Here is a 57,671-nt window from a genome sequence, read left to right as displayed (position 1 = left end):
CTACGCGTGCACGGAAGGCAAAGGCCCTTTTGCTTTTTAGCGACCTTTTTGACTCCGGGTCTTGATCCATGCGCAAGGGTGAACCCTGCTATGAAGGCTTGGCCAGCAACTTGAAACCCGGACGCTGACCCATAGTTTTATGCCGAAACAGATTCAGGAGCGTTCCATGTCTCAATTTCCAAGAACCTTTTCACATATCGGATTGTCGGTTCCAAATGTGGATGAGGCTGTAAAATTCTACTCCGAGGTCCTAGGGTTTTACGTCATCATGACGCCCACGGATGTGGTCGAGGATGACTCGGATATTGGCGTCATGTGCACGGATGTTTTTGGTCCGGATTGGAAAAAACTACGTATCGCACATCTGGCGACTGCGGATCGCATCGGGATTGAGCTTTTTGAGTTTGACGGGAATTACGCGCCCGAAAACAACATCGATTTCCGCAGAAATGGAACGTTTCACTTTTGCATTCAGGACCCTGACATCGAAGGTCTGGTCGAAAAGATTGTGCAAGCCGGTGGAAAACAGCGGATGCCGATCCGGCACTATTATCCCGGAGAAAAGCCATACCGCATGGTCTATGTTGAAGACCCATTTGGTATCGTATTCGAACTCTACAGCCACTCGTATGAGCTGACCTACTCGTCTGGTGCTTACACCTGAAGCCTGCGAGCATGCTTTGATAAGCGTTAGGGCGACAATGCAGTTGTCGCGCTGGTCCAACACGACCCGCTATATTTCCTTTCGCGCCCTGAGTGCCGCGGTGATTGTCCCGTCATCCAGATAATCCAGCTCTCCGCCAATCGGCACGCCCTGAGCCAGTGAGGTCAGGCGGACCTGCCCCTCCAACTGATCGGCGATGTAGTGGGCTGTGGTTTGGCCATCGACGGTGGCGTTGAGCGCAAGGATAACCTCTGTGATCCCTTCGGCCAGAACCCGATCCTTCAGGCGCGGGATGCGTAATTCGTCCGGGCCAACTCCGTCCAGCGCCGACAGCGTGCCGCCCAGAACGTGATAGCGGCCCTTGAACACGCCAGCGCGTTCCATCGCCCAGAGGTCGGCCACGTCTTCGACGACGCACAGCTCTCCGGTTGCGCGGTCCTCGCTGTTGCAGATGTCACAGATATCGGTGGTGCCCACATTGCCGCAATTCAGGCATTCCCGAGCGGTGATTGCGACCTGCTGCATCGCGTCTGAAAGGGGCGTCAGCAGCAGGGCGCGTTTTCGAATCAGGTGCAACACCGCGCGGCGGGCCGAGCGGGGGCCAAGGCCGGGCAGTTTGGCCATCAGGTCGATCAGATTGTCGATGTCGCTGTTCGAACTCACGGTCTGTCCTGCGTATCGCCGGAGGGAAGCTCCGGCGAATCCAATTGTGAAATGATGAAAATCAGAACGGCAGCTTGATGTCTGCGGGCAGGCCCATGCTTTCGGTCAGCTTGGCCATTTCAGCCTGAGAGCGCTCGGCAGCTTTGGTCTGCGCGTCCTTGATGGCAGCCAAAATCAGGTCTTCGACCACTTCCTTGTCGTCACCGTTGAATATCGACGGGTCGATGTCCAGACCTTTGAGCTCGCCTTTGGCGGTCGCCGTCGCCTTGACCAGACCAGCCCCGGATTCACCGACAACCATCATGTTGTTCAGCTCTTCCTGCATTTCGGTCATCTTTGTTTGCAAGTCCTGCGCGGATTTCATCATCTTGGCCATGTCGCCCAGACCGCCAAGCCCGCCGAGTCCTTTCAGCATAGGTATTCTCCTGTGTCTCTGTTTGGTCTCTAGATACGGCCCGTCGAAGCGCGGCACAAGGGTTGTCCCGCCGGTCGGAGAGGTCTTTCAAACCACGCGGACGTCGTGCAAGCCGTCTGTCTCGGTAACCGAGCAGCAGATCGATTTCAGGGTTCTTGGATGGTCGTAGTCCCAGGGACGACCGCGATGCATTGTTGCGCGCTCGTCCCAGATCAATACATCGCCGACGGACCAATGGTGCGAATAGACGTATTCGGGCTGCGTGCAAAACGCGATGGCTTCGTCCAGTAGGGACTGACTTTGTTCATGCCCCATGCCTTCGATGGCAAAGGCGTGCGAGGCGATGAACAGGGCTTCTTCTCCGGTTACCGGGTTCGGCCAAATCGCGCGCCATGGGCGATCTGGCCATCGCGTCATTTTTGGCAGCGCAGCGAGGTCGGCTGAAATTTTTGAACGGGAATGCGACAACCGGTGCCAGATGATGGCGTCCCTAAGAACGGATTTCAGACGATCTGGCATATGCGCCCAAGCGGCGCGGGTCGATGCGATCTCGGTTTCGCCGCCGGATGGCGGGACGACTTTTGCCGTCAGAATATTGATCAGCGCCGGCGTCGGCAGGAACGTGCTGTCTGTGTGCCACAACATGTTGGCCTGCAAATCCAACAGACGCAGATCGTCTTTCGCACGCAGCCCATCCTTGGTTTTGTTTGTCAGTTCGGGAAGCTGAAACTCAACATCGCGACCCGCTGCCATGGCTTCACGGTTTTCCAATGGCCCAAAAAGTTCGGCAAGGCGAATGTGGTCCGCATCAGATATCGATTGGGCCGGAAACAAAAGCACAGAGCGGGTTTCGAATGCGCGCCGGATTTCCGGAAAGTAACGCTGTTTGGTAACGTCGCGCAAATCTAGGTCGTGAACGACCAATCCGAAACGTGGGTGCAGTGGTGATGTTCGCATGAAATCCCTCCCTGGCATCATGGAAGGGTGTACCTGTTTGAAGGGTCGATCTGCTTCGTTTGCGACACGGGATCGAGCGCTTTCGGGTCAGTCTTCTTCGAACGGGTCCCACTCATCTTCAACTTCAGGAAGCGCTTCGGTCTCGACCTGGGCGGCGCGTTGTTCCGGCGTCTCGATCTTTGTGATCTTTGCCTTGGGGAATTGCGCCAGCACCGCCTGAACCAGAGGATGCTTTTCAGCTTCGGCCTTCAAGGCCAGCTCGGCCTCATCTCGCACTTCGGCAATTGTCGGCGTATCCCCGTTCGAGACGATCGAGACAGCCCACCGGTTTCCGGTCCAGCGTTGCAGGGCAGAGCCCAGCCGGGGCGCAAGGTCTGTCGGTGCATTCGTGGCTGGGGTGAACTCGATCCGACCGGGCTGATAAGACACAAGTCGCACGCCGTTTTCCACTTCAACCAGAAGCTTCACGTCGCGGTTGGCGCGGATCAGTTCGACCACGTGCTCAAAGGTCGGGTACCGGGCCAGGGCCGTCTGAGCATCCTGTGCCAATGCGGCAACCGGCGCGCCGCTTGAACCACGTGGGGCCGAGGCGTATGTGGATGCGGGGGTGGCGCTGGCCTGCGCGGGTGTTGCACCCTGCCGAGACATCAAGGTGCCGCCGCTAGGTCCACCTGCCGGAGGCGGCGGGGCGTCCTGCAGCCGTTTGACCAGTTCTTCAGGGCTGGGCAGATCAGCAACATGGGTCAGGCGGATAACGGCCATCTCAGCGGCCATCATGGCATTGGGCGCGGCCGAGACTTCTTCGAGCGCTTTCAGCAACATCTGCCACATCCGGGTCAGAACGCGCATCGGCAGGGCCTCTGCCATGTGTTGGCCACGGCTCCGTTCGTCCGGAGAAACGGTTGGGTCTTCGGCGGCGTCTGGCGTGATCTTCACGACGGACACCCAATGTGTGATCTCAGCCAGATCGCGCAAGACAGCCAATGGGTCAGCACCTTCTGCGTATTGGCCGCTGAGTTCTGTCAGTGCGCCTGCGGCGTCGCCCCGCAGGATCATGTCCATGAGGTCCAGAACGCGGCCACGGTCCGCAAGGCCCAGCATTGCGCGAACCTGTTCGGCAGTGGTTTCACCCGCCCCGTGCGATATCGCCTGGTCCAGCAGCGAGGTTGCATCCCTTGCAGACCCTTCCGCGGAGCGCGTGATCAGCGCCAGCGCATCTTCTGCGATCTCAGCGCCTTCCGCTGACGCGATCTTTTGCAGAAGGCCGATCATATCCTCGGGTTCGATCCGGCGCAGGTCAAAGCGCTGGCAGCGGGACAGAACTGTGACCGGCACCTTGCGGATTTCAGTGGTTGCAAAGATGAACTTCACATGCTCGGGCGGTTCCTCAAGCGTCTTGAGCAGCGCGTTGAAAGCGCTGGTCGAAAGCATGTGGACCTCATCGATGATGTATATCTTGTAACGCGCGCTGGCGGCGCGATAGCGGACACTGTCGATAATCTCGCGAATATCGTTCACGCCAGTTCGGCTGGCGGCGTCCATCTCCATCACATCGACGTGGCGGCCTTCCATGATCGCCACGCAGTGTTCGCATTGGCCGCAAGGTTCGGTCGTCGGGCCGCCATTACCGTCGGGCCCGATACAGTTCATACCCTTGGCGATGATCCGTGCGGTGGTGGTTTTTCCGGTGCCGCGAATGCCGGTCATGATGAAAGCCTGCGCAATCCGGTCCGCTTCGAACGCGTTTTTCAGGGTGCGCACCATGGCATCCTGACCCACCAGATCGGCAAAGGTTTCCGGGCGATATTTGCGGGCGAGAACCTGATAGGCGGGGCTGGGCGTGTCGGTCATGTTTTCTCGGTCGGATTCGGTGCTTCGGCTCAGCGTAGTGGTCGCTGCCTTCCGCGTCCACTGCGAGGCGCGATGATTTTTGATTTAGATTCTGACCGGATTCGCACTAAGCTGGTCCAACAAAATTTATGGTGCATTTTCGTTAAGAGTTCTTGGTGGAGGACACTGGTTTATGTCGCAACTGGTTATCTATGCCCTGCAAGTCGCGGGGGGTACACTTGCCCTGACATCGATGCCCGGACGGGGCGGGGATTATGAAAGGGATCTGGATACGATTGCCGCATGGAAGCCGGGGCTGGTTGTTTCAATGACAACGGACGTCGAGATGCTCCAAAACGGGGCGCAGGAATTCGGCAGCGATATCCAAAGCCGCGCCAGCCGGTGGGTGCATCTGCCGATCGAAGACTTTGGCGCCCCTACGCCTGCAGTTGAAGAGGCGTGGCCCTCGATCAGCGCGGCCGCCCGGCATGCTTTGACGGGTGGAGGGCGGGTACTGGTGCATTGTCGGGGCGGCTGCGGCAGGTCGGGAATGGTTGTTCTGCGGCTGATGGTCGAATGCGGCGAACAGCCAGACAAAGCCCTGGAGCGTTTGCGGGCGCTGCGTCCTTGTGCCGTGGAAACAGACGCCCAATTGGCCTGGGCAGCACAGAATTTTCAGGCTCAAGTCGTATAGTCTTAGGCCGAAATCTGTTCAGGCGCGTGCACGGGTTTGCGAGGCCGCAGCTTTGCAACCTCGATCATCGCGCAGGGTGGGTCTGTAATGATGCCGGATGGCAAGGCGCTGAACGTGTTTCCAAAGATCAGATCGGCGTAAGCGTTCAGGTCCTGCGGCTCTGCTTCAGGCTGTGTATCGCAAAAGATGCGAATTCTGTCTGATTGCGCTCGGAAAGTTGCGTGGCATCCTTGCGTGCAATGTGACAATTCACTGCCACCTTCAAACTCGAACCCGTCGCTTGTGGCGGCTGTGGCCTGCTTCATCGCCTCGGAAATTGAGCGTGCCAGCCGCGCCAGGGCAGGGCAGGTTTTGCCCGTCCGCTGACACACCGTTGCACTGTATTCATGCGTCTTCGTCTTCCAGATCATCCTGCGCCCTCCGCGCGTGGTGGGCAGGAGAGTTGGGTCAGGTGGGACGGCAACGTGCTGTCAGGACCTGCCCGGACACCCCGCCCGAGTTTCGGTTTCAGTTCCGATGGCAGGTCTCCTGACTTGCGGGTCATGGCTTTGCCGACCTTCCCAGCCCTAGGGGCCAGTGGTGTTTTGGCATCGCTCACCGCTTACAGTTGCGGGGGCAGTCGCGGATTTGGTTTGCGCCCGGATGACCAGACTGAACCGCACCGTGTTCCCTTTTCATCCCGACCCCTTGTGGGGGACAGGAACCATCACACAATCGCTAGCGTCTGATCCGGTTCCGAGTCAAGCTGATCTTTTACCCCGACGTGTGGTCATGCTGGATGGGGGGAACGTTCCTCTTTAGTGTTTAAAATATTGAAGCCAAGCAATTCAGTTTTTCAGTGCAGGGTCAGGGATCATGTTGGACGCAGAGCAGACGGTGTTGGCTGAAGATTTCCTTTTCCCATCCGGGTCCACGACCCTTGCAGCACGGTTGTACCGACCGCTGTCAGAGCCTGAAACCGTGGTTGTGCTGAATAGTGCAACGGGTGTGCCGCGCGACTATTATCGCCACTTCGCACAGTGGCTAGCGGCCGAGCGGGGTATGGCGTGTCTGACCTATGACTACCGGGATTTCGGGCATTCTCTGACCGGCCGTATGAAGGATGCGCGTGCAACAATGGCGGATTGGGCTTTGATCGACATGCCAGCGGCGCGGGCGGAAATGCGCAGGCGTTATCCTGATGCGCAGCAATGGACCATTGGTCATTCCGTTGGTGCGATGCTGGGGCCTGTTCAGCCCGACATCGACCAAATCGATCGGATGATTTGCGTGTGTTCGGGGCTCGTAACCCTCAGTGATCACCCATGGCCTTACCGTGGATTGGCCGGTGTTTTCTGGTATGGACACGCACCGGTACTGGTCAAAGCACTTGGCTATCTGCCGGGAAATGCGATCGGGTTTGGTGCGGACTTGCCGGGCTCGGTCTACTGGCAATGGCGCGAATGGTGCACGGCTCCTTTGAATTATGTACCTGAAATCGGACAAAACCTTCCTGAGGCGCGTTGGGACGGCTCCGGTAGACCCGTGGATTTGTTCACTTTCGAGGACGACCAGATGGTCCCGCCCGAAGCTGTCTGGCGGCTTGCCGACCTTTATGGCGCCGAGGCTAAGCGGCACCTGCTTAGGTCTGATGACTTCGGATTGTCAGAGATTGGCCATATCGGAGCTTTTGCTCGGCGTAATGCGGCAGTTTGGCCGAGCCTGATCGCGTGATCAGGCTCGACTTTTGAATTACCGAGTATTTTTCGCTTAACGCCCTTTATGCAGTTTTCGATCCTTCATGACACCCCGCACCATCTTACCGAACGCTTTGTCCCGTGCCCGGGATTGGGCGACGGTTTCCGAGTTGCGCTGATCTTCGCGCCGAAGCTTTCGCCATCGATCCAAGCGGGCAGGGTCAAGCACGCCTTGTTTGATCGCCCGCTGTACAGCACAGCCTGGTTCGGATTCGTGCTGACAATCTGAAAAACGGCAGTTCAGGCCAAGTACGGCGAGGTCCGAGAACACCTCGTCGATACCGTCCTGAGCTTCAAGCAGACGCAATGCGCGCATTCCAGGCGTATCAATCAGCCAGCCGCCGTTGCGCATCCGGTGTAACGCGCGCGCCGTGGTTGTGTGCCGACCGCGAGCGTCGTTCTCGCGAATACCTGACGTCGCCAAATCCTGATCGGTCAAGCCGTTGGACAATGTCGTCTTGCCAACGCCTGACGACCCAACCAGTGCTCCGGTCTGGCCTTTGGGGCACCAGGATAAGACCTTTTCCAATTCCGTTAGGTCTAGCGCGTTGATCGCCAGAACTGTCAGAAACGGGTCCAGAGCCTGCACCTGTTCCGAGAAACGATTGGGGTCATCCGATTGGTCAGCCTTTGTCAGGACAACAACCGGGTAACATCCTGCCTGATGTGCAAGTGCCAGATAACGCTCTAGCCGGGGCAGGTTGAAATCAGCGTTGCACGAACTGACGATGAACAGCACATCGACATTGGCAGCGATCAGTTGCGTCGCAGCGCCTGTACCGGCGGCGCGCCGGTGCAACAGGCTGCGCCGGTCGAGTAGATGTTGCACGCGATTGTCGTCGTCCGTGAGAACCCAGTCTCCGACGGCATAGCTGCCGGTCGATTGATCAAGGGTCAGCAATGGAGATTCGCCCTGCGGATTCAGCCCGATCAGGCGGTCCCTATGAACGGAAGCGATGCGAAAAGGCGTGCACGAAGGATGAGCCGCGTGTTGCGCGGCAAAGTGAGAGGACCATCCAAGGTCCGAAAGTGAAGAATTCATTGGTCTGCCTGTTGTCAGAAACAGCAATCCCAACGGATGGCGATCGCGCATCCCCGGGTCATGTGTTCAGGCAGTCAGCAAGTAGTGTGAGATCAGAACCGCGCTGCCCGAAGGGTTTTTGTTACAATCATAAAGCCCTCCTGTGGCTAAGGTTCATGAAGTGAGAGGTTGGACATCGACCCAAGCGGGGCTCGTTGTGGCTGCTTCCTTCCGGACCTGACCAGGTTGGCGAGGCGCTCGCCCGCGCCAACCTCTCGAGTCTGGATATAGGGAAGGTGTGGGCAAAAGACAACCCGTCAGAATGTCAGGCGAATACGTTCGAACCCATTGGAATCTGATTCCAGCAGTCTGGCTTTGAACGGGCGCAATTCGTTAATGTGTTTTAACGCACCCGGACCGGTTCGAAGCACGGATTGTGTACCTGTTTGGGGTGCCAGCACAAAAGGATAAGGTTGCTGCGCGATTGGATCAGGCGGAAGGCGATCGGACAGGTAATCCCGCACCAAATCCTTGATGTCCAGCGACGGCAGATTGATGCGTTGGGCCGTGGAAGCGGCGGGGAAATGCCCACCACCGCTGACGCGGTAATTGTTGCTGGCCAGCACTAATCTCTGTTCAGGAAGAACCGGCTGGCCTGCGTATTTCAGGTCGCGAATCCGTCTGTTAGCAGGATCGATCATGCGCCCCTCGGCGTTGAAGCGCGCTGGTTGCGACGGATCAATTTTATAGGTCAGGCCAAAGATGACGTCGAAATTGTACCCGGCGCGTTTGGGGTTGATCAGATCCGTTTCGACATCACAGGCAAGCTGGTTGAACATGCTTGCCGACATTTCAAGCCAGTCCAGCACATCTGCGCCGCTGATCTGGATGGCACGCAATTCGTTGGGAAACGGATACAGATCCGCAAAATGGCGCAGGCATATTTCTCCTGCCGGAACATCCGTAAAGTGCCTGGGGCCTGCGCGGCCGCCGCTTTTACCGGGAGCCACGACTGACAAAAGCGGTAATTCGCCCGGGGCGGATCCATGCAGGAAAGGACGCAGAGCTGCAGCCTGTGCCGCGGCAACCAGGGCCAGCCCGCGATCTGGTGCGCAGAAGCTGAAATAGCTGTGCATGGTGTCAGCCACGTGCGCCACAGGTTTGGCCACTGCGCGACGGGTTTGACGATGGGCATTGGCAACAAGGCGCACCAAGTCATCGTCTTCATCGACCTCAGCGCCATTTTCACAGACAGGGTGCAGTTCAACGTGGCAATCCGTAACGCTGAACCCGGCATCTGGCCGAGGTGTAACAACCAGATCGATTACGCCAAGATACGACCCCGCGGAACCGGCCATGACAACCGGTGTTTCATGTATCAACCCTTTTTCCTGATCGAGATACGAGGCGTCGCCGTGGCCGCCGCCTGGAAAGGTCAAGTGAGTGTGCCCGGCGACAATTGCGTCGATTCCATCTATAGCTGCCAGGGGGATGACGGCGTTTTCCATGCCTTCAGAAGCATCCGCCGGACCCAGGCCTGAATGGGCCAACATCACTATCAGATCACACCCTTGATTGCGCAGAAGCCCAGTCAGGTCGCGCGCGGTTGAGAAGATACCGCTGGCTGTTACCTCTCCGTTCAGGTGATGTTCTTCCCAGCGGACGGTCTGGGGGGGAAGACCAGAAATAAGGCCGATGCGAATGGGTGTCTCGGTGCCGTTCACAGATACGGTTCGGTCCAGGATTGCATGGCTATGCCAGATCTGATTGCCGCCCGAGCGAAGCAAGTTGCTGCACAAAACCGGGCATGGCGCTTGTGCGAGGATGTCGTCCAAGGTTGGCAGCCCAAAGCCAAAATCATGGTTTCCAAGGCCGATGGCGTCGTAACCAAGCGCCGCGAACGCCTGCATCATCGGATGCGGTGTGTCGTTACGAACAGCCCATTCGCCCAGAGGTGTACCCTGAATAGAATCTCCGTTGTCCACCAAAAGGACCAACGCGTCATGGGCTTGTTGACGGGCGTTTCGGATCAGGCTGGCGGTGCGCGTTAACCCAAGCGTCGGGTCCTGGGTGTCTGTGTAATAGTCAAAACCTGTCAGGTGCATATGCAGGTCAGTCGTTGCCAGAATGCGAACACGCCCGTAGTTTTTCGCGGGGCGTACCTGCTTCAATGGGTTTTGCTTCACTTCGGATAGTCTGCTTTTGAAAAGGGTTATTGATTAAATAGCACAGAGCGTAACTTAAATGATTTTTCCGAGGCCGTCATGCGGCTTTTCGACGGCGGCGATGTGTAGCGCAAAGGATTGAATTGCCATTGCAACGCAGGCTGTGACATGGCAGCCCTGTGCCCCGAACCAAAAGGAAACCCAATGAAACACGCAGAGCAGGTGACGTTTGGCGGCTCGGGCCTGGATCGGGCGGCCCATATTCGCGGGAGCGCTGAACTTCTGGAAGAAGCGACAAACAACCCGGCCACGCAATGCATGATGGTGTGGCGCGGCAAAGTTCTGGTGGAAGGTGATGGGTTGGATCAGCTTGTTTTGCTGCCGATGACGCATCCGTTGGTCAGTGACGGCCCCGAAGGCATAGTTGAGGCCCCGGTCTTTTTGGGTTTGACCGCCGAAGATGCGCCTTTGTTTGCCGTGGATATCTCTGCCTGGACGGCAGAAGGTCTGGACCTGACCGGACTAGGGGAGTTCGTAGACAAATCTGAGCAGCAGCATCCGGATTTGCCGTATGGGTGTGTGTTTGCCGAGTTGCGCCGGATCATGACGCGATTGTCGGCGCGGGATGCGGAACTGGCCGCGACGGCTAAGGCAGTGATCGGCTGGCACGAAACGCATCGGTTTTGTGCGCGTTGCGGTGCAGCCAGTGAGATGTCGCAAGGCGGTTGGCAACGCAGTTGTCCATCATGTGGCGGGCAACACTTCCCACGTACCGACCCTGTTGTGATCATGTTGATCACATATGGGGAGAATGTGCTGATGGGGCGGTCTCCGGGTTGGCCCGAGGGGATGTTTTCGTTGCTGGCCGGCTTTGTCGAGCCCGGAGAAACCTTGGAAGCTGCCGTACGCCGCGAGGTAATGGAAGAGGCGGGCGTGCCGGTCGGGGAAGTATCCTATCTGTCCAGCCAGCCCTGGCCATTCCCGGCTTCGTTGATGTTCGGCTGCGCGGGTGAGGCACTATCGTGTGACATCGCTATTGATCCCGTCGAGATCGAAGAGGCGATGTGGGTGAGCAAATCCGAGATGATGCAGGCCTTTGCCGGGGACCATCCAACTCTGTTGCCCGCTCGCAAAGGTGCAATCGCACATTTTCTTCTTGAGAACTGGCTTGCGGATACGCTGGACTGACGAAATATTGGCGCGGCCATAAACATCGAAGGGTATCATGCAGTTTTCAGCCCGTGAGGATATCGAAGCCCCAATCAACGCGGTATTCGACATGGTGTCGGATTTCGAGCGGTTCGAACGCATGGCCATGCGCCGGGGGATCGACGTAAGGCGCTCAGATGCCGAGGCGATCTTTGCTGCGGGAACTGAATGGCAGACAGAGTTCAAGCTGCGCGGCAAGTTGCGCCAGATGTCGGTGATCATGGCGGGCTACGACCGGCCTTCGCAAATGCGTTTCGAGGCCAACAGCAAGGGCATGACCGGCCTGACAAGTGTGGATTTTCTGGCCCTGTCACCGCGCAGAACGCGCCTGAGCCTCGAGATGTCACTGGTGGCCAAAACCTTGCCTGCACGCCTGTTGTTGCAATCTGTAAAGTTGGGCCAATCCCGGTTTCGCAAACAGCTGCAATCCCGGCTGAGTGAATTTGCACGCGAGTTGGAGCAGCGCCATCTGCATGGCGCATAACAAAACGCTGTTGCGCTGTTACATTGTGCGATTGAGCAAAAGAGGCAGGTTGTCGAGTTGAACGGCCACAAGCGCTAGCGTGATGATCGCTTGCAAGGAGGCTGGGCGCAGCAACCTGCGCCAATCCAAATTTGCCCAATCGAAGGAATTGTTACCTATCCGCGCGGTTGCGCGGCTGGGTAAACGCCCAGTATTTCAACGTTGGTCGTGAAATGCTCTAACTCGTCCATGGCCAGTTGCACATTCCGGTCGTCGGGATGCCCGACGATATCTGCATAGAACTGTGTCGCGGTGAAGGATCCGTCGACCATATAGCTTTCCAGCTTGGTCATGTTGATCCCGTTGGTAGCAAAGCCGCCCATCGCCTTGTAAAGCGCCGCCGGGATATTGCGGACCTGAAACACAAAGCTGGTGATCATGCCATGTTCGCCGCGACGTGTCAGATCGAACTGGCGGGACATCACAAGGAAACGGGTCGTGTTGTCGTCACTGTCCTCGATGTGGCGGGCCAGCACATTCAGGTTGTAGATCTCACCAGCCAATTCGCTGGCCAGCGCTGCAGAGTGGAGGTCGCCCACCTCAGCCACTTCGCGTGCCGCGCGGGCGTTGTCGGGGCTGACACGCCCGCGAATGTCGTGCTTTTTCAGGAACCCCGCGCATTGCGGCAGCAGCACCAGATGAGAATGTGCCTCGGTGATATCTTCCAGTTTTGCGCCGGGGACGCCCAACAAGTTGATATGTACCCGCACAAATGCCTCGCCGATGATATGCAAGCCGCTATGAGGCAACAGCCGGTGAATATCGGCGACCCGTCCGTAGGTTGTGTTTTCGACCGGAAGCATCGCCAGATCGGCCGCGCCAGAACGAACCGATTCGATCACATCTTCGAAAGTACGGCAGGGCAGGGCCTCCATATCGGGCCGCGCGTTGCGGCACGCCTCGTGACTATAGGCGCCCGGTTCACCTTGAAATGCGATGCGATTGGTCATTTGGTCGATTCCATGCAACAAGTTCGCGATTTGGTCGTTTCGTCGCGGTGTCTATACCTTGCCTCTCGTAAGGGGAAGCCTTAGACAGCAGCCCAGACAGCTGAAATGGACTCGCGATCAATGTTCGACACGATGACAGTTACCAAGGCCGCTGCAGGCCTGTTCGGCACTTTCCTGGTGCTGCTTCTGGCCAAATGGGGGGCGGATGTCCTCTATTCTTCCGGTGGCCATGGCCACGCTGAGGCCGCCTACATTATCGAAACCGAAAGCTCGGGCGAAAGCGCCGACGGTGAAGAAGTGGTCTTCGAAGACCTGCTGGCCGCCGCTGACGTTGAGAAAGGTGCCAAGGTTTTCCGCAAGTGCACCGCGTGCCACAAGCTGGAAGACGGCGCAAACGGAACGGGCCCATACCTGTACGCTGTTGTGGACCGCCCTGTTGCATCGGCCAAGGGCTTTACAGGTTACTCGGCCAGCATGCAGGCCCACGGCGGCAACTGGACGCCTGAGGCGCTGGATGCCTTCCTGGAACGCCCAAGCGCCTACATCTCGGGCACATCGATGAGCTTTGCGGGTCTGAAAAAGCCGCAGGATCGCGCAGACGTGATTGCCTATCTGCAGACAATCGGCAACTGATTGCCAGTCAGATCAAAGCTTTCCAAAGCCGCTGCCCCATGCAGCGGCTTTTTTTGTCTGAAGGAAACTTCACAAAGCGCTCACGCATTCTAAACTTGAATCTGTCAGCGTTGGCACTTTAGCTAGCGGTTACGACATTGATGATGACAATGACCCAAAGGACGAGCCACATGATATCCCTGATGCCCGCTGCACGTGATCTTAAGATACGGCCTTGGGCTGGCATATTGGGGCTGTGCACGGCTTTGGTCACTCCGCAAATCGTGCAGGCTTTGGACGATGGTGTTACCAGCAGTCATGGCTACTCATATTTTGGCAATCTGGATTATCCCGCTGATTACGCTCACCTGAACTATGTGAACCCGGATGCTCCTAAAGGTGGTGAGCTTTCTTTGGCTGCCTCGGGCACGTTCGATTCTCTCAATCCCTATTCCCGCAAGGGGCGCGCTGGCGCTTTGACGACGCTGCAATATGATCGCTTGTTTGAAAGTGCGGATGACAGTGTCGGGCAATATTACGGAGTATTGGCAGAAAGTCTGGAGTATGACGAAGGGCGGAACTACGTCATCTTTCACCTGCGGCCCGAAGCAACCTTTTGGGATGGAACGCCGGTAACGGCGGAAGATGTCGTCTATAGCCACCGCCTGTTCATCGAACAGGGTCTGCCCTCTTACGCGCAGGCCGTGGGTCGCATGGTGACGGGGGCCGAAGCGCTGGATGAACATACGGTTAAGTTCTCGTTTAACCCCGAAGTTACCCGCCGTAGCCTGATCGAAACAGTAGGCTCGACCCCCGTATTTTCAAAAGCGTGGTTCGAAGCGGATGAGTCCAGGCGCCTGGATGAGCCTCGCCTGGAAGTAGCGGTTGGATCAGGTCCGTATAAGCTTGACAGCTACGACATCAATCGTCGGATCGTTTACAAGCGCCGTGATGATTATTGGGGCAAGGATCTGCCGTTCAATGTTGGTCGGAACAATTTCGACACAATCCGCGTCGAATACTTTGCTGATCAGACCGCGGCGTTCGAAGGTTTCAAAGCCGGTGAGTACACGCTGCGTATCGAAAGCGACCCCAAGCTTTGGGCGACGGGGTATGATTTCCCGAAGCTGAGCGAAGGCGAGGTGGTTCGCGATGAGATCGTGGATGGTAGTCCGCCGACCCCATCGGGTTTTGTTTTCAATCTGGGAAAACCGCAGTTTGCTGACAAGGACGTCCGCAAAGCCCTTGCCTTAGCCTTTAACTTCGAATGGGCAAACGAGTCTTTGCTGTTCGGGCTGAATGCGCCACGCAATTCCTTCATTCAAGGCACCCCGCTTGAGGCAAAAGGTCTGCCTGAAGGTGATGAGATGGCGTTTTTGCAAGCTTTGGGTGACGTTGTGCCCGGAGACTTTCTGACAGAGCCTGCGGTCTTGGCCCACGAGTCAAATCCTGCGCGTCTGAACGATCGGAGAAATCTTCGTAAAGCAGCGAAAATACTGGACCAGGCCGGTTGGCCTGTTGGCGATGGCAATGTGCGGCGCAATGCCGAAGGACAGACATTGAAGGTGAATATCCCCTATCCTTCAAACCTGCCGACTTCAACAGCAACCATGATCGAAACCTATGTTCAGAACTTGCAGTCTATTGGTGTCGACGCTTCGGCTGAAAAGGTTGACCCGGCGCAGTACACCCTTCGCAGCCGCGAGAGGGACTACGATATGGTCTATTCCACACGTTACGGTTCATTCCTGTCCACAGGCGGCGGGTTAAGCCAGATGTATGGATCGGAAGAAGCTGCATTCAGCCTCTTTAACCCCGCCGGATTGGCTAGCCCCCTAGTTGACGCAATCATTGAAGCGTCTTTTGAAACCGACAATCAGGCAGATCAGGACACGGCACTTACTGCGCTTGATCGCGCCTTGCGTTATGAGTTCTTCGTGGTCCCTGTGGGATTCATCGCTGACTACTGGACGGCATATTACGATATGTACGAATACCCCGAAAACCTGCCGCCCTATTCGTTGGGTCATCTGGATTTGTGGTGGATCAATCCGGAAAAAGAGGCTGCGTTGAAAGCGAAAGGCGCACTGCGATAACATGGGCGCCTATATTCTAAGACGCTTGTTGCTGATCATTCCAACCCTTTTGGGCATCATGATCGTCAACTTCACGCTGGTACAATTCGTGCCGGGTGGACCGGTCGAGCAGATCATCGCGCAGATCGAAGGTCAGGGGGACGTATTTGCCGGATTTGCGGGTGGAGGCGATGCTGGCGCAGGTTCTGAACCCGCAGGTGGTGTTTTCGATGATAAATATGTCGGCGCACGCGGCCTGCCGCCCGAGTTCATTGCTGAGTTGGAAAAAGAATTCGGTTTCGACAAACCGCCTTTGGAGCGGTTCCTGATTATGATGGGCAACTATCTGACGCTGGACTTCGGCGAGAGTTATTTCCGTTCGATCAGTGTGATTGATCTGGTGCTTGAAAAGATGCCGGTTTCAATCTCATTGGGTCTGTGGTCGACCCTGATTGCTTATCTGGTTTCTATTCCGCTGGGCATCCGCAAGGCGATCAAAGATGGATCACAGTTCGATACCTGGACCAGCGGGGCGATCATTGTGGCTTATGCGATCCCGGGCTTTCTGTTTGCGATCCTCCTTCTAGTGCTGTTCGCGGGTGGGTCGTACTGGCAGATCTTCCCGCTGCGCGGATTGACCTCGGACAATTGGGAGAGCCTCAGCCTGTTCGGCAAGATTGCGGACTACTTCTGGCATATTGCGCTGCCGACCATTGCGCTCACGATCTCGGCTTTTGCGACACTGACATTGCTGACCAAGAACTCGTTTCTGGATGAAATCAAGAAACAATATGTCATGACGGCCCGCGCAAAGGGACTGAGCGAGCGAAAGGTGCTGTATGGTCATGTTTTCCGCAACGCGATGCTGATCGTGATCGCGGGCTTTCCTGCGGTGTTCATCGGCGTGTTCTTTGGTGGGTCGATCATCATCGAGACGATTTTCTCGCTGGACGGTCTGGGCCGTCTGGGATTCGAGGCAGCCGTGGCGCGCGATTACCCGGTGATTTTCGGCACCCTCTTCATCTTCGGCCTGATGGGGCTGGTCGTTGGTATCATTAGCGATCTTATGTATGTGCTGGTCGATCCGCGCATCGACTTTGAAAAGCGGGAGGGGTAAATGGCGCTCTCCCCTCTGAACCAGCGTCGCTGGAACAACTTCTGTCGCAACCGGCGCGCGTTCTGGTCGCTCATCATATTCTCGGTTCTGTTTGGCCTTTCCCTATGCGCCGAGTTTATCGCAAATGACAAACCCATCGTCGTGAAGTACCGGGGTGAGTTCTATACGCCGATCTTCAACTTCTATGCGGAAACGGAATTTGGTGGCGATTTCCAGACGGAAGCCATTTATCGCGATCCCGAAGTTCAATGCCTGATCGATAGCGGCGGACTGGAAGAGTGTTTCGACGATCCCGAAGGCATCATAGAACAAATCGACGCCGGGACTTTCCAGGCGGAAGGGTTCGAGCGTGGCTGGGCGCTTTGGCCGCTGATCCCATACTCCTTCAACACTTCGGTAGACCGACCTGGGGCTGCGCCTTTGCCGCCCAACGGTCAGAATCTGTTGGGCACGGATGACACCAAACGCGATGTGCTGGCACGCGTGATATACGGGTTCCGGTTGTCGATCCTGTTCACACTGCTTGTGACCGGTGCCGCCAGCCTGATCGGTATTTTCGCTGGTGCAATTCAAGGATTCTTCGGCGGTTGGTTGGATCTGATCTTTCAACGGATCATCGAGATCTGGTCAGCGACGCCTTCGTTATATGTGATCATCATCATGTTCGCTGTTCTGGGCCGAAGTTTCTGGCTGCTGGTAGCGTTGATGATCCTGTTCAGTTGGACCGGTTTGGTCGGCGTCGTACGCGCGGAGTTTCTACGCGCGCGGAACCTTGAATATGTGCGCGCGGCGCGGGCGCTGGGCGTCGGCAATATGACCATCATGTTCCGCCATATGCTGCCCAATGCAATGGTGGCCACCTTGACTTTCATGCCCTTCATTGTCACCGGAACCATCGGCGGTCTCGCCTCGCTGGATTATCTGGGCTTTGGCTTGCCATCTTCTGCCCCGTCTTTGGGAGAGCTGACCTTGCAGGCAAAACAAAACCTGCAAGCCCCGTGGCTGGCTTTCACAGCCTTTTTCACCTTTGCCATCATGCTGTCGCTGCTGGTCTTCATTTTCGAAGGCGTGCGGGATGCGTTTGATCCTAGAAAGACCTTCTCATGAGCTTGCTGGATGTGAACAACCTCAAGGTCTCGTTCCGGCAGGACGGTCAGGTCAGCGCTGCTGTCAAAGGCGTTTCCTTCACAGTAGATCAGGGTGAAACCGTTGCATTGGTGGGCGAATCCGGCTCAGGCAAATCCGTAACGGCTTTGTCGACAGTGTCACTGCTGGGTGACAGTGCACTGGTCGAAGGATCGGTGACCTATGATGGGCAAGAGATGATCGGTGCGTCCGAGCAGCATCTTATGGATGTACGCGGCAATGACATAAGCTTCATCTTTCAGGAGCCAATGACCTCGCTGAACCCGCTGCACACGATTCAAAAGCAAATGGCGGAATCGCTGGCGCTGCATCAGGGGGTAACCGGTGACGCGGCGCGGGGGCGGATTTTGGAGCTACTGACCAAGGTTGGTATCCGCGACCCCGAGGACAGGTTGGACAGCTACCCCCACCAGTTGTCTGGTGGACAAAGACAGCGGGTGATGATCGCAATGGCGCTGGCCAACAAGCCGGACATTTTGATTGCCGATGAACCGACAACGGCGTTGGATGTGACCATTCAGGCGCAGATACTCGAGTTGTTGGCCGAATTGCAGAAATCCGAGAATATGGGGATGCTGTTCATCACCCATGATCTGGGTATCGTACGCCGGATTGCCGACCGCGTTTGTGTGATGAAGGATGGTGAGATTGTCGAAACCGGTGTCACGCAGGACATCTTTGACAACCCACAGCATCCCTATACCCGGAAACTTTTGGCCGCGGAACCTTCGGGTCAGCCCGAACCGGTTGCCTCAGACGCGGAAGAGGTCGCGCGCACCGATCACCTGAAGGTCTGGTTCCAAATCCAGCGCGGATTTCTGAAGCGTACTGTTGGCTATGTGAAGGCGGTGAATGACGCCACGCTGAGTGTACGCGCGGGTGAGACTTTGGGAATCGTCGGCGAAAGCGGTTCGGGCAAGACTACGCTGGCGCTGGCGATCATGCGCCTCATTGCGTCCGAAGGCGGCATCACCTTCCGCGATCAGGATGTGCGAAGATGGTCTACCCGCGAATTACGCAGATTGCGCAAAGATATGCAGATCGTGTTTCAAGACCCGTTCGGCAGCCTTAGCCCACGCATGACCTGTCAGCAGATCATCGCGGAAGGTCTTGCCATTCACAACATTGACCCTCACCGCGCCCCGCGTGAGCTGGTCGCCGAGGTGATGACCGAAGTGGGGCTGGATCCTGCGGCGATGGACCGGTATCCGCACGAGTTCTCAGGCGGACAGCGCCAGCGTATCGCCATTGCGCGCGCGATGGTTTTGCGGCCCAAACTGCTGGTGTTGGACGAACCGACCAGCGCGCTGGACATGACGGTGCAGGTTCAGATCGTTGATCTGCTGCGCGATCTGCAGAAGAAATACGGGTTGGCCTATCTGTTCATCAGCCACGACCTGAAAGTCGTACGGGCGATGTCGCACAACGTGATCGTCATGCGAAATGGGGATGTGGTGGAAATGGGTGCGGCCGAGGCATTGTTCGAAAACGCCCAGACCGACTATACCCGCGAGCTGATTGCAGCGGCGGGCTGAGATCAGCCCGCCTTCCTCTGGCCATTACGCGCTTGCCTTTTCTTTGGTCGCAGCTTTCGGTACTGGCCCGCGCAGTTCTTCGTAGTGATCAAAGGTTAGCTTGACCCACCCGGTTCCGCGCGTGGCACTGGCAAGGGTGCGATGCAGTTCATCCTCGGTCACGGCGGGGATCTGGGCGTTGAAGATCTCCCATCCCGACGCGTTTGGGTTGCCTTCAAATCCCAGAACCTGCCCTTGCAGCGAACTGATCGTTGGCACGAGATCGCCCACAAAGTCCGATGGCAGGTGAATCTCGGCGTTCAGCATCGGTTGCAAAACCACTGGCTTGGCCTGAGGTAGCGCTTCACGCACCGCGTTCTTTCCTGCGGTTCGGAACGCATAATCCGAACTGTCCACGTTATGGTGTTTACCGTCGCTCAGCGTGACTTTGACGTCGACCACGGGGAAACCCTCGGGGCCTTGCTCCAGCGCGTCCTTGGCACCGTGTTCCACGGACGGGATATAGTTCCTGGGCACAGCACCGCCTTTAACCACCTCTTCGAACTGGAACCCCGACCCGCGAGGCAGGGGTGCGACCGAGATCACCACATCCGCAAACTGTCCGGCGCCGCCGGATTGTTTGCGATGACGGTGCCGATGTTCGATGGGCGCGCGGATGGTTTCGCGATAGGCGGTTTCGACCTGATCCGCTTCAATCTCGATCCCAAAATCCTCGGCCAGCTTCGCGGTCACACGGCGCATGTGTTGCGGGCCTTGCGATCCAAGGATCGAATGGCCGCTCAGTTCATCCTGTTGCAGGTGCAGACCGGGGTCGATTTCGGCCAGACGGCTTAGGGCGTTGGACAGGCGCACATCGTCCCGCTCATGCGCGGGTGAGACGATTTGACGATGCGCGACCGGGTGCGAGGCCGCCCATTCCGGCAGTTCAGTCGCAGAATTGCTGTCGTAGATATAGCCGGGGTTGAGGTGGTCGGATTTGACCGCCAGACCAATCTGCCCGGCTTCCAGCGTTGCGATTTGGGTCTTGGCATCAAGCGTTGTCAGATTGCCAACGGTCTCACCGCCCAAAGCTTCATGCGCTTTGACGCCATCCCCAAGCCCGCGCAAAACAACGATCTTTCCGATGTGCTTTTTGACATCTGCAAAACCGGCAATGGCTCGGGCACTGTCGGCGGCTTCGTCCCGCCCGGCGGCGATATCAAATTCAGGCGCTTCGTGCCGCAGCGCCTTCATCAACCGCGTTAGCCCGTTACCATGGCTCGCGGCACCTAGGCATGCTGGAATCAACTGGTGGTTTTGCAAGACTTGCGCGGCCAGGTCATAAACCTCGTCGCTGGGGGGCTGCTTGTCTTCGATCAGCTGCTCCAACAGATGGTCGTCAAAATCAGACAGAGTTTCCAGTAACTCGGTGCGCGCTTCCTGCTCTCGGTCTTCCACGGATTGAGGCAACTCGATCAGGGCCGAGGGTTGGCCCTCTTGATACTTCCAGGCCCGTTCAGAAATCAGATCAACCGCGCCGATGATCGTGTCTCCTTCGCGGATTGGCACCTGACGCAGGGCGATATGATGGGTGCAGTACGTTTGCAGTGCTGCGATGATGTCGCGGATGCGCCCATTGGGATTATCCATGCGGTTGATGAATAGAAAGCAGGGGATGCCCGCTTCTTCCACCAGTCGAAGGTAAGGGGCGCACAGAACGGCAGCATTGGGATCGGGGGGCACAACCACGACCGCCGCGTCCGAGATGGCCATTGCAGGCCCGACATAGGCCAGCGCATCGCCGCCGCCATCTACGTCGATCGAACACCAAGGCTCGTCCAGGTAAGAAAAACCGTGCAAATGCACGGTTCCGGAAACATCGAATGTTGTGGGGCGCCCGTCGAGGCGGCTGATGGCCTCGACCAGGGTAGTTTTGCCCGATTGGCTGGGCCCGAGGACGGTGAAAACGCGCATTAGTGTTGTCCCTCTTTCAGGTTGCAGAATGGCTGCACGAAAGGGGCGTCCGCCGCTTTTTCGTCGGCAAGGACCGTCTGTATTTGCCCGCCTCAGGGCGCAGAATGGATGGCCAGTCTGCCCCTTGAGTGTGGAGAAAAGCGCAGGCGCGCGTCAAGCCCCCGTTGTGCCCAGTGGCCTGCGGGCCCGGCGAGGCCCGCAGAAGAAGAGATCAGATCGCCGAGCTGTGGCCTGCCTTGCTCAGGTCATAGGCGTCAAAGCTGCGGGCGATCATCCGGGTCAGGGCGCGTGCCTCGGGCGGGATGAAAAGCCCGTCTTCGGTGATCCGCAACAGCCCGTCGAATGCGGCATTGGCGGAATGATACATGTCATTCAACGCGGCGGCCGAGATGTCGTGGTCGCGCAGGATTTCGGCACTGTTGATCTTAAAATCGCACATCAGCGCCTCGATCAGGCGCGCGCGCAAAATGTCCTGACCCTTGAACAGGTGCCCGCGGGCGGTCGAAAACTGCCCGTCGCGAACCGCTTTGGCATGGGCCGAGGTGGCCGAGGCGTTCTGCGCATAGCCTTGCGGAAAGCGCGAGATCGAACTGGCCCCGACGCCAATCAGAACATCGGCCTGATCGTCGGTATACCCTTGGAAGTTACGCTTTAGACGTCCCGCGTGCAGGGCACGGGTCAGACCGTCATCTTGTATGGCGAAATGGTCGATGCCAATTTCGGCATAGTTGTCCCACAGGAACAGACGGCGGGCGGTATCGAACAGCTCGAGCCGTTGTTCCGGCGTGGGAAGCGCGTCGGACGGGATCATCTGTTGGCGCTTCGCCATCCAAGGCACATGTGCGTAGCCATACAAAGCCACGCGATCCGGGCTGAGCGACAGCAGCTTCTGCACGCTTTCGGTCATCCGGGCCTTTGTCTGATGCGGCAGGCCAAAAAGGATATCTGCGTTCAAACTGGTAATGCCACGTTCGCGGATCATGTCGATGGCGTCGCGGGTGGTGTCGTAGCTTTGGATGCGACCGATGGTTTTCTGAATTTCGTCGTCGAAATCCTGCACCCCGATCGACGCACGGTTCATACCTGCCTCTGCCAGCGCATCCAGACGGTCTTCATCAATTTCGTTCGGATCAATCTCGACCGAAAATTCGGCATCAGGCCCCATGGGCACAATACCCAGGATATATTGCGCCAATTCGCGCATCAGCTGCGCGTTCAGCAAGGTTGGCGTACCGCCACCCCAGTGCAGGCGCGATAGCACCACGCCTTTGGGCAGGCGTGCTGCAAGCAGGTCTAACTCGGCCTTCAGAACGTCCACATAGGCGATCACAGGGTTGTCGGTTTGGGTTCCCTGTGTCCGGCAAGCACAGAACCAGCACAGTCTACGACAGAATGGAACGTGGATGTACAGGGAAATGGCACTGCCGGGTTTGATCCCCGAAATCCAGTCACCAAACAAGTCTGCTCCCACATCATTGCTAAAGTGGGGGGCGGTGGGGTAGCTTGTGTAACGCGGTACTTTCGCGTCAAAAAGTCCAAGCTTTGCCAATTGTGGTTTCACTATCATGGCGATACCCTTAGGCGACAGATGACTTGGTTACTTTGATGGAGATCAAGTGGGGACCCGCATGACAATAAAAGCACAGTTTGATCATTCCAATTGCGAAGACTGCCCGATTCGGCATCGCGCAGTTTGTGCTCGTTGCGATGCGGATGAGCTGGAAGAGCTTGAAAGTATTAAATATTACCGCAGTTTCGAGGCGGGCCAGACCATCATATGGTCGGGCGATCAGATGAATTTTGTGGGCTCGGTCGTGGCCGGGATCGCTTCGTTGACGCAGACCATGGAAGATGGTCGGACCCAGATGGTGGGTTTGCTGTTGCCAAGTGATTTTGTCGGCCGCCCCGGGCGCGAAGTTGCGCCTTACGATGTGCAGGCGACCACAGATGTCGTCATGTGCTGTTTCCGCAAGAAACCGTTCGAAGAGTTGATGGCAACTACACCACATATCGCCCATCGCCTGTTGCAGATGACGCTGGACGAACTTGATGCTGCCCGCGAATGGATGCTGGTGCTTGGGCGCAAGACCGCGCGCGAAAAAATCGCCAGCCTGTTGTCGATCATTGCGCGCCGGGATGCGTCGATTAGCCAGAAGGGTCTGGCAGGGCCGATTGTGTTTGACCTGCCTCTGACCCGAGAGGCCATGGCAGACTATCTGGGCCTGACCCTTGAAACCGTGAGTCGCCAGATTTCGGCCTTGAAAAAGGAAGGCGTGATCACACTGGAAGGCAAGCGCCATGTGACCATTCCGGATATGGGCCGTCTCATGGAAGAAGCTGGCGACGACTCGGATGGTGGCTTTTTGGTCTGATCCTTGTGCGCGATGGGATAGGATAAACGCCGTGACCTTGGATCGCGGCGTTTAACAACTCAGGAGCATCGCATGGTTTTTAGCAGCGTCTTGGCAATGATTTTTATCGGCGCAATCGCCGGATGGCTTTCGGGAAAGATCATGGAGGGCCGCGGATTCGGTTTGCTGGGGAACATCATCGTCGGAATTGTCGGCGCGTTTCTGGCAGGCATGATTTTCCCCGCGCTAGGCTTTTCTGTGGGCGGAGGGTTCTTTTCCTCGGTCTTTTTCGCGACCGTGGGGGCCGTGATCCTGTTGTTTGTGATCGGCCTTATCCGAAAGGCATGACAAAAGCCGCCGACTTGGGCGGCTTTCGAACTTTTTGGCAGAGTTCAGTGTGCCAGGAAAACGGGAACTGAAGATTGTTCCAGCATGTTGCGGGTTGCACCGCCAAGTATTGCTTCGCGGAAGCGCGAGTGACCGTAGGCACCCATTACGATCAAGTCAGATTCCGTGTCCGACGCATGACGGTTCAGAATATCTGACACGCGCGTCATGGTCTTGCTCAGCACATCGATCTCACACTTGACCCCGTGTCGGGCCAGCATCTGAGACAGCATTCCGCCCGGATCCGACCGGTCAGGGCCGTGGCGCGGAGGATCAATGACAACGATGCGGGCCAGTTCCGCCTGTTTCAGGAAGGGCAGAGCGCGCCGGACGGCGCACATCGCCTCAACGCTTTCATTCCAGGCGATCATTACATTGCGTGGCACTTTCATTGGCGGAGTGTCGTCCGGAACCACCAGAACCGGGCAATGGCCTTCAAACATTGCGGACTCGATGATGGGTTCAGCTTCGGCCCCGCGATCTTTTCCATAGGGGTGCGGTAAAACCACAAGATCCGAAAACCGGGCCCGATGCGCGACATGGCGTCCGATGTCAGCGATCTGCGCCACACCATGTTCAGCAGACCAGCGAACGCCGGATTTACCCAAATAGTCTTGGGCAAATGCCAGCACCTCCTGCGCCTCGGTGTTGGCTCGGCTGAGCGTCTCCTGAACGATCAGGGCGTTCGCTCCGGCATAGTAATAGCCGGTCTGGCTGCGATCGACACCAAGGCACAGCGCCTCGGCATGGGCATCCTGCGACTCTGCCAGCGCTATAACCTGAGCCAATGCAGGCTCAGCCGTTTGCGTTTCGGTCATGACAGTGAGAATAGATTTGTACGCCATTTCGACCTCTTAGTTCGGGCATATGGTCTCATGTGACCGGTTGGCCCCTTTCATCCTTTATGCGTGTCACAGAAAACGCGGAACTGTCTTGATACAGATCAAAGCAATAGCGGCTGTCGTGCTTCAGAACGGCAGCCAGTCAAATAGGTTTCGCGTGTCAAAAGAATCAAAACCGCGCGAAGCACGGCAAAGGGACGCAATATGTCGAATTACATCAAGCTGATCGTGCTTGGTCTGGTCGTGGTGTTTGCCGCCATCGGATCAAATTATGCACGCGATTTGGCGTATCAGGTGCATGCGATTCTGGTGATGCTTATCGCCGGTGGATTGTTCATCTGGACGCTTCGAAACACAGAAGAGCCAGATATTCTTGTCGATCGCTCGGGCGAATACATGGATGACGTGATCCGCTACGGCGTGATCGCAACGGCCTTTTGGGGTGTGGTAGGGTTCCTGGCTGGAACCTTTATTGCGTTCCAACTGGCGTTTCCGGTGCTCAACTTCGAATGGGCCCAAGGGTATCTGAACTTTGGACGTTTGCGTCCGCTGCACACCTCGGCGGTGATTTTTGCATTTGGCGGTAACGCGCTGATCGCAACGTCGTTCTACGTGGTGCAGCGCACCAGCGCCGCGCGTCTGTGGGGTGGAAACCTCGCATGGTTCGTGTTCTGGGGCTATCAACTGTTCATCGTGCTGGCCGCGACCGGTTACATTCTGGGCGGTACTCAGTCGAAAGAATATGCCGAACCTGAATGGTATGTGGACCTGTGGCTGACCGTTGTTTGGGTCGCTTACCTTGCTGTCTATCTGGGCACGATCATCAAGCGGAAAGAACCCCACATCTATGTGGCAAACTGGTTCTATCTGGCGTTCATCGTGACCGTTGCGATGCTGCACCTGGTCAACAACATGACCATTCCGGTCAGCATCTGGGGTTCGAAGTCGGTCATCGTCTGGTCGGGTGTTCAAGACGCCATGATCCAGTGGTGGTATGGCCACAACGCTGTGGGCTTCTTCCTGACCGCGGGCTTCCTGGGCATGATGTACTACTTCATTCCGAAACAGGCCGAGCGTCCGGTCTTCTCGTACAAGCTGTCGATCATCCACTTCTGGGCACTGATCTTCCTGTACATCTGGGCTGGTCCGCACCACCTGCACTATACCGCGCTGCCCGACTGGGCCTCGACGCTGGGCATGGTGTTCTCGGTGATCCTGTGGATGCCGTCCTGGGGTGGTATGATCAATGGCCTGATGACCCTGTCGGGTGCATGGGACAAGCTGCGCACCGACCCGGTGATCCGGATGATGGTGATCTCGGTCGGCTTCTACGGCATGTCCACCTTTGAAGGCCCGATGATGTCGATCCGCGCAGTAAACTCGCTGAGCCACTACACCGACTGGACCATTGGTCACGTGCACTCGGGCGCGCTGGGTTGGAACGGCATGATCACCTTTGGTGCGCTGTACTTCCTGGTACCTGTCCTGTGGAAGCGCGAGCGTCTGTACTCGCTGCAGATGGTCAGCTGGCACTTCTGGCTCGCCACCATCGGCATCGTGCTCTACGCCGCTTCGATGTGGGTCACCGGTATCATGGAAGGCCTGATGTGGCGTGAAGTGGATGCCAACGGCTTCTTGGTGAACTCGTTCGCCGACACCGTGGCCGCCAAATTTCCGATGTATGTGGTGCGTGCGCTGGGCGGTGTCCTGTTCGTCGCTGGCTCGGTCATCATGTGCTACAACCTGTGGATGACTGTACGTAAAGCGCCGGCCAAAGAGGCCAGCCTGACCGTCGCAGTCCCGGCTGAATAAGGAGGGCCGGAGCAATGGCAATTCTCGACAAACACAAGATCCTCGAGACCAACGCGACCCTCCTGCTGATCTTCAGCTTCCTGGTCGTAACCATCGGTGGCATCGTTCAGATCACCCCGCTGTTCTACCTTGAGAACACCATCGAAAAGGTGGAGGGCATGCGCCCTTACACCCCACTCGAAATGGCGGGTCGTGAGATCTATCTGCGTGAAGGCTGCTATGTCTGCCACAGCCAGATGATCCGCCCGATGCGGGATGAGGTTGAGCGCTATGGCCACTACTCGCTGGCGGCTGAGTCGATGTATGACCACCCGTTCCAGTGGGGGTCCAAGCGTACCGGACCTGATCTGGCGCGTGTTGGTGGCCGTTACTCGGACGACTGGCATGTGCGCCATCTGCGCGATGCACAATCGGTGGTGCCGGAATCGGTGATGCCCAAGTATGGCTTCCTCGAAACCCGCAAGATCGACGGCGAGTATATCGGTGACATCATGGCTGCCAACGCTTTGGTGGGAACGCCCTATACCGAAGACATGCTGGAGAACGCCGTGGCCGATTTCCGCGCGCAGGCCGATCCGGACAGCGACTATGACGGGTTGCTGGAACGCTATGGCGATAAAGTCAACGTGCGCAACTTCGACGGCCAGTCCGATCTGACCGAAGCCGACGCGCTGATCGCTTACCTGCAAATGCTGGGCACGCTGGTCGATTTCTCGACCTTCACCCCGGACGCAAGCCGCTAAGGAGGGTGTGATGGAAGAATATACACTCCTACGGCAGTTCGCGGATAGCTGGATGCTGCTTGTGTTGTTCGTCTTCTTTATCGGCATCATCATCTGGGTATTCCGCCCCGGTGCCAGCAAAGAATACAACGACACCGCCAACATCCCGTTCCGGCATCAAGACAAACCCGCCACATCCAAGGAGGCGCGGCAATGAGCAAGACACCTGAAAAACAGCCGGGTGATCCGAATACAACCGGTCATTCCTGGGATGGGATCGAGGAATTCGACAACCCGATGCCGCGCTGGTGGCTATGGACCTTCTATGCGACCATTTTCTGGGGTCTGATCTATACGATCATGTATCCGGCATGGCCGCTGGTTCAATCTGCAACAGCAGGGGTTCTGGGATGGTCCTCGCGTGAGCTGGTTCAGCAGGAGCTGGTTTCGTTCGAAGAGGCAAACGCCCCTTGGAATGCCAAGCTGGTAGAGACATCGCTCGAGGATATCTCGAAGGACCCCGAGTTGCAGCAATACGCTGTGAACTCTGGCGGGGCCGTATTCCGCACCTGGTGCGCACAGTGCCACGGTTCCGGTGCTCAAGGCGCGCCCGGCTTCCCCAACCTGTTGGACGATGCATGGCTGTGGGGCGGTTCGCTTGAAGATATCGAGTACACCGTTGCCTATGGTATCCGGAACGAAGAAAGCGACGATGCGCGCTATTCTGAAATGCCGGCCTTTGGTGAGATTCTCGAAAGCGAAGAGATCACCCAGGTTGTCCAATACGTTATGTCTCTGACCAATGCGCAGACCGACGACGCGGCGGCGCAAGCGGGCAAAGTTGTCTTCGATGACAACTGTGCTGCCTGCCACGGCGAAAACGGCCAGGGCGACGTATTCCAGGGTGCTCCGAACCTGACGGACGCAATCTGGCTTTACGGCGGCAGTGAAGAAGCTCTGACTGAAACGGTCACATACAGCCGCTTTGGCGTGATGCCCCCGTGGGAAAATCGTCTGACCGACGCGCAGATCCGCGCTGTCACGGCCTATGTCCACCAGTTGGGTGGTGGTCAGTAAGTTTAAAGGAACACTTTCGGGCGGTTCGCTGCCCGAAAGTTGTGGCACCGGCTGTTCCATCTGTTCGCGCGTTTCCTGAACAGCCGGTGCCTTATTTTCCAACAAACCACCTTACAGACCTACAGCCCGCTTTCGTGGGGCTATTGGGGGCGTTCTTACGGCCCGAGTCTCAGGCTGCGACAATTGGTCGGCCTGAAGCGCGTGGTTTATAAGCGTCGTGATCGGTATCGCGACAATAGCCGGTTTTCTGTTAGAATACGTGAATAATTGGTTAAAAAAACGTCTACTCCGACATCTCAGAGGTCGGTTCATCTTCAAAAGATGTGTGTTCGATGCGCGTTTTGACCCATGTCAAAGTTCGCTTGCCCGTGATCTGGAACAAGACGCCTTCAGAAGACCCATTAGTGGAGCCAGCCAGTGAGCGATTCCGATCCTGCCCCCAGCCTTTACGCAGCCAGAGAGCCGATCTTTCCAAGACGTGTCTCAGGGCCGTTTCGGAACCTGAAATGGATCATTCTTATAGTGACACTGGGCATCTACTACGTGACCCCGTGGATCAGGTGGGATCGCGGCCCCAGCCTGCCGGATCAGGCGGTACTGTTGGATCTGGCGAACCGACGGTTTTATTTTTTCTGGATCGAAATCTGGCCACATGAATTCTACTTTGTCGCCGGTCTGCTGATCATGGCCGGCCTTGGCCTGTTTCTGTTCACTTCGGCCCTTGGGCGCGTCTGGTGTGGCTATGCCTGCCCGCAAACAGTCTGGACCGACCTTTTCATACTGGTCGAGCGTTGGATCGAAGGGGATCGAAATGCTCGTCTGCGCCTGCACCGCCAAGAAAAGCTGGATTTCCGCAAGGCTCGCCTACGGATCACCAAATGGATCGTTTGGTTCTTGATTGGCTTGGCGACGGGCGGGGCCTGGGTATTCTATTTTGCAGACGCCCCGACGCTTTTGATGGATCTGGTCACTGGCAACGCGCATCCGGTCGCGTACACAACGATGCTGATCCTGACGGGCACTACCTTTTTCTTTGGCGGTTTCGCCCGCGAACAGATCTGCATCTACGCTTGCCCATGGCCCCGCATTCAAGCGGCAATGATGGACGAAGACACACTGGTTGTCGGTTACCGCGAATGGCGGGGCGAGCCACGCGGCAAGGGTAAACGGACTGCAGATTCCGAATTGGGGGATTGCATCGACTGTATGGCCTGCGTGAATGTCTGCCCTGTTGGGATCGACATTCGCGATGGACAGCAGCTTGAATGCATCACCTGCGCCCTGTGTATTGATGCCTGTGACGACATGATGGCCAAGATCGGTAAGCCGCGTGGGCTGATCGATTACATGGCCCTCAGCGATGAAACGAGAGAGCGGTCCGGCCAGCCGCCCAAAAGCGTGTGGAAGCATATCTTCCGGGCCCGCACGATCATGTACACGTCCCTGTGGTCGCTGGTTGGCTTTGCCCTGCTCTTTGCGCTGTTCATTCGCTCGGATATCGATTTGACTGTTGCGCCGGTCCGCAACCCGACATTTGTAACCCTGTCTGATGGAACGATCCGCAACACTTATGATGTGCGGCTACGTAACAAACATGGCGAAGATCGTCTGTTCACCCTGTCTCTGACCGGAGATCCGGCTATGCGGCTGGAAATCGAAGGCACGAACCTGCACACTGTGAATGTGCCGGCAGATACAGCACAATTGACTCGTGTATATATTATCTCGTCCCGCGACACGGGCCCAGCCGGAGCGGATTCAACGCCGGTCCGCATCTGGGTTGAAGATCTGAGCAGCGGTGAGCGGGCCTATAAGGACACCACGTTTAACGGACGGGGGAATTGATCATGGCGGAACGGAAATTCACCGGAAAACACGCTTTGGCGGTGTTTGTGGGCGCCTTTGGCGTGATCATCGCCGTGAACCTTGTTCTGGCCTACAGCGCGGTCAAAACCTTTCCGGGGCTTGAGGTCAAGAATTCATACGTGGCCAGTCAGGAGTTCAACGAACGTTTGAAACAGCAACAAGCGCTGGGGTGGACCGTACGGGCTGAAACCAAGGGCGGGTTGCTGATCCTGCACATCACCGATGAAAGTGGTGCGCCGGTTCAGGTCAGCGAGTTGCAGGCTGTTGTGGGCCGCGCGACTCATGTCCGCGAGGATTTCGTGCCGGATTTCACCTTTGACGGAACGGCCTACGCCACGCCGGCCACGTTGGGCGAGGGCAACTGGAACATTCGTCTGGTGGCGCGGGACAGTGATGGCGCGGAATTTTCGCAGCGCGTTCCGCTGTATGTGAAGGGGTAAGCGATGACGGCGCAGCTTTCTTCCGGCACCGCAGCCTGCCCGGGCTGCCTTGCAGCCCCGGCGGAACCCGCCCGGTCGATTCCGGAGGATGTGCAGATAGCCCTGTCTTTGCCGGGTATTCACTGCTCGGCCTGTATTGCGACCGTCGAAAGGGAACTGAACGCGCATCCCGGTGTTGAAAATGCACGGGTGAACCTAACCCTGAAACGCGCGATGATCAAAGCAACGCCTGAAACACGTGCTGTCGATCTGATCCCAGTGCTTGAGAAAGCCGGTTTTGAAGCGCACGAGCTTGATCCGGGCGCCTTGTCGGCCACTCAGACGGACAAGGCAGGGCGTGACTTACTGATGCGCCTGGCGGTGGCCGGGTTTGCTTCTATGAACGTCATGCTGTTGTCGGTTTCGGTCTGGTCCGGGGCCACTGACGCCACGCGGGACATGTTCCACTGGATTTCTGCCGCGATTGCTCTGCCTGCCATCGCGTTTTCAGCCCAGCCCTTCTTTGCCAATGCGTGGAGCGCCTTGCGGGTGCGCCGCCTGAACATGGATGTGCCAATTGTGTTGGCGATCTTGTTGGCGCTGGTCACATCGCTTTGGGAAACCGCGTTGAGTGGCGAACATGCCTATTTCGATGCGGCCCTGACCCTGACCTTCTTCCTGCTGGCCGGTCGTTATCTGGATTACCGCACCCGTGCCGCAGCCCGATCCGCGGCCGAAGAACTGACCGCGCTTGAGGTGCCGCGCGCGATCCGTTTGGTGGATGGCGTAGAAAATGAAATTGCAGTTGCTGATCTGAAAGTAGGCGATTTGATCCTTGTGCGCCCCGGCGGTCGGATGCCAGTGGACGGTGAGATTGTGTCGGGCCAGTCCGAACTCGACCGCTCGCTACTGACCGGAGAAACGGTGCCTGTATTTGCCGAAATCGGCCAGTTGGTCAGTGCAGGTGAGGTCAACCTGACTGGTCCTTTGACATTGCGCGCAACTGCGGTGGGCGAGGATACGTCGCTGCACCGCATGGCGGATCTGGTGGCCATCGCTGAATCCGGTCGGTCGCGTTATACTTCTTTGGCCGACAAGGCGGCCAAGCTTTATGCGCCGGGCGTTCACATCCTATCAGCGCTCAGCTTTCTGGGCTGGTACATTTATTCCGGCGATATCCGCACGGCGTTGAATATCGCGGCGGCGGTTCTGATTATCACCTGCCCATGTGCTCTGGGTCTGGCCGTTCCAGCGGTGACAACGGCGGCGTCTGGCCGGTTGTTCCGCAAAGGTATGTTGATCAAACATGCAACCGCGTTGGAGCGTTTGTCCGAGGCTGACACGGTGGTGTTCGACAAAACAGGCACTCTGACATCCGGTTCGCCGGAACTGGTCAACTTAGGGGATCATTCCCGCGCGAAGGTCGAAGTTGCCCTGGCGCTGGCCGAGGCGTCGGCACACCCATTGTCTGTGGCTTTGGCGAAAGCCGCGCGTGAGGCCGGGATCAAGCCTGCCAACGTGCGAGGCGTCGTTGAGGTTCCGGGTTACGGCACCGAAGGTGAATACCGTGGTCAACGCGTGCGTTTGGGCCGGGCCGCTTGGGTCGGCGCAGAGCAGGGCAGTGAAACCTCAGCCTGGCTGGCTATTGGCGATCATGCGCCTTTGGCCTTCCGGTTCTCGGATGCGTTGCGCCCGGGTGCGGCCGAGGCGGTCGACGCGTTGCGTGCCGCTGGCAAGCATGTGGTCCTGATGTCCGGCGACTCGCAGGGGGCCGTGCGCGCGTTGGCTGAAAAACTGGGGATCACAGATTGGATTGCCGAAGCTTTGCCGCAGGACAAGGCGCATCGCATTCAGGACCTCAGCGATAAGGGTCACCATGTCCTGATGGTGGGCGACGGTCTAAATGACACGGCGGCCTTGGCGGCGGCGCATGTTTCGATCTCACCGGCGTCAGCGTTGGATGCCGCACGGGTGGCGTCGGACATTGTGTTGTTGGGCAATGACCTTTCCCCCATCGCGGATGCTTGCGACACGGCGGTCAAAGCGACAAAACGCATTCGCGAAAACTTCCGCATCGCGACTGTCTACAACGTGATAGCCGTTCCATTGGCAGTGATTGGGCTTGCAACTCCATTGATCGCGGCGCTTGCGATGTCGACCTCGTCCATCACCGTGTCGCTCAATGCCCTGCGGTTGAGGTGAACCGGATGGAAGTTCTTGCCTACCTGATCCCGATTTCACTGTTGCTGGGCGGCGTTGGCCTGGTGGCTTTTGTCTACACTGTCCGGTCGAACCAGTATGAAGATCCTGAGGGTGACGCGCGCCGGATCCTGAGCGATGAATGGGACGATAAACCCAAACCCTGACCGCTCAGGGCAGAGTTGATCCAACTGCCCTTGAAATTGCCGCAATGCCCGGTTATGTCCGGGCCATCCGCTAGCAGAGAGAACACGCCAAATGGCCACCACCAACCCGATTCAGTTCATTCAGCAAGTCCGTGCCGAAGTGTCCAAGGTCGTCTGGCCGACCCGGCGCGAGGTGCTGTTGACCACGGTTATGGTTTTCATCATGGCGGCGCTTACGGCGGTCTTCTTTGCTTTGGTCGATCTGGGTATCCGGGGTGGCCTTCAGCTGATTCTGGGCGCGTTCAGCTAAGCGTGGAAACGCGGCTGCCCCCTTGCACAGCGGGCAATGTCAGAGTAGTTGACGCAGGACTATTCGGAATGGGCGTGTGGCGATTCGGGCTGCGCGCCGCTTTTTATTCCGGATAACGTGACAAGATTTTAATGACGGGTGTATCCGGCAAATCCGATACCCCGAAGACAGACAAGGACGACAGGTTCATGGCGAAACGGTGGTACTCGGTCAGCGTTCTTTCGAATTTCGAAAAGAAGATCGCAGAACAGATCCGCACGTCGGTGGCTGAACAGGGCCTTGAAGACGACATCGACGAAGTACTGGTGCCCACCGAAGAGGTGATCGAAGTGCGCCGCGGCAAGAAGGTCACGACCGAACGCCGCTTTATGCCCGGCTACGTTCTGGTGCATATGGAAATGTCAGATCAGGGCTATCACCTGATCAACTCGATCAACCGCGTGACCGGTTTCTTGGGCCCGCAAGGCCGCCCGATGCCGATGCGTGACGCCGAGGTGAACCAGATCCTCAACCGCGTTCAGGAAGGTGAAGAAGCGCCCAAGCTGATGATCACCTTCGAGGTCGGCGAGAAGGTCAAAGTCAACGACGGACCGTTCGAGGATTTCGACGGCATGGTCGAAGGTGTGGACGACGAAAACCAGAAACTGAAGGTCTCGGTTTCGATCTTTGGTCGCGAAACCCCGGTCGAGCTGGACTTTACGCAGGTTACGAAGCAGGGCTAATCGCTCTTCGCTTATTTTCGACGCCGCGCTGCCACGGGCAGCGCGGCGTTTTTTTTTGACGATCGTTTATCAATCAACACCAAACAGCGATCCAGCCACACGGCCAGCCGTTTTTACGGCCGGCCCGGAATAAGCTCTTGTTCTTGAAGCACTGTCAGAATGTCGAGGATTGTCGAAGGGCTGACGTCCACTGAGCCTTCAAGGAGAACGCCAAGACCACCTTCTCCGATCTCGCGCGGGCCGCCTTTGTCGTAGGTTGGGTCAAGTGACGCAAGCTCTGCCGGCAGTTCCGGGCACAGCGGAGTGTCGTTCAGTGCAAGATCCACTGCAGCCAACATCAACTCCTTCACCGAGTCTAATGTGTCGTCTTCCAGCAGTTGCTCTCGCTGTTCTTCGGGGGCCGTAAGGGTAAGATCAATAAGCTTGAAATAGGCGCAGTTGTCCCGCACTTCGACAGTTGCTTCGGTGGATAGGCTTGCCAGTATCGCTCTTTTTTCTTCACCGCGTTCAAAGTTGCGTTCACCGGTGCGGCTGCATTCAAAAATCGTGATGGTCACGTCCCCATCCAGATCTATTACTTGGTCTTCGGCCTTAAAGCTCAAATCATCAAGTCTGACTTGCAGACCACAATTGTCGACGATCGCATTGTCAGCCAACCGCTCGGGCACAACCTTTTGAACTTCGCGCAGGTCGAGAAGGGCACCGACCCCGATCCGAGTGGGCGCAGCGGCGGTGAGGTTCAGATCAAGAGTATACGGCAGTTCGGTATCGCGAACCGGTAGTGTCGCGTCGATGACAAAGTCTACCTGCTGCGCGTCAGGGGCGCGAGGGCCCAGAACTGCTGCGATAAGGGCTGGAAGAATTAACCAAAGTCTCATTCAGCAAACTCCAACACACCAAGTTCTTTCAGCCCTGCAAGGACTTTCACTATCGTCTCGGCGCTTACATCGGCCGAACCGACAACAGCAGCGCCCAATCCTCCTGGCGCGATTTCGCGCGTTCCGCCGGATTCGTAATTCGGATCAAGTACAGAGAATTCTTCAGGTAATGGCGGACAAACCGGATTGGCCGCCAAAAACTCGCCGCCCTTTTCAAGGACAGCTTCATTTATTCGGTTGGTCAGCCCAAAAAGGTCGGTAACAGCTCCGATGAACCCACGCGGTCTGAGGTCAGCGCTTTCGATACTGAACGTAAGGCATTGGCCTTTAACCTCTGCCTTGGCGACAGCAGTTGCATCAACCGTGGCCCCGAAATACCGAAAGCCGGGTTCTTCATTTCGTTTGCACCGCGTAAACTGGGCGCGGGCTGAGCCTTCTACTTTAACGGTTTCACCTATTGCAGTGACATCTCGGATCTCGAGGTAAATCTGGCGTTTACAGCTTTCTTCCAAGGGGCCAGTCAGTATCTGAGGTGCCTTTTCCTGCAATCCACGCAAATCCATGAACGCTCGCAATCGCAGGCGGGTTGGGCTGGATTCCTCTAGACCGCCGTAGACGGTGAAGGGAACGGGAATATCGCGCAAAGGAACTTCCTTGGTCAGCTTGACTTGAAAGCGACCGGCATAGGTGGCGGGGTCAATTCCTGCCGTGTTGCGTGAAGCAGTGTTTTGGGGTGCTTCGGATTGGGCAGTTGTCTCGGACACTGCACCCTGATCCTGGGCGTTGCTGCCGCATCCGGGCACAATTGCGAAAAGAACACAAATCAGTAGCCCTTTGTTTAGTCGAGATGATGCCAACTCAGACCGCCCCTTCTATATCCAACCTGCCCTAAGATAACCGTCGGGGGTTCATAAGCAACTTATGTCTTTGAGAAATCTGTTTTACTTCTTACGCGGTTGTTGGTGTTCGGGAATGGTCAGGACGCAAAACGGTTGTGTTGCGGTAATTCTGTAGTTGGTTTCCGACGTCTCGGGGCGACGCATACTGATCAGATGAGGATCAGATCAAACTGCGCATTAGTCAGATCAACAAGGTCCGCAAACATGCAAAAAACGCCGCGAAGCATCAGGCACCGCGACGTTGTTTGATGACGAATTACGTTTCATTCTTCTCGCTCTACTGCGCCTGAACCATAGCTGCGCGCAGCAGTTGTGGGCGGTCGGTCTGTGACGGTAGGAAAACAGCTTGCGATCCGGCATCCAGTGCCGAAAGGCTCGCATCGTACCACTGCATCGCCAGATCACGACGTTCTGGCACACCGAAGCCTTCGCGCAGGTGGTGGCCAATAAGCTCTCCGTAGGCGGGCTCACCCATTGCAACCAGCATCAGCGCAGACCCGACTGCGGTGTCCATATTGTCCTGACGGTAGCCGATCGCGAGGCAGACCTTGCTTGTTGCCGCAAGATCTTCGGGGCTAAGGCCGGAATCCAGCGCAAGCTTGCGCATCTGAGTTTCTGCATCAGTTTTTGAGTTTAGAGACAAGGCGACCACTTGCGGTGCCAACATATCGCCATACGAGTCGCACTGGGCCGTTACCTGATCCGGCGTCAGCCCTTGGATGTCCTGCATAAGCTCCTCGCCGCGGGCCATGGCATAGCTTCGGGCGAGGCAGAACTGCTCGCTGAGTGCAAAATCAGGATCAGACATGTTCGACAAAGTTGTATAACCGCCATTGGTCGATGTTTGAAGCATCACCCCGCTACAGCGATTGGCTAGCGATGGACCTCCGGTTCCTCCGGAAAACAGGCTTGGCAGGCTGGCAGATTTTGTCTCCGCGGTCTCGGTCTCCTGAGGGGTCGCGACTGGCGTGGTCGGTGCCGGTGCCTGAGGGGCTGCAGCCACGGCTGATCCGCTATGGAGTTTTTGGCGATAAGCCATAAGCAGCGGTTGGCCCGAAAGTTGCATAGTGGCTTGTCCGCCGCTTGTCGCCCAGTAATAGGCTTGCATCAGGAAATCATATTGATAGGGCTGGAAGTCATGGCCATTTACAGGATAGCCCATTGAAGCCTGGTAGCGTTCGATCGCCGATCGGGTGCCACGGCCGACCTGACCATCGACACGCCCGGCATTGTAGCCAAAATAGTTGAGCGCTGTTTGGGTTTGCGCACCTTGCGTGGTCGACGGAATGCCCGGTCGGTATGTCCGGGTGGATGACCGCGCTTTCTTTTTCTGCTGGTCCTTGCCTATCGCATATCCCACGACCCCGCCGACAACGGCTCCGCCGAGGAAATCGCCAGCGTCTGCTTGTGCTGTCTGAGGCGCGGTCGCAGCGAAAGAGACCGCGATGACAAGTGTTGCTGCTAATCGGAAAATCATAATTAACCTCCACCAAAAATAACTATTTTCACTAAGTATAACACAGCTGGGATCCGCACGGGTGTCCAAGCCCACGACCGTCTGAAGCTTGGGTAGTTTGCCCGCTGGTTTGCAGGTTGTGCGGCAGTGCTTTTTTCACTGCAGTTAAAGGCATTAACACTTTATTGCATTGTTGGGTGCTTAACGCCTGGCATCTCATTGAGGCGATCGGAGCGGACTTGTATCGGACGCTCGGCAAAGCCCAAGCCTTGCTTTGGACGCGAGGGTATTGATTCTATGATTTCCAATTGGAATCCAGACCACTTGCCAAGCTTCACATTCCCCTGTACACGCCGCCTCTATCGTCTTCGGGCGAGATTCTCTCGTGGGAGGTTTCTGGGATCGCGATCCCCGACCGGACCACGCAACATAATCTGGGTGGGACGCGTCCTGCCTAAGTTGAAAGGAAAACCAAATGGCCAAGAAGCTTGCTGGTACAATGAAGCTGCAGGTTCCTGCAGGTCAGGCGAACCCGTCGCCGCCAGTTGGTCCGGCGCTGGGTCAGCGCGGCATCAACATCATGGAATTCTGCAAGGCGTTCAACGCCAAGACAGCAGACATGGAGCCCGGCGCTCCTTGCCCGACCGTGATCACCTACTATCAGGACAAGTCCTTCACCATGGACATCAAGACGCCGCCCGCGTCTTACTACCTGAAAAAAGCAGCTGGTCTGAAGCCGGTCGGCAAGCGTAACCGCCCCCGTGGCGCGGAAAACCCAGGTCGTGAGACCGTGGCTACCGTGACCAGCAAGCAGGTTCGCGAAATCGCCGAAGCCAAAATGAAAGATCTGAACGCCAACGACGTCGAAGGCGCAATGCAGATCATCCTGGGCTCGGCCCGCTCTATGGGCATCGAGGTGAAGTAAGATGGCAAAACTCGGTAAACGTACCCGCGCTGCGCGCGAAGCTGTCGCCGGCAAGGAAAACCTGTCGGTTGAAGAAGCTGTTGCTCTGGTCAAGGGCAACGCAACCTCGAAATTCGACGAGACCATCGAAATCGCGATGAACCTGGGCGTTGACACCCGTCACGCAGACCAGATGGTTCGCGGCGTTGTTGGCCTGCCGAACGGCACTGGTAAAGCGATGCGCGTTGCTGTTTTTGCTCGCGGCCCGAAGGCTGACGAAGCGAAAGAAGCTGGCGCAGATATCGTTGGCGCAGAGGACCTGATGGAAACCATTCAGGGCGGCACCATCGAATTTGATCGCTGCATTGCCACCCCGGACATGATGCCGATCGTTGGTCGTCTGGGTAAGGTTCTGGGGCCCCGTAACCTGATGCCGAACCCCAAAGTTGGCACCGTGACCATGGATGTGAAAGCAGCCGTGGAAGCAGCCAAGGGCGGTGAAGTTCAGTTCAAGGCGGAAAAAGGCGGTGTTGTGCACGCTGGCGTTGGCAAAGCGTCGTTTGACGAAGCCAAGCTGGTCGAAAACGTTCGCGCCTTTGTCTCGGCTGTTGCCAAGGCCAAGCCGTCGGGCGCCAAAGGCACCTACATGAAGAAAATCGCGCTGAGTTCGACCATGGGCCCAGGCGTGACGCTGGATGTTGCGGAAGCTTCGGGCGAATAAGCGCTTGGAAACGTAAGAATTGTGGACCCCGGTGGATTATTCCGCCGGGGTTTCTTTGTTTTGCAGGTCGTGCTTTCAAATTTGTGAAGAACAGTCTCTTTCAAATCGGTTCAATGATTTGATAGCGTCCCGCAGGTAAGCTTGCCGTGACAGTCTTGAGGCAGGGTCAATTGGCGCGCGTCAAACACTTGGTTGGAAGTTAATATGGTCGAACGAGTATTCTTTGCGCAGGACAACGAAAGTCTGGTCGTAACCTCAAGCAGTAACGGGTCGATTGTCGGAGACGGCATCATAAACAACTCTGACACACCGAATGGCACGGTTTTTGTGTACTCGTCGGGTATGGGCGCAACCATCACCCTGGATGACACGCTTGACGTTGATGTCTTCAACGATGATGACACGGCAAACCACACGATCATTGATGGCGGCGGCATTGTTGCAAACGGGCAGGGCGTTGAATCTGAATCCGTGATTACAGTGCGGGCTCTGGATGCAGGGGGAAGCCCAACCGGACCTGAGATCGACATATACGTATTCTCTCAAGGTGGCGTGACGCAGGATGTATGGGGATATGCATCTTCAGCCCCGTTGCAGGATGGTGTCTCTTACGTAAAGGTCGGCGGGTCCAACTTAGGGGCATCAGATTACGCCGATTATATCACCTGCTTTGGAGAAGGCACTTTGATCCGAACGGAGGCTGGCGATTTGCCAGTCGAAGATCTGCGGGTCGGCACTAAGGTCTGGACCCGCGATGCCGGGTTCCAAGAGGTTCTTTGGGTTGGCCATACCGAGGTGGCCGCCAAAGGTGCGTGTGCCCCGGTTGTGATCCAGGCTGGTGCGATTGGAAACTCCGGCACGTTGGTTGTGTCACAGCAACACCGGGTTTTGATTGATGTGCCCGCGGCGGAAATGCTGTTTGGTCAGGCCGAGGTTTTGGTCGCGGCCAAGCACCTGTGCGGCATGCCCGGTGTATCGATCCGCGAATCCGGGACAGTGAGATACACGCATTTCATGTTTGATCGTCATCACATCATGCAATCGAACGGCGCTCTGACCGAGAGCTTTTTCCTGACCAAAAATTCGGTCAGCACGCTGTCATCCTCGCAACGCAGTGAAATCCTGTCTCTGTTCCCGGCGCTGCAGAACGCGGATGCAGGGTTTGATCGCACTGCGGCCATGACCATCGGGTCAGGCGCGGCGTCAGTGTTGCGTGCTTACATATAATCCCTGCATCGGTTGGGTCAGATGCGAGGGCGCTTGAAATCGGGGCGAACCCTCAATTTACCCCTTGGAAACCCCGCCCTTCTGCCCTAAGTAGACCTGCGGAATAAAGCGTGCGATTCGTCGTGCGCTTTCTTTCGTTTCGTCCAAGACGGTGGGTGGGTCCATTTGGTCCCTTAATTCCCTGCCTGAGACGGGTAAGACCAAAGAATTCTGAGGGTCCCACCCTCGGGCGCATTTTGGCCAATCCCGTAACAACGGACCTGAACGCCGGAGCGAAGGCTGCGGCAAATATGAGCCGGGGTGAGGTATCGCCCCTAACTTGGAGAGAACTGTGGATAGAGCCCAGAAAGAGAAAGTGGTCGAGGAACTCGGCCAAATCTTCGAAAGCTCTGGCGTCGTAGTGGTTGCTCACTACGCCGGTCTGACAGTTGCCGAGATGCAGGACCTTCGCGCACGTGCTCGTGACGCGGGTGGCTCTGTGCGTGTTGCCAAGAACAGGCTCGCCAAAATCGCCCTTGAGGGTAAGCCGTGTGAAAGCATGGCCGACCTGCTGACAGGGATGACCGTTCTGACCTATTCCGAGGACCCCGTGGCAGCAGCCAAGGTGGCCGAGGACTTCGCCAAGGATAACAAGAATTTTGAGATCCTCGGCGGTGCAATGGGTGAGAACGCTCTGGACCGCAAAGGCGTCGAAACAGTTTCGAAAATGCCGTCTCGCGAGGAGCTTATTGCTTCGATCGTGGGCTGCATTGGCGCACCTGCTTCGAACATCGCCGGCGCGATTGGCGCACCTGCAAGCAACATCGCAAGCATCCTTTCCACCATCGAAGAGAAGGCGGAAGCTGCGTAAGCGGTTGGCACTGAATGATCTGCGTAGGGTGAATACCCTGACGTTGGAACACACACTGTAAACGGAAAGAGCTGATAAAATGGCTGATCTGAAAGCACTCGCAGAAAGCATCGTGGGTCTGACCCTGCTGGAAGCACAAGAACTGAAAACCATCCTCAAAGACGAATATGGCATCGAGCCCGCAGCAGGCGGCGCAGTTGTCATGGCAGCAGGCGGCGACGCCGGCGGCGCAGCTGAGGAAGAAAAAACCGAATTCGACGTCGTTCTGAAGAACGCCGGCGCATCGAAAATCAACGTCATCAAAGAAGTTCGCGGCATCACCGGCCTGGGCCTGAAAGAAGCCAAGGAACTGGTCGAAGCCGGCGGCAAGATCAAAGAAGGCGTGGACAAAGCAGAAGCAGAAGACGTCAAAGCCAAGCTGGAAGCAGCTGGCGCCGAAGTCGAGCTGGCCTAAGCTTAGTCTCAGGTGCGTCGCTGATGCGCCGAAAAATTTGGCTGGGTCCGGAGAAATCCGGGTCCAGCCGAACCTGTCTTAGAAAGGGCCTCAACGCATGGGGTGTTTTCTAAGACACGGTTTTCGGATCGGGAGGCCGCCTTCGGGACGGTGGCCATGAATTGATCCGGACGTGTTGTCTCGATTGTGCAAGATGCCGGGGCCCGACGGTGTCTTTGCCCGCTGAGAACATCGAAAGGTGACATCTGACATGGCTCAAACGTTCCTTGGCCAGAAACGTCTTCGTAAATACTACGGCAAAATCCGCGAAGTGCTGGAGATGCCGAACCTTATTGAGGTACAGAAATCTTCTTATGATCTTTTCCTACGCTCCGGCGATGCAGAGCAGCCAACAGACGGCGAAGGCATCAAAGGTGTGTTCCAGTCGGTTTTCCCGATCAAGGATTTCAACGAAACCTCCGTTCTGGAGTTCGTGAAATACGATCTGGAAAAACCCAAATACGACGTCGAAGAATGTATGCAGCGTGACATGACTTACAGCGCGCCGCTGAAGGTCACTCTGCGTCTGATCGTGTTTGATGTCGACGAAGACACCGGCGCGAAGTCGGTAAAAGACATCAAGGAACAGGATGTCTTCATGGGCGACATGCCTTTGATGACGCCGAACGGCACCTTTGTCGTGAACGGGACCGAGCGTGTGATCGTATCCCAGATGCACCGCTCGCCCGGTGTGTTCTTTGACCACGACAAGGGCAAGACCCATTCCTCGGGCAAGTTGCTGTTTGCCTGCCGCATCATCCCGTATCGCGGCAGCTGGCTGGACTTTGAATTCGACGCCAAGGACATCGTGTTCGCCCGTATCGACCGCCGCCGCAAACTGCCTGTGACAACCCTGCTTTATGCACTGGGTTTGGATCAGGAAGCGATCATGGACGCGTATTACAACACCGTGTCCTACAAGCTGGACAAGAAGAAAGGGTGGATCACGCCGTTCTTCCCCGAGCGTGTGCGTGGGACCCGTCCGACCTATGATCTGGTTGACGCCAAATCCGGTGAAGTGATTGCCGAAGCAGGTAAGAAAGTCACTCCGCGCGCGGTCAAAAAACTGATCGACGAAGGCACCGTAACCGACCTTCTGGTTCCGTTCGATCACATCGTTGGCAAATTTGTCGCGAAGGACATCATCAACGAAGAAAACGGCGCGATCTATGTCGAAGCCGGTGATGAACTGACCCTGGAATACGACAAAGACGGTGACCTGATTGGCGGTACTGCCAAAGAACTGATCGATGCGGGCATCACCGACATCCCGGTTCTGGATATCGACAACGTCAATGTTGGTCCGTACATGCGCAATACCATGGCTCAGGACAAGAACATGAGCCGCGAAACCGCGCTGATGGATATCTACCGCGTCATGCGTCCGGGCGAACCGCCCACCGTTGAAGCTGCGTCGGCCCTGTTCGACACCCTGTTCTTCGACAGCGAGCGTTATGACCTGTCCGCCGTTGGCCGCGTGAAGATGAACATGCGTTTGGCACTGGATGCGCCGGACACCCTGCGCACCCTACGCCGTGAAGATATCGTGGCCTGCATCAAGGCGCTGGTTGAACTGCGTGACGGCAAAGGCGACGTGGACGATATTGACCACCTCGGCAACCGTCGTGTGCGTTCGGTTGGCGAACTGATGGAAAACCAGTACCGCGTTGGCCTGCTGCGTATGGAGCGCGCGATCAAAGAGCGTATGTCGTCGGTTGAAATCGACACTGTCATGCCTCAGGACCTGATCAACGCGAAACCTGCTGCGGCTGCTGTCCGCGAATTCTTCGGCTCGTCGCAGCTGTCGCAGTTCATGGACCAGACCAACCCGCTGTCGGAAGTTACGCACAAACGCCGTCTCTCGGCGCTTGGGCCCGGTGGTCTGACGCGTGAGCGTGCGGGCTTTGAGGTGCGCGACGTGCACCCGACCCACTATGGCCGGATGTGCCCGATTGAAACGCCGGAAGGTCCGAACATCGGTCTGATCAACTCGCTGGCCACCTTTGCTCGCGTGAACAAATATGGCTTCATCGAAACACCGTATCGCGTTGTCAAAGACGCCGAGGTGACCGATGAGGTTCACTACATGTCCGCGACCGAGGAGATGCGTCACACCGTGGCGCAGGCGAACGCGACGCTGGATGCCGATGGCAAGTTCATCAACGATCTGGTGTCGACCCGCCAGGCCGGTGACTACACCCTTGCCCCGCGCGAGAATGTAGACCTGATCGACGTGTCGCCGAAACAGCTGGTCTCGGTCGCTGCATCGCTGATCCCGTTCCTTGAAAATGACGACGCCAACCGCGCTCTGATGGGCTCGAACATGCAACGTCAGGCGGTTCCGCTGCTGCGGGCCGAAGCACCGCTGGTCGGTACCGGTATCGAGGAAAAGGTTGCGATCGACTCGGGTGCTGCGATTCAGGCGAAACGCGCCGGTATCATCGACCAGGTCGATGCCCAGCGTATCGTTATCCGCGCCACCGAAGATCTGGAACTGGGTGACGCTGGCGTTGACATTTACCGTCTGCGCAAGTTCCAGCGTTCGAACCAGAACACCTGCATCAACCAGCGTCCGCTGATCAAGGTGGGTGACACCGTCCAGAAGGGCGAGGTCATTGCCGACGGTCCGTCGACCGACATGGGTGAACTGGCGCTTGGTAAGAACGTGGTCGTCGCGTTCATGCCTTGGAACGGTTACAACTACGAAGACTCGATCCTGATCAGCGAACGTATCGCGCGTGATGACGTCTTTACCTCGGTCCATATCGAGGAATTCGAAGTCGCCGCCCGTGACACTAAGCTGGGTCCGGAAGAGATCACCCGCGACATCCCGAACGTCGGTGAAGAAGCGCTGCGCAACCTCGACGAGGCGGGCATCGTTTACATCGGCGCGGATGTTGAGCCGGGCGATATTCTGGTCGGCAAGATCACTCCGAAGGGCGAAAGCCCGATGACCCCGGAAGAAAAGCTGCTGCGCGCCATCTTCGGTGAAAAAGCATCTGACGTGCGCGACACCTCGCTGCGCGTGAAGCCGGGCGATTACGGTACAGTCGTCGAAGTCCGTGTCTTCAACCGTCACGGCGTCGAAAAAGACGAGCGTGCGCTGCAGATCGAGCGTGAGGAAGTCGAACGTCTGGCCCGTGACCGGGACGACGAGTTGGCGATCCTGGACCGCAACATCTATGCGCGTCTGCAGGGCTTGATCCTAGGTAAAACCGCTGTCAAAGGGCCGAAAGGCGTCAAGGCAGGGTCGGTGATCACCGAGGAGCTGCTGGAAACTCTGACTCGTGGTCAGTGGTGGCAGCTGGCGCTGGAAGGCGAGCAGGACGCGCAGATCGTCGAAGCTCTGAACGAGCAGTACGAAGTGCAAAAGCGTGCTTTGGACGCCCGTTTCGAAGACAAGGTCGAAAAAGTCCGTCGTGGCGACGACCTGCCGCCGGGTGTGATGAAGATGGTCAAAGTCTTCATCGCCGTGAAGCGTAAGCTGCAGCCAGGCGACAAGATGGCCGGTCGTCACGGGAACAAAGGTGTGATCTCCAAGGTTGTTCCGATGGAAGACATGCCGTTCCTGGCCGATGGTACCCCGGTTGACTTCTGTCTTAACCCACTTGGCGTACCTTCGCGTATGAACGTTGGTCAGATCCTTGAAACCCACATGGGTTGGGCTGCACGCGGCCTGGGTCTGAACATTGATGAGGCTCTGGGTGAATATCGCCGCTCCGGCGATCTGACCCCGGTGCGCGAAGCGATGAAGCTGGCCTATGGCGAAGATGTCTACGAAGAAGGCATCACCGGTCTGGACGAGGATGGCCTGATCGAGGCAGCGGGCAACGTGACCCGCGGTGTTCCGATCGCAACCCCGGTCTTCGACGGCGCCAAAGAGGCTGACGTCAACGATGCGCTGGTGCGTGCGGGCTTCTCGGAAAGCGGTCAGTCGGTTCTGTTCGACGGTCGTACCGGTGAGCAATTCGCGCGTCCGGTCACCGTGGGCATCAAGTACCTGCTGAAACTGCACCACCTTGTGGACGACAAAATCCACGCGCGTTCGACCGGGCCGTACAGCCTGGTGACCCAGCAGCCGCTGGGTGGTAAGGCGCAGTTCGGTGGTCAGCGCTTTGGTGAGATGGAAGTCTGGGCTCTGGAAGCTTACGGCGCCGCCTACACCCTGCAGGAGATGCTCACCGTGAAATCGGATGACGTCGCCGGCCGGACCAAGGTCTATGAGTCGATCGTCAAGGGCGAGGATAACTTTGAAGCGGGCGTACCGGAATCGTTCAACGTTCTGGTGAAAGAAGTCCGTGGCCTCGGCCTGAATATGGAACTCCTGGATGCGGAGGTTGAGGAGTAAGGGCGCTGCCCTTTCTCCCGTCCCCCCTTCCGCAAGATTTGAGGTAACAAATGAACCAGGAAATCACCAACAACCCGTTCAACCCGCTGACGCCCCCGAAGGTCTTTGACGAGATCAAGGTCTCGCTGGCGTCGCCCGAGCGGATCCTGTCTTGGTCCTATGGCGAGATCAAGAAACCCGAAACCATCAACTACCGGACGTTCAAGCCTGAACGTGACGGCCTGTTCTGCGCGCGTATCTTTGGCCCGATCAAAGACTACGAATGTCTGTGCGGCAAATATAAGCGGATGAAGTATCGCGGCGTTGTCTGCGAAAAATGCGGTGTGGAAGTCACCCTGCAGAAAGTCCGCCGCGAGCGTATGGGCCACATCGAACTGGCCGCGCCCGTCGCACATATCTGGTTCCTGAAATCGCTGCCGTCCCGCATCGGTCTGATGCTGGACATGACGCTGCGCGATCTGGAACGCGTTCTGTACTTTGAGAACTATGTCGTCATCGAGCCTGGTCTGACTGACCTGACCTACGGCCAGATGCTGACCGAAGAAGAGTACATGGATGCGCAGGATGCCTATGGCATGGACGCGTTCACCGCGAATATCGGTGCCGAAGCCATCCGCGAGATGCTGGCCCAGATCGATCTGGAAGCCGAAGCCGAGCAGCTACGCGCCGATCTGGCCGAAGCCACCGGCGAGCTGAAGCCCAAGAAGATCATCAAGCGTCTGAAGGTTGTTGAATCCTTCCTCGAGTCGGGCAACCGGCCCGAATGGATGGTTATGACTGTGATCCCGGTCATTCCGCCGGAATTGCGTCCGCTGGTTCCGCTGGATGGTGGCCGTTTCGCGACTTCGGACCTGAACGATCTGTATCGCCGCGTCATCAACCGGAACAACCGTCTGAAGCGTCTGATCGAACTGCGCGCGCCTGACATCATCGTCCGCAACGAAAAGCGGATGCTGCAGGAATCCGTGGATGCTCTGTTCGACAACGGCCGTCGTGGCCGCGTGATCACTGGCGCCAACAAGCGCCCGCTGAAATCGCTGTCGGACATGCTGAAAGGCAAGCAGGGCCGCTTCCGTCAGAACCTTCTGGGTAAGCGCGTCGACTTCTCGGGCCGTTCGGTCATTGTGACCGGTCCGGAGCTTAAGCTGCACCAGTGTGGTCTGCCCAAGAAGATGGCGCTGGAACTGTTCAAGCCGTTCATCTACTCGCGCCTTGAAGCCAAGGGTCTGTCTTCGACCGTGAAACAGGCGAAGAAACTGGTCGAGAAAGAGCGTCCCGAAGTGTGGGATATTCTCGACGAGGTGATCCGCGAACACCCTGTCATGCTGAACCGTGCGCCGACGCTGCACCGTCTTGGCATTCAGGCGTTCGAGCCGGTCCTGATCGAAGGTAAAGCGATCCAGCTGCACCCGCTGGTCTGTTCGGCCTTTAACGCCGACTTCGACGGTGACCAGATGGCCGTTCACGTGCCGCTGAGCCTTGAGGCGCAGCTGGAAGCCCGTGTTCTGATGATGTCGACGAACAACGTTCTGTCGCCTGCAAACGGCGCACCGATCATCGTTCCATCGCAGGATATGATCCTGGGTCTCTACTATGTGACCCTGGAGCGCGAAGGCATGCCGGGCGAAGGCAAGGTCTTTGGTTCGATCGAAGAAGTTCAGCATGCGCTGGACGCGGGTGAGGTGCATCTGCACTCAAAAATCACCGCGCGGATCACGCAGATCGACGACGAAGGCAACGAAGTTCAAAAGCGCTATGAAACCACTCCGGGCCGTCTGCGTCTGGGTGCTCTGCTGCCGATGAACAACAAAGCGCCGTTCGAACTGGTCAACCGCCTGCTGCGGAAGAAAGAAGTGCAGCAGGTGATCGACACCGTCTACCGTTACTGCGGTCAGAAAGAGTCGGTTATCTTCTGTGACCAGATCATGTCGATGGGCTTCAAAGAAGCGTTCAAGGCGGGCATCTCGTTCGGTAAGGACGACATGGTCATCCCAGGCGACAAGTGGGGCATCGTTGATGACACCCGCGGTCAGGTGAAGGATTTCGAACAGCAGTACATGGATGGCCTGATCACTCAGGGCGAAAAGTACAACAAGGTTGTCGATGCCTGGTCGAAGTGTAACGATCGCGTCACCGACGCGATGATGAGCACGATCTCGTCATCGGATCGGGCAGAGGACGGGTCCGAGCAGGAACCGAACTCGGTCTACATGATGGCCCACTCGGGTGCGCGTGGCTCGGTCACTCAGATGAAACAGCTGGGCGGTATGCGCGGCCTGATGGCCAAGCCGAACGGTGACATCATCGAGACGCCGATCATCTCGAACTTTAAAGAAGGCCTGACCGTTCTCGAGTACTTCAACTCGACCCACGGTGCCCGTAAGGGTCTGTCGGATACCGCTCTGAAGACAGCGAACTCGGGTTACCTGACCCGTCGTCTGGTGGACGTGGCGCAAGACTGTATCGTTCGTGAGATCGATTGTGGCACCGAGCGTGCGATCACAGCCGAAGCCGCTGTGAACGACGGTGAGGTTGTCGCCTCGCTGGCCGAACGTGTGCTGGGCCGTGTCGCTGCTGACGATGTTCTGCGTCCGGGCACCGATGAGGTGATCGTGGCTGCAGGTCAGCTGATCGACGAACGTATGGCCGACACCATCGACGAAGCCGGTGTTGCCTCAATGCGCATCCGCTCACCTCTGACTTGTGAGTCCGAGGAAGGCGTCTGTGCAACCTGCTACGGTCGTGACTTGGCCCGCGGTACCATGGTGAACACAGGTGAAGCTGTCGGCATCATCGCCGCTCAGTCGATCGGTGAACCCGGTACGCAGCTGACCATGCGGACTTTCCACATCGGTGGTGTTGCGCAAGGTGGTCAGCAGTCGTTCCAGGAAGCCAACCAAGAAGGTGTTGTCGCGTTCGAGAACCCGCAGATCCTGGTCAATGCCGCAGGCGAAAGCCTGGTCATGGGCCGGAACATGAAGCTGGTGATCAACGACGAGCATGGCGAAGAGCGTGCCAGCTTCAAGTTGGGCTACGGCTCCAAGCTGTTCGTCAAAGACGGCACCAAAGTGGCCCGTGGCGACAAGCTGTTCGAATGGGATCCCTACACCCTGCCGATCATCGCCGAGAAAGCCGGTACCGCGAAATACGTTGACCTTGTTTCGGGCCTTGCTGTCCGCGACGAGACTGACGAAGCAACCGGCATGACCCAGAAGATCGTGATCGACTGGCGGGCGGCCCCCAAAGGCAGCGACCTCAAGCCCGAGATCATTCTGGTCGGTGAAGATGGCGAGCCGGTCCGCAACGACGCGGGCAACCCGGTTCACTATCCGATGTCGGTGGATGCGATCCTGTCGGTCGAAGATGGCCAGCAAATCGAAGCCGGTGACGTTGTCGCGCGTATCCCGCGTGAAGGTGCCAAGACCAAGGACATCACCGGTGGTTTGCCGCGTGTGGCCGAACTGTTCGAAGCCCGTCGTCCGAAAGATCACGCGATCATCGCAGAAGCCGATGGTTACGTGCGCTTTGGCCGCGACTACAAGAACAAGCGCCGTATCAGCATCGAACCGGCGGACGAGTCCATGGAGACCATCGAGTACATGGTACCCAAGGGCAAGCACATCCCGGTCGCCGAAGGGGACTTCATCCAGAAGGGTGAATACCTGATGGACGGTAACCCGGCTCCGCATGACATCCTGTCCATCATGGGTGTCGAAGCGCTGGCGGATTACATGATCGACGAGGTGCAGGACGTGTATCGTCTGCAGGGCGTGAAGATCAACGACAAGCACATCGAGGTCATCGTGCGCCAGATGCTGCAGAAGTGGGAGATCCTGGATTCAGGCGACACCACCCTGCTAAAAGGCGAGCATGTCGACAAGCAGGAGTTCGACGCGGCCAACGAGAAGACCCTCTCGCGCGGTGGTCGTCCGGCACAGGGCGAACCGATCCTGTTGGGGATCACCAAAGCCTCGCTGCAGACGCGTTCGTTCATCTCGGCGGCGTCGTTCCAGGAAACCACCCGTGTGCTGACCGAAGCTTCGGTTCAGGGCAAGAAGGACAAGCTGGTTGGCCTGAAAGAGAACGTCATCGTTGGTCGTCTGATCCCCGCCGGTACCGGTGGGGCCACTCAGGCCGTCCGCCACATCGCGCAGTCGCGTGACAACGTGGTCATCGAAGCCCGCCGGGAAGAGGCCGAAGCCGCCGCTGCTCTGGCCGCGCCGACTTTCGACGACGACATGGTTGGTGATGAGCTGGACGTTCTGGTGGAAACCCCGGAAAGCCGCGAGTAAGCTCACAGTATAAATTTGAAAAAGGCCCTGCAAAACGCGGGGCCTTTTTTCTTGGATAAGTGTCAACGTTGGCCCACGGCAATTGAAAGCAATTGCTAAGGCATTAGCGGTATATCTGTAGGCTCTGGCGCGGCCCCTGCGGCGGTGAGCATGGCATGTATTTGCCCCCGGTGATGGGCTTGGTGATTAAAGAACTGAACAACACAGACGGCCTTAGGCATTTAGATTTTGGATAAGCTGCCAGGTGGGTACCACCTGACAAAACCATTGAGATATTCACAGGTTGTGCCAGAAGCCCATCCTTGGATTTCCGTATCGCGCTGCGTGCGTAAGTCTTTGAATTCAGACCAATCTGAAGGGCTGGTCAGTGAATGGGTGATTGTTTCCTGTGGGCGTTCGTTTCCTTTGATGCGCTCAAGCATAAGGGCATCGGCCCAATAGAGGTGGTTCATAGTTGCAGCGATGGATTTGAAGAACGCGCCTCGATCCTTCCAGCGCTGAGCTTCGGTCAAGCCGTCCGATGCAGTGATGAGCGAGATATTTTGCCATCTATTGTAGCGCGCCATAAGTCGGCAATAAGCGGCTGAAATCATCTTTCATGGCCTCAGAGTTATTGTGGAAGTATTGGGAAAATTGAGCGCTTTACATTGGAACAAGGCAAATTGCGCTGGGGCCCGCACACGCTATCACGTCGTTGGGTGACTATGAAATTACAGATGTCACCGGCTTTGCGTGAGCTTTTTCTCAATCAAGCCTGTCAATGCGCTGCATAACCAAGTCCTGTTTTCGGTTCGCGCTTGTTAACACGAAAGCAGATTGCGTTGTGGCAAGACAGCACGACAATTTGATCCAACACTGCCTTCAAGCACGGTGCTTCGTTCTTGCGGACCCACAATCTCTAGCTTAGCTCCGACCAGAGATATTATTTTGATTTTGAATTGGCTCATGGGCACAGAACACAACTCTTTCGAAGATCGCGTTGCGCGGATCAGGCAGCGCTCAGACGAGAATGCAAGAAACGCACCCCGGCCCAGAGCCGAGAGCTTCTGGCGACGCCTGGCCTATCCAGGTGCATTTGTCGGGGCGTTTTTGCTGGGGATCTTTGCCGTTTTTCTGACCCGCTACATTCAGTATCAATCCGTCGGCATACCAGTTCAACGACAGGTTGATACGCAGGATTTCGTCAGCCTCGGTCTTGCGGGTGGGGCCTGCATCATGGTGACGCTTTTTCTGAAAGGTAAGCTTCGAGAATTTGCAGGTGCGCTAACGGTTGGCGCGTTGCTGACGACATTCACCTTTCACAACCTGGTTTGGAACTACCCGGTATTTTTTGAGCAAACCTACGGAAAAGACTGGGTGGATTTTGTCAAAGACACGACGGAACCTTCGAGCTTGAACGTCTTCGGAATTATTTTGCCTTTAGGCTGACATCTGGATGGTGGCGGCAAGCGATATTGACATCCAAGGTTATACCCTGGCCAATACAGGCGTTTGCCAGCCCGGAGCCCAATCCTTATGACCCCGAACACCAAAGGTGCCTTGCTAATGATGGGCAGCATGGCGGCATTTACCCTGAACGATACGCTGGTGAAGGTCGCGTTACAGGAATTGCCGCTTTTCCAGTTGGTTGCACTAAGGGGTGCTTTGGCCGTTATGCTGGTTTATCTGCTGGCGCGGTCTCTGGGGGCGCTGCACCTGAATTTTTCGCGGCACGACAAGTGGCTGGTCGCCCTGCGTAGCTTGACCGAACTGGCTGCCACTTTCTTTTTTTTGACAGCGTTGAAGAATATGCCGCTTGCCAACGTGACGGCCATTTTGCAGGCGCTGCCACTGACTGTCACGCTGGGCGCGGCGTTGGTTTTCTCAGAGCAGGTCGGCTGGCGGCGTACCTTGGCGATTGTTGTGGGGTTCATTGGTATGGTGTTGATCGTACGGCCGGGCCCGGACGGGTTCAGCGTGTATTCTGTCTATGCCCTGATCGCAGTGGCGTTGATTACGGTTCGGGATCTTGTTACCCGACGCATGTCCGCCGATGTGCCGTCGATGGTTGTGACCCTGGCAACCTCGGGCTCAATCGCAGTTGTCGCGGCGATTGCTTCGGTTTTTGAAGGATGGGCGCCGGTCTCGGCTGCAGCAGGGTCTCTGGTCGCCGTCGCTGCCGTCTTTGTGCTGATGGGATATCTTTTAAGCGTCATGGTCATGCGTCAGGGGGATGTTGGATTTGTTGCCCCGTTTCGGTATTCCAGCCTGCTCTGGGCGTTGGGGCTGGGGTGGGTCGTTTTTGATGAATGGCCAGATGCGGTGACGATGCTAGGTGCAGCGCTGATCGTAGGCGCAGGGTTGTTCACACTCTTCCGCGAGCGGGTTCGTCAAGGTGCAGCGTGAACCTGCCTGACATAGGTCTGGTCAATGGCAAAGCGGGATAGGAATTCGGCTTTTTGTGGTGGTGAAAGCGGACTTAGGTCGGCATTCGTGCTTCTTGTGCGGGGAGAGTCATTGAATCGGTTCAAGCCACGCACCCACATCGGGCCATCGGGGCGGGTGACCACAGGCATAGCCCGGTTCATCCTGTTGTGGGCAAAATTCATGATTGATTTCCGGTTGCCGCCCTGCACAAACATGCCAAGCCCGGCTGTCATCAGCGGGCGATGCACGCGAATGGCCTGAATCCCTTGGGCATTTGCGCGGGCCAGATACCCGAAGTTGAAATCAATCGCCACCATAGTGCGGCTCTGCAAGAGCGCTGCGCAATCAACTGCCGTTCCCCGCAGTCTTTCGACAAAGTCCACGGCCACTGCATCATCATCGTCGTGACGAAACTGCAGGCAAGGCGCGTCGAGATTTTGACGTGCCGCATTCAGAACCTCTTGCATGACCTTCCTGTGCCGGCCCGGAGGTCTGGCGACAATTTCTACCTGTTTCAGGTCAGCGGTCAGGTCGTTCAGGCGATCGAAGGCGGGTTTGGGCAGGCATTCACCAATGACGATCCGCAGATGAAAGTCTTGGTCGGTTTGCTGTCGCAGACCGGGCAGGGCGATGGTTTCAAACAAACGGAACCGCTCTTCCAACCGATCGTGGTGATACAGGAACTGCCGCCGTTCTTCGACAGAGGCATGCATGGTCTGAAACCCACCAATGGCGGGATAGGAAAAGCGGCAAAGACCGAGGACCTGCATCTGCTCAAGTCCCGACAGGGGTAGTTTCGACCTCTTCAGGGTCGATAGAGAAACGTGTACGCAAATCCATTGCCTGTTCCCCAGTGACGGGCAACAAATCACGCGTATCCTTCCGGGCGTGGTCCGAGTCGTTGAACCCGTGCAGCATCCGCACCCACATTGGTGCGTCCGGGTAGCTGACGACTGGCATGAACCGCGCCAGTCTGTTGTGCAGTCGGTCAAAGATTGTCCGTTTACTTCCGCCCCGAACATACATACCCAAGCCGACCCCCAGCAGTGATCGATAGACCTGCGCGACGTGCAACTCATTTTTGTCACGCCGGGCGACGTAACCGAGGTTGTAGTCTATCGCGACCGACTCGCTCTGCTGTACCAGTCCTGCATTTTCGCGAATTGCAGAGCGTAGCTTTTCTATGAAATCGACCGAGACCGCGTCATCGTCGTCATGCCGAAACTGAAGGCAGGGTTTATGCGGGTCTGTTCGGGCGGTGTTCAGAACCTCCCGCATCACTCGCTTATGATCTGCGGCTTCCTTTTCGATGATGCGGATCTGTTTGATCCCAGCGGTCAGATCTCGTAGCCGTTGCGCATAGGGTGGCGGCAGGCATGTTCCCGTAAGCACCAGCAGCTCAAACGCCTCATCGGTTTGGGAGCGAAAGCCGGGCAGAGTGATGGTTTCAAATAGGCGAAAGCGTTCCTCCATCCTGTCGGTGTCATACAGAAACCGTCTTTGATCTTCGATTGAGTCTTGGCTGAGCCGAAAGCCGCCAATCGAAGGATAGGAAAAGCGGCACAGGCCAATCACTTGCATCTGTTGTCCATCACCTGGTATTCCGCACGACTATGCCCCCGCCGTGAAACGGCTGCAACGGGGTGGTAGCGTCTTATGTTGAAGCCTCCGACGCCCTAATCCCTGCCCGCCCGAGGCTGCCGGTATAGTGCTGTTGACACTTGGGTCGACTCCGCCTATTACGCGCGTCATCTCGGTACCGGGGGCCGCCCCAAAACCGATTTCAGTAATGAACTGGTCAAGACCCGGACAATTTTGCAGTTCGCGTCCTCTGATAACCAACCGCGACGTTCACCTCGGAATGGGAACGCTCGCGGATTTTGCGCTTGTGGACGCATGAGTGCAACGAATTTAGCCGCACGCAGCCCGCGTGCATGTCATGTGTGTTGCAAAACGGGGAAGAAACCGGAATGCCAACTATTCAACAGCTGATCCGCAAACCGCGGCAGCCTAAAGTAAAACGCTCGAAGTCCATGCACCTGGAGCAGTGCCCGCAGAAGCGCGGCGTCTGCACCCGCGTGTACACCACCACACCGAAAAAGCCGAACTCGGCTATGCGTAAGGTTGCCAAAGTGCGCCTGACCAACGGGTTCGAGGTCATCTCGTACATCCCCGGTGAAAGCCACAACCTGCAGGAACACTCGGTTGTTCTGATCCGTGGCGGCCGTGTGAAAGACCTTCCCGGTGTGCGTTACCACATCCTGCGCGGTGTTCTGGATACTCAGGGCGTCAAAGACCGTAAGCAACGTCGTTCGAAATACGGCGCGAAGCGTCCCAAGTAAGAAGGAGAGGCTGATATGTCACGTCGTCACGCCGCCGAAAAACGCGAAGTCCTGCCTGACGCCAAGTTTGGCGACAAGGTACTGACCAAATTCATGAACAACCTGATGATCGACGGCAAGAAGTCGGTCGCAGAGCGCATCGTTTACAACGCGTTTGACCGCGTTGAGAACAAGGTAAAGCGCGCTCCTGTCGAAGTGTTCCACGAAGCGCTCGACAACATCAAACCATCGGTCGAGGTTCGCTCGCGCCGGGTTGGTGGTGCAACCTATCAGGTTCCGGTCGAAGTGCGCCCCGAGCGCCGCGAAGCGCTGGCCATCCGCTGGCTGATCACTGCTGCGCGCGGCCGCAACGAAAACACCATGGAAGAACGCCTCGCCGGTGAACTGCTGGACGCTGTACAGTCCCGCGGTACTGCCGTGAAGAAGCGCGAAGACACCCACAAGATGGCCGAGGCAAACAAAGCCTTCAGCCACTACCGTTGGTAATTCAGAGGCTTATCAAAAATGGCACGCGAATATCCGCTCGAACTGTACCGTAACTTCGGTATCATGGCGCACATCGACGCAGGTAAGACCACCTGCTCGGAGCGTATCCTGTATTACACTGGTAAATCCCACAACATCGGTGAGGTGCACGATGGTGCAGCCACCATGGACTGGATGGAGCAGGAGCAGGAACGCGGCATCACCATCACCTCGGCTGCGACCACCACCTTCTGGGAACGCACCGAAGACGGTCAGACCGCCGATACCCCCAAGCACCGCCTGAACATCATCGACACCCCCGGCCACGTTGACTTCACCATCGAAGTTGAACGCTCGCTGGCGGTTCTCGACGGTGCCGTCTGCGTTCTGGACGCAAACGCCGGTGTTGAGCCCCAGACCGAAACCGTGTGGCGTCAGGCTGACCGCTACAAGGTTCCGCGTATGGTTTTCGTCAACAAAATGGACAAGATCGGCGCAGACTTCTTTAACTGCGTTCGCATGATCGAAGACCGCACCGGCGCACGCGCTGTTCCGGTTGGTATCCCGATCGGCGCCGAGTCCGAGCTTGAAGGTCTGATCGACCTGGTCACCATGGAAGAATGGCTGTGGCAGGGCGAAGATCTGGGCGCTAGCTGGATCAAAGCTCCGATCCGCGACAGCCTGAAAGACATGGCTGACGAATGGCGCAGCAAGATGATCGAAGCGGCCGTCGAAATGGACGACGACGCGATGATGGAATACCTGGAAGGCAATGAGCCCGACGTTCCGACCCTGCGCGCCCTGCTGCGCAAAGGCACCTTGGACATCGCGTTTGTTCCGGTTCTGGGTGGTTCTGCGTTCAAGAACAAAGGTGTTCAGCCGCTGCTCAACGCTGTGATCGACTATCTGCCCAGCCCGCTGGACGTTGTTGATTACATGGGCTTTAAGCCCGGCGACGAGGAAGAAGTTCGTGACATCGCACGTCGTGCCGATGACGCAATGGCGTTCTCGGGTCTTGCGTTCAAAATCATGAACGACCCCTTTGTTGGCTCGTTGACCTTTACCCGGATCTACTCGGGCACCATGAACAAGGGTGACTCGATCCTGAACTCGACCAAAGGTAAGAAAGAGCGCATCGGTCGTATGATGATGATGCACTCGAACAACCGGGAAGAGATCGAAGAAGCGTTTGCAGGCGACATCATCGCGCTGGCGGGTCTGAAAGACACCACCACCGGTGACACACTGTGTGATGCGAAGGATCCGGTGGTTCTGGAAACCATGACCTTCCCCGATCCAGTGATCGAGATCGCGGTTGAGCCCAAAACCAAGGGCGACCAGGAAAAGATGTCCCAGGGTCTGGCCCGTCTGGCCGCTGAAGACCCGTCTTTCCGCGTGGAAACCGACCTAGAATCGGGTCAAACCATCATGAAAGGCATGGGCGAACTTCACCTGGACATTCTGGTTGACCGTCTGAAGCGCGAGTTCAAGGTTGAAGCGAACATCGGTGCACCGCAGGTGGCCTATCGTGAAACCATCTCGATGCCGGTCGAGCACACCTACACCCACAAGAAACAGTCGGGTGGTTCGGGTCAGTTCGGTGAAGTTAAGCTGGAAATCCAGCCGACTGAGCCGGGCGAAGGGTACTCGTTCGAAAGCCGCATCGTTGGTGGTGCTGTTCCGAAGGAATACATCCCAGGTGTTGAAAAAGGCATCAACTCGGTCATGGACAGCGGCCCGCTGGCTGGTTTCCCTGTGATCGACTTCAAGGTTGCCTTGCTGGACGGTAAGTTCCACGACGTTGACTCGAGCGTTCTGGCGTTCGAAATCGCGGCCCGTATGTGTATGCGTGAAGGTATGCGCAAAGCAGGCGCGAAACTGCTGGAACCGATCATGAAGGTCGAAGTGATCACCCCGGAAGAATACACCGGCGGTATCATCGGCGACCTGACCTCGCGTCGTGGCCAGGTGTCTGGTCAAGAACCGCGCGGCAACGCAATCGCGATCGACGCGTTCGTTCCGCTGGCGAACATGTTCGGCTACATCAACACTCTGCGTTCGATGTCGTCGGGCCGTGCCCAGTTCACCATGCAGTTCGACCACTACGATCCGGTTCCGCAGAACATCTCGGACGAGATTCAGGCGAAATACGCATAAGCGAAGATTTGAGGGAGCTCCGGTGCGGGGCTCCCTTCATTACCGAAAAAGGAGGCCATCATGGCAAAGGAAAAGTTTGAGCGTACAAAACCGCACGTCAACATCGGCACGATTG

50 protein-coding genes, 1 other RNA gene, 1 pseudogene and 1 riboswitch are annotated in these 57,671 nt (G+C 57.1%); of the genes and pseudogenes, 34 read left to right on the top strand and 18 right to left on the bottom strand.

What is annotated here, in order from left to right; genetic code table 11:
- Positions 1-166: 166 nt before the first annotated feature.
- The gene (locus GOV85_RS16580) at positions 167-664 is read left to right on the top strand and encodes a lactoylglutathione lyase family protein (protein ID WP_171180152.1); all 498 of its coding nucleotides are present in this window, start codon (positions 167-169) and stop codon (positions 662-664) included.
- A 69-nt stretch (positions 665-733) separates the two neighbouring features.
- Here the strand turns inward: GOV85_RS16580 and recR are convergent, their stop codons facing one another.
- The 4 genes from recR to GOV85_RS16560 form a co-directional block, all read right to left on the bottom strand.
- Complete coding sequence (gene recR / locus GOV85_RS16575) at positions 734-1,327, bottom strand: recombination mediator RecR (RefSeq protein WP_171180150.1); 594 nt, start codon at positions 1,325-1,327, stop codon at positions 734-736.
- Between the two features lie 61 nt (positions 1,328-1,388).
- Complete coding sequence (locus tag GOV85_RS16570; protein WP_171180148.1) at positions 1,389-1,742, bottom strand: YbaB/EbfC family nucleoid-associated protein; 354 nt, start codon at positions 1,740-1,742, stop codon at positions 1,389-1,391.
- Positions 1,743-1,829: 87 nt separating this feature from the next.
- Positions 1,830-2,699, bottom strand: coding sequence for a TauD/TfdA family dioxygenase (locus GOV85_RS16565; protein ID WP_171180146.1), 870 nt, complete (start codon positions 2,697-2,699; stop codon positions 1,830-1,832).
- A gap of 87 nt (positions 2,700-2,786) precedes the next feature.
- Positions 2,787-4,550 carry a DNA polymerase III subunit gamma/tau gene (locus tag GOV85_RS16560; protein ID WP_171180144.1) on the bottom strand — a complete coding sequence of 588 codons (1,764 nt, stop codon included), beginning with the start codon at positions 4,548-4,550 and terminating at the stop codon, positions 2,787-2,789.
- Positions 4,551-4,722: 172 nt separating this feature from the next.
- On the opposite strand from GOV85_RS16560, the gene GOV85_RS16555 reads away from it, so the two are divergent.
- Entirely contained in the window at positions 4,723-5,223 is a 501-nt protein-coding gene (locus tag GOV85_RS16555; protein WP_171180143.1) for a protein-tyrosine phosphatase family protein, read from the top strand.
- A gap of 2 nt (positions 5,224-5,225) precedes the next feature.
- Here GOV85_RS16555 and GOV85_RS16550 read toward each other — a convergent pair whose 3' ends face one another.
- Positions 5,226-5,633 carry a hypothetical protein gene (locus tag GOV85_RS16550; RefSeq protein WP_171180140.1) on the bottom strand — a complete coding sequence of 136 codons (408 nt, stop codon included), beginning with the start codon at positions 5,631-5,633 and terminating at the stop codon, positions 5,226-5,228.
- Positions 5,634-5,723: 90 nt separating this feature from the next.
- A riboswitch (cobalamin riboswitch) is annotated at positions 5,724-5,946 on the bottom strand.
- A 132-nt stretch (positions 5,947-6,078) separates the two neighbouring features.
- Here GOV85_RS16550 and GOV85_RS16545 point away from each other — a divergent pair.
- Positions 6,079-6,936, top strand: coding sequence for a hypothetical protein (locus GOV85_RS16545; RefSeq protein WP_171180139.1), 858 nt, complete (start codon positions 6,079-6,081; stop codon positions 6,934-6,936).
- A 36-nt stretch (positions 6,937-6,972) separates the two neighbouring features.
- On the opposite strand, the gene rsgA is transcribed toward GOV85_RS16545, so the two are convergent.
- From rsgA to GOV85_RS16530, 3 genes are all read right to left on the bottom strand, one after another.
- Positions 6,973-8,001, bottom strand: coding sequence for a ribosome small subunit-dependent GTPase A (rsgA, locus tag GOV85_RS16540; RefSeq protein ID WP_171180137.1), 1,029 nt, complete (start codon positions 7,999-8,001; stop codon positions 6,973-6,975).
- A gap of 158 nt (positions 8,002-8,159) precedes the next feature.
- Positions 8,160-8,258, bottom strand: an RNA gene (ffs, locus tag GOV85_RS16535) — signal recognition particle sRNA small type.
- A gap of 39 nt (positions 8,259-8,297) precedes the next feature.
- Positions 8,298-10,151, bottom strand: a complete 1,854-nt coding sequence (locus GOV85_RS16530) for a bifunctional 2',3'-cyclic-nucleotide 2'-phosphodiesterase/3'-nucleotidase (protein ID WP_254442993.1) — start codon at positions 10,149-10,151, stop codon at positions 8,298-8,300.
- A gap of 198 nt (positions 10,152-10,349) precedes the next feature.
- Here GOV85_RS16530 and nudC point away from each other — a divergent pair, with 198 nt between their 5' ends.
- Both nudC and GOV85_RS16520 read left to right on the top strand, forming a co-directional pair.
- The gene (gene nudC / locus GOV85_RS16525; protein ID WP_171180135.1) at positions 10,350-11,333 is read left to right on the top strand and encodes an NAD(+) diphosphatase; all 984 of its coding nucleotides are present in this window, start codon (positions 10,350-10,352) and stop codon (positions 11,331-11,333) included.
- A gap of 37 nt (positions 11,334-11,370) precedes the next feature.
- Positions 11,371-11,838, top strand: coding sequence for an SRPBCC family protein (locus GOV85_RS16520; RefSeq protein ID WP_171180133.1), 468 nt, complete (start codon positions 11,371-11,373; stop codon positions 11,836-11,838).
- Positions 11,839-11,993: 155 nt separating this feature from the next.
- Here GOV85_RS16520 and GOV85_RS16515 read toward each other — a convergent pair whose 3' ends face one another.
- Positions 11,994-12,827, bottom strand: coding sequence for a prephenate dehydratase (locus GOV85_RS16515; protein ID WP_171180131.1), 834 nt, complete (start codon positions 12,825-12,827; stop codon positions 11,994-11,996).
- A 120-nt stretch (positions 12,828-12,947) separates the two neighbouring features.
- On the opposite strand from GOV85_RS16515, the gene GOV85_RS16510 reads away from it, so the two are divergent.
- From GOV85_RS16510 to GOV85_RS16490, 5 genes are all read left to right on the top strand, one after another.
- A complete protein-coding gene (locus tag GOV85_RS16510; protein WP_171180413.1) occupies positions 12,948-13,460 on the top strand; it encodes a cytochrome c family protein in 513 nt (170 codons plus the stop codon).
- Positions 13,461-13,630: 170 nt separating this feature from the next.
- Complete coding sequence (locus GOV85_RS16505; RefSeq protein WP_171180129.1) at positions 13,631-15,535, top strand: extracellular solute-binding protein; 1,905 nt, start codon at positions 13,631-13,633, stop codon at positions 15,533-15,535.
- Between the two features lies 1 nt (position 15,536).
- Positions 15,537-16,631, top strand: coding sequence for a microcin C ABC transporter permease YejB (locus tag GOV85_RS16500; RefSeq protein ID WP_171180127.1), 1,095 nt, complete (start codon positions 15,537-15,539; stop codon positions 16,629-16,631).
- On the top strand, positions 16,632-17,738 hold the full coding sequence (locus GOV85_RS16495; protein WP_171180125.1) for an ABC transporter permease: 1,107 nt from the start codon (positions 16,632-16,634) through the stop codon (positions 17,736-17,738). It begins immediately after the preceding gene.
- Complete coding sequence (locus GOV85_RS16490; protein ID WP_171180123.1) at positions 17,735-19,312, top strand: ABC transporter ATP-binding protein; 1,578 nt, start codon at positions 17,735-17,737, stop codon at positions 19,310-19,312. The genes GOV85_RS16495 and GOV85_RS16490 overlap by 4 nt, the downstream gene beginning before the upstream one ends.
- Before the next feature lie 24 nt (positions 19,313-19,336).
- Here the strand turns inward: GOV85_RS16490 and GOV85_RS16485 are convergent, their stop codons facing one another.
- Both GOV85_RS16485 and hemN read right to left on the bottom strand, forming a co-directional pair.
- Complete coding sequence (locus GOV85_RS16485) at positions 19,337-21,265, bottom strand: elongation factor G (protein WP_171180121.1); 1,929 nt, start codon at positions 21,263-21,265, stop codon at positions 19,337-19,339.
- Between the two features lie 211 nt (positions 21,266-21,476).
- The gene (gene hemN, locus GOV85_RS16480; RefSeq protein ID WP_171180119.1) at positions 21,477-22,832 is read right to left on the bottom strand and encodes an oxygen-independent coproporphyrinogen III oxidase; all 1,356 of its coding nucleotides are present in this window, start codon (positions 22,830-22,832) and stop codon (positions 21,477-21,479) included.
- Between the two features lie 61 nt (positions 22,833-22,893).
- On the opposite strand from hemN, the gene fnrL reads away from it, so the two are divergent.
- Positions 22,894-23,637, top strand: a complete 744-nt coding sequence (gene fnrL / locus GOV85_RS16475) for a transcriptional regulator FnrL (RefSeq protein ID WP_171180117.1) — start codon at positions 22,894-22,896, stop codon at positions 23,635-23,637.
- Between the two features lie 72 nt (positions 23,638-23,709).
- Positions 23,710-23,964, top strand: a complete 255-nt coding sequence (locus GOV85_RS16470; RefSeq protein ID WP_171180115.1) for a GlsB/YeaQ/YmgE family stress response membrane protein — start codon at positions 23,710-23,712, stop codon at positions 23,962-23,964.
- A gap of 44 nt (positions 23,965-24,008) precedes the next feature.
- On the opposite strand, the gene GOV85_RS16465 is transcribed toward GOV85_RS16470, so the two are convergent.
- Positions 24,009-24,848 carry a universal stress protein gene (locus GOV85_RS16465; RefSeq protein ID WP_171180113.1) on the bottom strand — a complete coding sequence of 280 codons (840 nt, stop codon included), beginning with the start codon at positions 24,846-24,848 and terminating at the stop codon, positions 24,009-24,011.
- Between the two features lie 201 nt (positions 24,849-25,049).
- On the opposite strand from GOV85_RS16465, the gene ccoN reads away from it, so the two are divergent.
- The 10 genes from ccoN to nusG all read left to right on the top strand — a co-directional run bounded on the left by ccoN (position 25,050) and on the right by nusG (position 34,118).
- Positions 25,050-26,657, top strand: coding sequence for a cytochrome-c oxidase, cbb3-type subunit I (gene ccoN / locus GOV85_RS16460; protein WP_171095983.1), 1,608 nt, complete (start codon positions 25,050-25,052; stop codon positions 26,655-26,657).
- 14 nt (positions 26,658-26,671) lie between these two features.
- Positions 26,672-27,400 (top strand): cytochrome-c oxidase, cbb3-type subunit II, encoded by a 729-nt coding sequence (gene ccoO, locus GOV85_RS16455; protein ID WP_171180111.1) that lies wholly within the window; start codon positions 26,672-26,674, stop codon positions 27,398-27,400.
- A 10-nt stretch (positions 27,401-27,410) separates the two neighbouring features.
- Positions 27,411-27,596, top strand: coding sequence for a cbb3-type cytochrome c oxidase subunit 3 (locus tag GOV85_RS16450; protein WP_171095986.1), 186 nt, complete (start codon positions 27,411-27,413; stop codon positions 27,594-27,596).
- The gene (gene ccoP, locus GOV85_RS16445) at positions 27,593-28,456 is read left to right on the top strand and encodes a cytochrome-c oxidase, cbb3-type subunit III (RefSeq protein ID WP_171180109.1); all 864 of its coding nucleotides are present in this window, start codon (positions 27,593-27,595) and stop codon (positions 28,454-28,456) included. The genes GOV85_RS16450 and ccoP overlap by 4 nt, the downstream gene beginning before the upstream one ends.
- Before the next feature lie 417 nt (positions 28,457-28,873).
- Positions 28,874-30,301 carry a cytochrome c oxidase accessory protein CcoG gene (gene ccoG / locus GOV85_RS16440; RefSeq protein WP_171180107.1) on the top strand — a complete coding sequence of 476 codons (1,428 nt, stop codon included), beginning with the start codon at positions 28,874-28,876 and terminating at the stop codon, positions 30,299-30,301.
- Positions 30,302-30,303: 2 nt separating this feature from the next.
- Positions 30,304-30,762 carry a FixH family protein gene (locus GOV85_RS16435; protein WP_171180105.1) on the top strand — a complete coding sequence of 153 codons (459 nt, stop codon included), beginning with the start codon at positions 30,304-30,306 and terminating at the stop codon, positions 30,760-30,762.
- A 3-nt stretch (positions 30,763-30,765) separates the two neighbouring features.
- Positions 30,766-32,943: a heavy metal translocating P-type ATPase gene (locus GOV85_RS16430; RefSeq protein WP_171180103.1), complete on the top strand. Its 2,178-nt coding sequence runs from the start codon at positions 30,766-30,768 to the stop codon at positions 32,941-32,943.
- A 5-nt stretch (positions 32,944-32,948) separates the two neighbouring features.
- On the top strand, positions 32,949-33,107 hold the full coding sequence (gene ccoS / locus GOV85_RS16425; RefSeq protein WP_170596844.1) for a cbb3-type cytochrome oxidase assembly protein CcoS: 159 nt from the start codon (positions 32,949-32,951) through the stop codon (positions 33,105-33,107).
- A gap of 91 nt (positions 33,108-33,198) precedes the next feature.
- Positions 33,199-33,396, top strand: coding sequence for a preprotein translocase subunit SecE (secE, locus tag GOV85_RS16420; protein ID WP_050605011.1), 198 nt, complete (start codon positions 33,199-33,201; stop codon positions 33,394-33,396).
- A 188-nt stretch (positions 33,397-33,584) separates the two neighbouring features.
- Positions 33,585-34,118, top strand: coding sequence for a transcription termination/antitermination protein NusG (gene nusG / locus GOV85_RS16415; protein ID WP_170427716.1), 534 nt, complete (start codon positions 33,585-33,587; stop codon positions 34,116-34,118).
- A gap of 113 nt (positions 34,119-34,231) precedes the next feature.
- On the opposite strand, the gene GOV85_RS16410 is transcribed toward nusG, so the two are convergent.
- The 3 genes from GOV85_RS16410 to GOV85_RS16400 form a co-directional block, all read right to left on the bottom strand.
- Positions 34,232-34,996 (bottom strand): hypothetical protein, encoded by a 765-nt coding sequence (locus GOV85_RS16410; protein ID WP_171180101.1) that lies wholly within the window; start codon positions 34,994-34,996, stop codon positions 34,232-34,234.
- Entirely contained in the window at positions 34,993-35,760 is a 768-nt protein-coding gene (locus GOV85_RS16405) for a hypothetical protein (RefSeq protein WP_171180099.1), read from the bottom strand. The genes GOV85_RS16410 and GOV85_RS16405 overlap by 4 nt, the downstream gene beginning before the upstream one ends.
- 412 nt (positions 35,761-36,172) lie before the next feature.
- The gene (locus tag GOV85_RS16400; protein ID WP_171180096.1) at positions 36,173-37,372 is read right to left on the bottom strand and encodes a peptidoglycan-binding domain-containing protein; all 1,200 of its coding nucleotides are present in this window, start codon (positions 37,370-37,372) and stop codon (positions 36,173-36,175) included.
- 454 nt (positions 37,373-37,826) lie between these two features.
- Here GOV85_RS16400 and rplK point away from each other — a divergent pair, with 454 nt between their 5' ends.
- The 7 genes from rplK (at position 37,827) to rpoC (ending at position 50,186) form a co-directional block, all read left to right on the top strand.
- Positions 37,827-38,276, top strand: a complete 450-nt coding sequence (gene rplK / locus GOV85_RS16395) for a 50S ribosomal protein L11 (protein WP_010440985.1) — start codon at positions 37,827-37,829, stop codon at positions 38,274-38,276.
- Position 38,277: 1 nt separating this feature from the next.
- Positions 38,278-38,976 (top strand): 50S ribosomal protein L1, encoded by a 699-nt coding sequence (gene rplA / locus GOV85_RS16390; protein WP_171180094.1) that lies wholly within the window; start codon positions 38,278-38,280, stop codon positions 38,974-38,976.
- Between the two features lie 204 nt (positions 38,977-39,180).
- Positions 39,181-40,203, top strand: coding sequence for a Hint domain-containing protein (locus tag GOV85_RS16385; protein ID WP_171180092.1), 1,023 nt, complete (start codon positions 39,181-39,183; stop codon positions 40,201-40,203).
- 331 nt (positions 40,204-40,534) lie between these two features.
- The gene (rplJ, locus tag GOV85_RS16380; RefSeq protein ID WP_170387618.1) at positions 40,535-41,053 is read left to right on the top strand and encodes a 50S ribosomal protein L10; all 519 of its coding nucleotides are present in this window, start codon (positions 40,535-40,537) and stop codon (positions 41,051-41,053) included.
- A gap of 79 nt (positions 41,054-41,132) precedes the next feature.
- Entirely contained in the window at positions 41,133-41,507 is a 375-nt protein-coding gene (gene rplL / locus GOV85_RS16375) for a 50S ribosomal protein L7/L12 (RefSeq protein WP_008204003.1), read from the top strand.
- Positions 41,508-41,757: 250 nt separating this feature from the next.
- A complete protein-coding gene (rpoB, locus tag GOV85_RS16370) occupies positions 41,758-45,894 on the top strand; it encodes a DNA-directed RNA polymerase subunit beta (RefSeq protein WP_171180091.1) in 4,137 nt (1,378 codons plus the stop codon).
- A 50-nt stretch (positions 45,895-45,944) separates the two neighbouring features.
- Entirely contained in the window at positions 45,945-50,186 is a 4,242-nt protein-coding gene (gene rpoC, locus GOV85_RS16365) for a DNA-directed RNA polymerase subunit beta' (protein ID WP_171180089.1), read from the top strand.
- Positions 50,187-50,281: 95 nt separating this feature from the next.
- Here the strand turns inward: rpoC and GOV85_RS16360 are convergent.
- Positions 50,282-50,752: pseudogene (locus tag GOV85_RS16360) on the bottom strand (DinB family protein).
- Between the two features lie 250 nt (positions 50,753-51,002).
- Between GOV85_RS16360 and GOV85_RS16355 the strand changes: the two are divergent.
- Both GOV85_RS16355 and GOV85_RS16350 read left to right on the top strand, forming a co-directional pair.
- Positions 51,003-51,614, top strand: a complete 612-nt coding sequence (locus GOV85_RS16355; protein ID WP_171180087.1) for a hypothetical protein — start codon at positions 51,003-51,005, stop codon at positions 51,612-51,614.
- A gap of 87 nt (positions 51,615-51,701) precedes the next feature.
- Positions 51,702-52,571, top strand: a complete 870-nt coding sequence (locus GOV85_RS16350) for a DMT family transporter (RefSeq protein ID WP_171180085.1) — start codon at positions 51,702-51,704, stop codon at positions 52,569-52,571.
- On the opposite strand, the gene GOV85_RS16345 is transcribed toward GOV85_RS16350, so the two are convergent.
- Positions 52,556-53,362, bottom strand: a complete 807-nt coding sequence (locus tag GOV85_RS16345) for a putative rhamnosyl transferase (protein ID WP_171180082.1) — start codon at positions 53,360-53,362, stop codon at positions 52,556-52,558. The two genes, GOV85_RS16350 and GOV85_RS16345, sit on opposite strands and share 16 nt — an antisense overlap.
- A 4-nt stretch (positions 53,363-53,366) precedes the next feature.
- Complete coding sequence (locus GOV85_RS16340) at positions 53,367-54,173, bottom strand: putative rhamnosyl transferase (protein WP_171180079.1); 807 nt, start codon at positions 54,171-54,173, stop codon at positions 53,367-53,369.
- Between the two features lie 389 nt (positions 54,174-54,562).
- Between GOV85_RS16340 and rpsL the strand changes: the two genes are divergently transcribed.
- Genes rpsL through fusA form a run of 3 tightly spaced genes read left to right on the top strand, consistent with a single transcriptional unit; the run spans position 54,563 to position 57,556 of the window.
- Positions 54,563-54,934: a 30S ribosomal protein S12 gene (gene rpsL / locus GOV85_RS16335; protein ID WP_005621086.1), complete on the top strand. Its 372-nt coding sequence runs from the start codon at positions 54,563-54,565 to the stop codon at positions 54,932-54,934.
- A gap of 15 nt (positions 54,935-54,949) precedes the next feature.
- Positions 54,950-55,420: a 30S ribosomal protein S7 gene (gene rpsG / locus GOV85_RS16330; RefSeq protein WP_010441203.1), complete on the top strand. Its 471-nt coding sequence runs from the start codon at positions 54,950-54,952 to the stop codon at positions 55,418-55,420.
- Positions 55,421-55,438: 18 nt separating this feature from the next.
- Positions 55,439-57,556 carry an elongation factor G gene (gene fusA, locus GOV85_RS16325; protein ID WP_171180077.1) on the top strand — a complete coding sequence of 706 codons (2,118 nt, stop codon included), beginning with the start codon at positions 55,439-55,441 and terminating at the stop codon, positions 57,554-57,556.
- Positions 57,557-57,671: the final 115 nt, after the last annotated feature.

This window comes from Ruegeria sp. HKCCA4633 (genome assembly GCF_013034605.1).
GTDB lineage: Bacteria > Pseudomonadota > Alphaproteobacteria > Rhodobacterales > Rhodobacteraceae > Ruegeria.
This window is presented reverse-complemented; position numbering and strand designations above follow the sequence as displayed.

Coding starts and splice junctions, on each gene's coding strand:
- GOV85_RS16580 (WP_171180152.1), top strand. CDS start 167: ATGTCTCAATTTCCAAGAACCTTTTCACATATCGGATTGTCGGTTCCA.
- GOV85_RS16570 (WP_171180148.1), bottom strand. CDS start 1,742: ATGCTGAAAGGACTCGGCGGGCTTGGCGGTCTGGGCGACATGGCCAAG.
- GOV85_RS16565 (WP_171180146.1), bottom strand. CDS start 2,699: ATGCGAACATCACCACTGCACCCACGTTTCGGATTGGTCGTTCACGAC.
- GOV85_RS16560 (WP_171180144.1), bottom strand. CDS start 4,550: ATGACCGACACGCCCAGCCCCGCCTATCAGGTTCTCGCCCGCAAATAT.
- GOV85_RS16555 (WP_171180143.1), top strand. CDS start 4,723: ATGTCGCAACTGGTTATCTATGCCCTGCAAGTCGCGGGGGGTACACTT.
- GOV85_RS16550 (WP_171180140.1), bottom strand. CDS start 5,633: ATGATCTGGAAGACGAAGACGCATGAATACAGTGCAACGGTGTGTCAG.
- GOV85_RS16545 (WP_171180139.1), top strand. CDS start 6,079: ATGTTGGACGCAGAGCAGACGGTGTTGGCTGAAGATTTCCTTTTCCCA.
- rsgA (WP_171180137.1), bottom strand. CDS start 8,001: ATGAATTCTTCACTTTCGGACCTTGGATGGTCCTCTCACTTTGCCGCG.
- nudC (WP_171180135.1), top strand. CDS start 10,350: ATGAAACACGCAGAGCAGGTGACGTTTGGCGGCTCGGGCCTGGATCGG.
- GOV85_RS16520 (WP_171180133.1), top strand. CDS start 11,371: ATGCAGTTTTCAGCCCGTGAGGATATCGAAGCCCCAATCAACGCGGTA.
- GOV85_RS16515 (WP_171180131.1), bottom strand. CDS start 12,827: ATGACCAATCGCATCGCATTTCAAGGTGAACCGGGCGCCTATAGTCAC.
- GOV85_RS16510 (WP_171180413.1), top strand. CDS start 12,948: ATGTTCGACACGATGACAGTTACCAAGGCCGCTGCAGGCCTGTTCGGC.
- GOV85_RS16505 (WP_171180129.1), top strand. CDS start 13,631: ATGATATCCCTGATGCCCGCTGCACGTGATCTTAAGATACGGCCTTGG.
- GOV85_RS16500 (WP_171180127.1), top strand. CDS start 15,537: ATGGGCGCCTATATTCTAAGACGCTTGTTGCTGATCATTCCAACCCTT.
- GOV85_RS16495 (WP_171180125.1), top strand. CDS start 16,632: ATGGCGCTCTCCCCTCTGAACCAGCGTCGCTGGAACAACTTCTGTCGC.
- GOV85_RS16490 (WP_171180123.1), top strand. CDS start 17,735: ATGAGCTTGCTGGATGTGAACAACCTCAAGGTCTCGTTCCGGCAGGAC.
- GOV85_RS16485 (WP_171180121.1), bottom strand. CDS start 21,265: ATGCGCGTTTTCACCGTCCTCGGGCCCAGCCAATCGGGCAAAACTACC.
- hemN (WP_171180119.1), bottom strand. CDS start 22,832: ATGATAGTGAAACCACAATTGGCAAAGCTTGGACTTTTTGACGCGAAA.
- fnrL (WP_171180117.1), top strand. CDS start 22,894: ATGACAATAAAAGCACAGTTTGATCATTCCAATTGCGAAGACTGCCCG.
- GOV85_RS16470 (WP_171180115.1), top strand. CDS start 23,710: ATGGTTTTTAGCAGCGTCTTGGCAATGATTTTTATCGGCGCAATCGCC.
- GOV85_RS16465 (WP_171180113.1), bottom strand. CDS start 24,848: ATGGCGTACAAATCTATTCTCACTGTCATGACCGAAACGCAAACGGCT.
- ccoN (WP_171095983.1), top strand. CDS start 25,050: ATGTCGAATTACATCAAGCTGATCGTGCTTGGTCTGGTCGTGGTGTTT.
- ccoO (WP_171180111.1), top strand. CDS start 26,672: ATGGCAATTCTCGACAAACACAAGATCCTCGAGACCAACGCGACCCTC.
- GOV85_RS16450 (WP_171095986.1), top strand. CDS start 27,411: ATGGAAGAATATACACTCCTACGGCAGTTCGCGGATAGCTGGATGCTG.
- ccoP (WP_171180109.1), top strand. CDS start 27,593: ATGAGCAAGACACCTGAAAAACAGCCGGGTGATCCGAATACAACCGGT.
- GOV85_RS16435 (WP_171180105.1), top strand. CDS start 30,304: ATGGCGGAACGGAAATTCACCGGAAAACACGCTTTGGCGGTGTTTGTG.
- GOV85_RS16430 (WP_171180103.1), top strand. CDS start 30,766: ATGACGGCGCAGCTTTCTTCCGGCACCGCAGCCTGCCCGGGCTGCCTT.
- ccoS (WP_170596844.1), top strand. CDS start 32,949: ATGGAAGTTCTTGCCTACCTGATCCCGATTTCACTGTTGCTGGGCGGC.
- secE (WP_050605011.1), top strand. CDS start 33,199: ATGGCCACCACCAACCCGATTCAGTTCATTCAGCAAGTCCGTGCCGAA.
- nusG (WP_170427716.1), top strand. CDS start 33,585: ATGGCGAAACGGTGGTACTCGGTCAGCGTTCTTTCGAATTTCGAAAAG.
- GOV85_RS16410 (WP_171180101.1), bottom strand. CDS start 34,996: ATGAGACTTTGGTTAATTCTTCCAGCCCTTATCGCAGCAGTTCTGGGC.
- GOV85_RS16400 (WP_171180096.1), bottom strand. CDS start 37,372: ATGATTTTCCGATTAGCAGCAACACTTGTCATCGCGGTCTCTTTCGCT.
- rplK (WP_010440985.1), top strand. CDS start 37,827: ATGGCCAAGAAGCTTGCTGGTACAATGAAGCTGCAGGTTCCTGCAGGT.
- rplA (WP_171180094.1), top strand. CDS start 38,278: ATGGCAAAACTCGGTAAACGTACCCGCGCTGCGCGCGAAGCTGTCGCC.
- GOV85_RS16385 (WP_171180092.1), top strand. CDS start 39,181: ATGGTCGAACGAGTATTCTTTGCGCAGGACAACGAAAGTCTGGTCGTA.
- rplL (WP_008204003.1), top strand. CDS start 41,133: ATGGCTGATCTGAAAGCACTCGCAGAAAGCATCGTGGGTCTGACCCTG.
- rpoB (WP_171180091.1), top strand. CDS start 41,758: ATGGCTCAAACGTTCCTTGGCCAGAAACGTCTTCGTAAATACTACGGC.
- rpoC (WP_171180089.1), top strand. CDS start 45,945: ATGAACCAGGAAATCACCAACAACCCGTTCAACCCGCTGACGCCCCCG.
- GOV85_RS16350 (WP_171180085.1), top strand. CDS start 51,702: ATGACCCCGAACACCAAAGGTGCCTTGCTAATGATGGGCAGCATGGCG.
- GOV85_RS16345 (WP_171180082.1), bottom strand. CDS start 53,362: ATGCAGGTCCTCGGTCTTTGCCGCTTTTCCTATCCCGCCATTGGTGGG.
- GOV85_RS16340 (WP_171180079.1), bottom strand. CDS start 54,173: ATGCAAGTGATTGGCCTGTGCCGCTTTTCCTATCCTTCGATTGGCGGC.
- rpsL (WP_005621086.1), top strand. CDS start 54,563: ATGCCAACTATTCAACAGCTGATCCGCAAACCGCGGCAGCCTAAAGTA.
- rpsG (WP_010441203.1), top strand. CDS start 54,950: ATGTCACGTCGTCACGCCGCCGAAAAACGCGAAGTCCTGCCTGACGCC.
- fusA (WP_171180077.1), top strand. CDS start 55,439: ATGGCACGCGAATATCCGCTCGAACTGTACCGTAACTTCGGTATCATG.